The organism is Streptomyces ferrugineus, from assembly GCF_015160855.1.
In the GTDB taxonomy this organism is placed as follows: Bacteria; Actinomycetota; Actinomycetes; order Streptomycetales; family Streptomycetaceae; genus Streptomyces; species Streptomyces ferrugineus.
Map to the genome: position 1 here is coordinate 1,646,256 of NZ_CP063373.1, position 57,047 is coordinate 1,703,302.

Annotated in this window: 53 protein-coding genes and 1 tRNA gene (2 of these 54 cut by a window edge); 22 read left to right on the forward strand and 32 right to left on the reverse strand. The window is 71.6% G+C overall.

Translation table 11 applies throughout. The features are described from left to right. Together IM697_RS07570 and IM697_RS07575 are read left to right on the forward strand one after the other, a co-directional pair. Positions 1-366: the 3' portion of a hypothetical protein gene (locus IM697_RS07570; protein ID WP_194045892.1), read on the forward strand. Its footprint begins 237 nt before the window's first position; the window shows 366 of its 603 coding nt (coding positions 238-603); its start codon lies off the left edge, out of view; the stop codon is at positions 364-366. A 184-nt stretch (positions 367-550) separates the two neighbouring features. After that, the gene (locus tag IM697_RS07575; RefSeq protein WP_194045894.1) at positions 551-856 is read left to right on the forward strand and encodes a hypothetical protein; all 306 of its coding nucleotides are present in this window, start codon (positions 551-553) and stop codon (positions 854-856) included. A 318-nt stretch (positions 857-1,174) separates the two neighbouring features. Here the strand turns inward: IM697_RS07575 and IM697_RS07580 are convergent, their stop codons facing one another. The 4 genes from IM697_RS07580 to IM697_RS07595 all read right to left on the reverse strand — a co-directional run bounded on the left by IM697_RS07580 (position 1,175) and on the right by IM697_RS07595 (position 3,072). Next, positions 1,175-1,495: a hypothetical protein gene (locus IM697_RS07580; protein WP_194045896.1), complete on the reverse strand. Its 321-nt coding sequence runs from the start codon at positions 1,493-1,495 to the stop codon at positions 1,175-1,177. A gap of 63 nt (positions 1,496-1,558) precedes the next feature. Continuing rightward, a complete protein-coding gene (locus IM697_RS07585) occupies positions 1,559-1,879 on the reverse strand; it encodes a hypothetical protein (RefSeq protein WP_194045898.1) in 321 nt (106 codons plus the stop codon). A gap of 64 nt (positions 1,880-1,943) precedes the next feature. Beyond that, a complete protein-coding gene (locus IM697_RS07590) occupies positions 1,944-2,279 on the reverse strand; it encodes a hypothetical protein (RefSeq protein WP_194045900.1) in 336 nt (111 codons plus the stop codon). Between the two features lie 403 nt (positions 2,280-2,682). Continuing rightward, positions 2,683-3,072 (reverse strand): hypothetical protein, encoded by a 390-nt coding sequence (locus IM697_RS07595; protein WP_228044551.1) that lies wholly within the window; start codon positions 3,070-3,072, stop codon positions 2,683-2,685. A gap of 160 nt (positions 3,073-3,232) precedes the next feature. On the opposite strand from IM697_RS07595, the gene IM697_RS07600 reads away from it, so the two are divergent. The 5 genes from IM697_RS07600 to IM697_RS07620 all read left to right on the forward strand — a co-directional run bounded on the left by IM697_RS07600 (position 3,233) and on the right by IM697_RS07620 (position 6,771). Then, entirely contained in the window at positions 3,233-3,979 is a 747-nt protein-coding gene (locus IM697_RS07600; RefSeq protein WP_228044552.1) for a glycoside hydrolase family 16 protein, read from the forward strand. A 102-nt stretch (positions 3,980-4,081) separates the two neighbouring features. Beyond that, a complete protein-coding gene (locus IM697_RS07605; protein WP_194045902.1) occupies positions 4,082-4,672 on the forward strand; it encodes a vitamin K epoxide reductase family protein in 591 nt (196 codons plus the stop codon). Positions 4,673-4,779: 107 nt separating this feature from the next. Next, on the forward strand, positions 4,780-5,283 hold the full coding sequence (locus IM697_RS07610) for a tyrosinase family oxidase copper chaperone (RefSeq protein WP_194045904.1): 504 nt from the start codon (positions 4,780-4,782) through the stop codon (positions 5,281-5,283). After that, positions 5,267-6,127, forward strand: coding sequence for a tyrosinase family protein (locus tag IM697_RS07615; protein ID WP_194045906.1), 861 nt, complete (start codon positions 5,267-5,269; stop codon positions 6,125-6,127). Before IM697_RS07610 ends, IM697_RS07615 begins: the two co-directional genes overlap by 17 nt. A gap of 47 nt (positions 6,128-6,174) precedes the next feature. After that, on the forward strand, positions 6,175-6,771 hold the full coding sequence (locus tag IM697_RS07620) for a DUF2087 domain-containing protein (RefSeq protein WP_194045908.1): 597 nt from the start codon (positions 6,175-6,177) through the stop codon (positions 6,769-6,771). A 10-nt stretch (positions 6,772-6,781) separates the two neighbouring features. On the opposite strand, the gene IM697_RS07625 is transcribed toward IM697_RS07620, so the two are convergent. Then, positions 6,782-7,741 carry a D-2-hydroxyacid dehydrogenase family protein gene (locus IM697_RS07625; RefSeq protein ID WP_194045910.1) on the reverse strand — a complete coding sequence of 320 codons (960 nt, stop codon included), beginning with the start codon at positions 7,739-7,741 and terminating at the stop codon, positions 6,782-6,784. 59 nt (positions 7,742-7,800) lie between these two features. After that, positions 7,801-8,499: a ScbR family autoregulator-binding transcription factor gene (locus IM697_RS07630; protein ID WP_194045912.1), complete on the reverse strand. Its 699-nt coding sequence runs from the start codon at positions 8,497-8,499 to the stop codon at positions 7,801-7,803. 130 nt (positions 8,500-8,629) lie between these two features. On the opposite strand from IM697_RS07630, the gene IM697_RS07635 reads away from it, so the two are divergent. The 3 genes from IM697_RS07635 to IM697_RS07645 all read left to right on the forward strand — a co-directional run bounded on the left by IM697_RS07635 (position 8,630) and on the right by IM697_RS07645 (position 11,443). Beyond that, entirely contained in the window at positions 8,630-9,607 is a 978-nt protein-coding gene (locus IM697_RS07635; RefSeq protein WP_228044554.1) for a ScbA/BarX family gamma-butyrolactone biosynthesis protein, read from the forward strand. A 79-nt stretch (positions 9,608-9,686) separates the two neighbouring features. Next, positions 9,687-10,652, forward strand: coding sequence for an NAD-dependent epimerase/dehydratase family protein (locus tag IM697_RS07640; protein ID WP_194045916.1), 966 nt, complete (start codon positions 9,687-9,689; stop codon positions 10,650-10,652). Beyond that, a complete protein-coding gene (locus IM697_RS07645; protein WP_194045918.1) occupies positions 10,649-11,443 on the forward strand; it encodes an SDR family oxidoreductase in 795 nt (264 codons plus the stop codon). The genes IM697_RS07640 and IM697_RS07645 overlap by 4 nt, the downstream gene beginning before the upstream one ends. A 210-nt stretch (positions 11,444-11,653) precedes the next feature. Here IM697_RS07645 and IM697_RS44510 read toward each other — a convergent pair whose 3' ends face one another. The 4 genes from IM697_RS44510 to IM697_RS07655 all read right to left on the reverse strand — a co-directional run bounded on the left by IM697_RS44510 (position 11,654) and on the right by IM697_RS07655 (position 15,196). Continuing rightward, positions 11,654-11,929: a hypothetical protein gene (locus IM697_RS44510; protein WP_228044556.1), complete on the reverse strand. Its 276-nt coding sequence runs from the start codon at positions 11,927-11,929 to the stop codon at positions 11,654-11,656. Next, entirely contained in the window at positions 11,926-12,432 is a 507-nt protein-coding gene (locus tag IM697_RS44515; protein WP_228044894.1) for an alcohol dehydrogenase catalytic domain-containing protein, read from the reverse strand. The genes IM697_RS44510 and IM697_RS44515 overlap by 4 nt, the downstream gene beginning before the upstream one ends. Continuing rightward, positions 12,360-13,361, reverse strand: a complete 1,002-nt coding sequence (locus tag IM697_RS44520) for a chorismate-binding protein (protein WP_228044558.1) — start codon at positions 13,359-13,361, stop codon at positions 12,360-12,362. Before IM697_RS44520 ends, IM697_RS44515 begins: the two co-directional genes overlap by 73 nt. 308 nt (positions 13,362-13,669) lie before the next feature. Beyond that, positions 13,670-15,196 carry an MFS transporter gene (locus tag IM697_RS07655; protein ID WP_194045920.1) on the reverse strand — a complete coding sequence of 509 codons (1,527 nt, stop codon included), beginning with the start codon at positions 15,194-15,196 and terminating at the stop codon, positions 13,670-13,672. Between the two features lie 121 nt (positions 15,197-15,317). Here IM697_RS07655 and IM697_RS07660 point away from each other — a divergent pair, with 121 nt between their 5' ends. After that, entirely contained in the window at positions 15,318-15,890 is a 573-nt protein-coding gene (locus IM697_RS07660; RefSeq protein ID WP_194045922.1) for a TetR/AcrR family transcriptional regulator, read from the forward strand. Between the two features lie 464 nt (positions 15,891-16,354). Here the strand turns inward: IM697_RS07660 and IM697_RS07665 are convergent, their stop codons facing one another. Then, positions 16,355-18,280: a TerD family protein gene (locus tag IM697_RS07665; protein WP_194045924.1), complete on the reverse strand. Its 1,926-nt coding sequence runs from the start codon at positions 18,278-18,280 to the stop codon at positions 16,355-16,357. A 305-nt stretch (positions 18,281-18,585) separates the two neighbouring features. Next, a tRNA-Arg gene (locus tag IM697_RS07670) sits at positions 18,586-18,658 on the reverse strand. Between the two features lie 321 nt (positions 18,659-18,979). Between IM697_RS07670 and IM697_RS07675 the strand changes: the two genes are divergently transcribed. From IM697_RS07675 to IM697_RS07690, 4 genes are all read left to right on the forward strand, one after another. After that, positions 18,980-20,587, forward strand: coding sequence for a dynamin family protein (locus IM697_RS07675; RefSeq protein WP_194045926.1), 1,608 nt, complete (start codon positions 18,980-18,982; stop codon positions 20,585-20,587). 3 nt (positions 20,588-20,590) lie between these two features. After that, positions 20,591-23,023 (forward strand): YfjP family GTPase, encoded by a 2,433-nt coding sequence (locus tag IM697_RS07680; protein WP_194045928.1) that lies wholly within the window; start codon positions 20,591-20,593, stop codon positions 23,021-23,023. 218 nt (positions 23,024-23,241) lie between these two features. Further along, a complete protein-coding gene (locus IM697_RS07685) occupies positions 23,242-23,730 on the forward strand; it encodes a single-stranded DNA-binding protein (protein WP_194045930.1) in 489 nt (162 codons plus the stop codon). 261 nt (positions 23,731-23,991) lie between these two features. Continuing rightward, positions 23,992-25,422, forward strand: a complete 1,431-nt coding sequence (locus IM697_RS07690; RefSeq protein WP_194045932.1) for a Cys-Gln thioester bond-forming surface protein — start codon at positions 23,992-23,994, stop codon at positions 25,420-25,422. Positions 25,423-25,679: 257 nt separating this feature from the next. Here the strand turns inward: IM697_RS07690 and IM697_RS07695 are convergent, their stop codons facing one another. Further along, positions 25,680-25,979, reverse strand: a complete 300-nt coding sequence (locus tag IM697_RS07695) for a hypothetical protein (RefSeq protein WP_194045933.1) — start codon at positions 25,977-25,979, stop codon at positions 25,680-25,682. A gap of 279 nt (positions 25,980-26,258) precedes the next feature. Here IM697_RS07695 and ettA point away from each other — a divergent pair, with 279 nt between their 5' ends. The 3 genes from ettA to IM697_RS07710 are packed head-to-tail and all read left to right on the forward strand — an operon-like array spanning position 26,259 to position 29,011. Beyond that, complete coding sequence (gene ettA / locus IM697_RS07700) at positions 26,259-27,923, forward strand: energy-dependent translational throttle protein EttA (RefSeq protein WP_194045935.1); 1,665 nt, start codon at positions 26,259-26,261, stop codon at positions 27,921-27,923. Positions 27,924-27,929: 6 nt separating this feature from the next. Then, on the forward strand, positions 27,930-28,346 hold the full coding sequence (locus tag IM697_RS07705) for an acyl-CoA thioesterase (RefSeq protein WP_194045937.1): 417 nt from the start codon (positions 27,930-27,932) through the stop codon (positions 28,344-28,346). Then, the gene (locus IM697_RS07710) at positions 28,343-29,011 is read left to right on the forward strand and encodes a DUF8185 domain-containing protein (RefSeq protein WP_194045939.1); all 669 of its coding nucleotides are present in this window, start codon (positions 28,343-28,345) and stop codon (positions 29,009-29,011) included. The genes IM697_RS07705 and IM697_RS07710 overlap by 4 nt, the downstream gene beginning before the upstream one ends. A 24-nt stretch (positions 29,012-29,035) precedes the next feature. On the opposite strand, the gene IM697_RS07715 is transcribed toward IM697_RS07710, so the two are convergent. Beyond that, positions 29,036-29,449, reverse strand: a complete 414-nt coding sequence (locus IM697_RS07715) for a globin (RefSeq protein WP_194045941.1) — start codon at positions 29,447-29,449, stop codon at positions 29,036-29,038. Between the two features lie 110 nt (positions 29,450-29,559). On the opposite strand from IM697_RS07715, the gene IM697_RS07720 reads away from it, so the two are divergent. Next, positions 29,560-30,546 (forward strand): methyltransferase domain-containing protein, encoded by a 987-nt coding sequence (locus tag IM697_RS07720; protein WP_194045942.1) that lies wholly within the window; start codon positions 29,560-29,562, stop codon positions 30,544-30,546. A 21-nt stretch (positions 30,547-30,567) separates the two neighbouring features. On the opposite strand, the gene IM697_RS07725 is transcribed toward IM697_RS07720, so the two are convergent. The 15 genes from IM697_RS07725 to IM697_RS07795 all read right to left on the reverse strand — a co-directional run bounded on the left by IM697_RS07725 (position 30,568) and on the right by IM697_RS07795 (position 51,413). After that, positions 30,568-32,109, reverse strand: a complete 1,542-nt coding sequence (locus IM697_RS07725) for an FHA domain-containing protein (protein WP_194045943.1) — start codon at positions 32,107-32,109, stop codon at positions 30,568-30,570. A gap of 38 nt (positions 32,110-32,147) precedes the next feature. Continuing rightward, positions 32,148-33,494 (reverse strand): vWA domain-containing protein, encoded by a 1,347-nt coding sequence (locus IM697_RS07730; RefSeq protein ID WP_194045944.1) that lies wholly within the window; start codon positions 33,492-33,494, stop codon positions 32,148-32,150. Positions 33,495-33,590: 96 nt separating this feature from the next. Then, positions 33,591-35,237: a PP2C family protein-serine/threonine phosphatase gene (locus tag IM697_RS07735; protein ID WP_194045945.1), complete on the reverse strand. Its 1,647-nt coding sequence runs from the start codon at positions 35,235-35,237 to the stop codon at positions 33,591-33,593. Between the two features lie 3 nt (positions 35,238-35,240). Next, positions 35,241-37,778 carry a serine/threonine-protein kinase gene (locus tag IM697_RS07740; protein WP_194045946.1) on the reverse strand — a complete coding sequence of 846 codons (2,538 nt, stop codon included), beginning with the start codon at positions 37,776-37,778 and terminating at the stop codon, positions 35,241-35,243. A 25-nt stretch (positions 37,779-37,803) separates the two neighbouring features. Next, positions 37,804-39,141: a coiled-coil domain-containing protein gene (locus tag IM697_RS07745; protein WP_194045947.1), complete on the reverse strand. Its 1,338-nt coding sequence runs from the start codon at positions 39,139-39,141 to the stop codon at positions 37,804-37,806. A 55-nt stretch (positions 39,142-39,196) separates the two neighbouring features. Continuing rightward, positions 39,197-40,282 carry a glutamate ABC transporter substrate-binding protein gene (locus IM697_RS07750; protein WP_194045948.1) on the reverse strand — a complete coding sequence of 362 codons (1,086 nt, stop codon included), beginning with the start codon at positions 40,280-40,282 and terminating at the stop codon, positions 39,197-39,199. Between the two features lie 14 nt (positions 40,283-40,296). Beyond that, positions 40,297-41,748, reverse strand: a complete 1,452-nt coding sequence (locus tag IM697_RS07755) for a hypothetical protein (RefSeq protein ID WP_194045950.1) — start codon at positions 41,746-41,748, stop codon at positions 40,297-40,299. Between the two features lie 195 nt (positions 41,749-41,943). After that, the gene (locus IM697_RS07760) at positions 41,944-42,915 is read right to left on the reverse strand and encodes an N-acetylglucosamine kinase (protein WP_194045952.1); all 972 of its coding nucleotides are present in this window, start codon (positions 42,913-42,915) and stop codon (positions 41,944-41,946) included. Continuing rightward, on the reverse strand, positions 42,906-44,171 hold the full coding sequence (locus IM697_RS07765) for a 6-phospho-beta-glucosidase (RefSeq protein WP_194045954.1): 1,266 nt from the start codon (positions 44,169-44,171) through the stop codon (positions 42,906-42,908). The genes IM697_RS07760 and IM697_RS07765 overlap by 10 nt, the downstream gene beginning before the upstream one ends. Before the next feature lie 7 nt (positions 44,172-44,178). Next, complete coding sequence (locus IM697_RS07770; protein WP_194045956.1) at positions 44,179-45,069, reverse strand: carbohydrate ABC transporter permease; 891 nt, start codon at positions 45,067-45,069, stop codon at positions 44,179-44,181. A 2-nt stretch (positions 45,070-45,071) separates the two neighbouring features. Then, entirely contained in the window at positions 45,072-46,013 is a 942-nt protein-coding gene (locus IM697_RS07775; protein ID WP_194045958.1) for a carbohydrate ABC transporter permease, read from the reverse strand. A 7-nt stretch (positions 46,014-46,020) separates the two neighbouring features. Then, positions 46,021-47,358, reverse strand: coding sequence for an ABC transporter substrate-binding protein (locus IM697_RS07780; protein WP_194049628.1), 1,338 nt, complete (start codon positions 47,356-47,358; stop codon positions 46,021-46,023). A gap of 129 nt (positions 47,359-47,487) precedes the next feature. Continuing rightward, positions 47,488-48,699, reverse strand: a complete 1,212-nt coding sequence (locus tag IM697_RS07785; protein ID WP_194045959.1) for an ROK family transcriptional regulator — start codon at positions 48,697-48,699, stop codon at positions 47,488-47,490. A gap of 195 nt (positions 48,700-48,894) precedes the next feature. Beyond that, positions 48,895-50,211: an MFS transporter gene (locus IM697_RS07790; RefSeq protein ID WP_194045961.1), complete on the reverse strand. Its 1,317-nt coding sequence runs from the start codon at positions 50,209-50,211 to the stop codon at positions 48,895-48,897. Positions 50,212-50,315: 104 nt separating this feature from the next. After that, positions 50,316-51,413 carry a mechanosensitive ion channel family protein gene (locus tag IM697_RS07795; RefSeq protein WP_194045962.1) on the reverse strand — a complete coding sequence of 366 codons (1,098 nt, stop codon included), beginning with the start codon at positions 51,411-51,413 and terminating at the stop codon, positions 50,316-50,318. A gap of 317 nt (positions 51,414-51,730) precedes the next feature. On the opposite strand from IM697_RS07795, the gene IM697_RS07800 reads away from it, so the two are divergent. Continuing rightward, positions 51,731-52,267 (forward strand): HNH endonuclease, encoded by a 537-nt coding sequence (locus IM697_RS07800; protein WP_194045963.1) that lies wholly within the window; start codon positions 51,731-51,733, stop codon positions 52,265-52,267. 122 nt (positions 52,268-52,389) lie between these two features. On the opposite strand, the gene IM697_RS07805 is transcribed toward IM697_RS07800, so the two are convergent. The 3 genes from IM697_RS07805 to IM697_RS07815 are packed head-to-tail and all read right to left on the reverse strand — an operon-like array spanning position 52,390 to position 55,000. Then, the gene (locus IM697_RS07805; RefSeq protein ID WP_194045964.1) at positions 52,390-53,775 is read right to left on the reverse strand and encodes an ABC transporter permease; all 1,386 of its coding nucleotides are present in this window, start codon (positions 53,773-53,775) and stop codon (positions 52,390-52,392) included. Next, positions 53,772-54,470 (reverse strand): ABC transporter ATP-binding protein, encoded by a 699-nt coding sequence (locus IM697_RS07810; protein ID WP_194045965.1) that lies wholly within the window; start codon positions 54,468-54,470, stop codon positions 53,772-53,774. Before IM697_RS07810 ends, IM697_RS07805 begins: the two co-directional genes overlap by 4 nt. Further along, positions 54,467-55,000 carry a PadR family transcriptional regulator gene (locus IM697_RS07815; RefSeq protein ID WP_194045966.1) on the reverse strand — a complete coding sequence of 178 codons (534 nt, stop codon included), beginning with the start codon at positions 54,998-55,000 and terminating at the stop codon, positions 54,467-54,469. The genes IM697_RS07810 and IM697_RS07815 overlap by 4 nt, the downstream gene beginning before the upstream one ends. 173 nt (positions 55,001-55,173) lie before the next feature. Between IM697_RS07815 and IM697_RS07820 the strand changes: the two genes are divergently transcribed. Further along, on the forward strand, positions 55,174-55,446 hold the full coding sequence (locus tag IM697_RS07820; RefSeq protein ID WP_194045967.1) for a hypothetical protein: 273 nt from the start codon (positions 55,174-55,176) through the stop codon (positions 55,444-55,446). After that, positions 55,447-57,047: the 5' portion of a 4-alpha-glucanotransferase gene (malQ, locus tag IM697_RS07825; RefSeq protein WP_194045969.1), read on the forward strand. 535 nt of this gene lie beyond the right edge of the window; 1,601 of the gene's 2,136 nt are visible here — the first part of the coding sequence; its start codon is at positions 55,447-55,449; its stop codon lies beyond the right edge, outside the window.

The window sequence follows — 57,047 nt, forward strand, 5'->3', positions numbered from 1 at the left end:
AAGGAGGCCGTCGCACAGGCCAGGAAGGAAGCGGAACAGGCCCGTAAGGACGCCGAACAGGACCGTGAGGACGCCATCGCGGAGGCCAAGGAGGAGATCGAGGCGGCCAGGAAGGAGGCCGAGGAGATCAGGAAGGAAGCGCTCGCCGAGGCCGGGGCGACCAGCACGCCGACCACCCTCCCGGCGAACCTCACGAGCGGCGCGCTCGACGGACTCGGCCAGGCGATCGACGCCCTGCTGGGCGCGCTCGGGGCCGACGGCACCGATGACGCCGACGCCGCGACCGAGAAGGAGGTGGAGACCTCGGCGGGCGGCCTGCTCCAGGCCCTCTTGAACCTCCTGTCGCCGCTGACCGGCCGTGGCTGATACCGGGACCGGTGCCTGAGGCGAAGCAGCCGCCGATCCTCTTGACCCGTTGTGCCGGCCGCGGTCGGCACAACGGGTCTTTTCGTATGAGTTCCTGGAACTTGACGCCCGCAGAGTTTCCCGAGAGGCGCCCCTCTCGTTAGCCCAGGAGAATCAAGACCAGAGTTACCTGGAAAGGAACACGATGAAGAACCTGAAGGCTGCTGCCGTCGTCGCCGGCTCCCTTGCCATTGCCGGCGCCGGTGTTCCCGCCTCGGCGGTGGACATGCCGGGGCACGGCCTCGTAGAGAACGGTAAGACGGTCGCCCGCAGCCTCCCCACCGCCGCCAAGGTGCCGACCGGCTACGTGGGCAACGGCGTGAAGCGCACGGCGGACAAGGTGAAGAAGGGCGTCAACGAGCAGGGCGTGGTGAAGACCCCGGTCTTCGGCGGCACGCTGCCCAACCCCGTCGACGGCCGGCTGCTCGGCGGCCTCCCGCTCAACAGGTGACTTCGTCGCCCATCGGCTCGACGACCGGGGCCGGCTCCGCATTTCGGAGTCGGCCCTTCGGTATGTATGACCATGTATGACGGAGTGTTATTTTCGTGTGCCGTTGGGCCGAACGGACGATTCGGAGTGACCACGGGGGCGGTGAGGGCGTTGGTCCATATGAATGGGCGCTTTTTCCTCCTTGCCGGCGCTTCATAAAAACCGTGGGCCCTGTCCGCTCTCCGCAGCGGACAGGGCCCACGGCCTTGCCTGGACGGCTGTGAACGCCGATGGCGGGCCGCCGGAATTCCGGCGGCCCGCCATCGGGTGAAGCAATGCTCAGAAGAAGAGGCCGCCGGTGTGCAGCGCGCCCCGCCCCTGCTCGATCTTGGCCGTGTTGCAGGAGGCGTACTTCGAGTTCGGGGCCACGGTGCCGGCCAGGACGGCGCCGTTCGACCACGGGGCGAGGCAGCGGGCGTCGAGGACGGCGCCGTTGACGACGGCGATGCCCTGCTGCGGTTCGTTCACGACGACCGGCGCCGACGAGAAGCCGCCGCCGCCCTTGACGGTGGTGGTGTCGCTGTCGGCCGCGGCGGTGCCCCCGGTCGCCAGGACGATGCCCGCGGCGAGGGCGGAGATGGCCGTAACCTTGTTACGCATGAGTTGAGCCTTTCCGGGCTGCGTTTGGGTGATTCACCTGCTGCGAATTGCTCGAAGCAGGGGTCAGAAGAACAGGCCGCCCCTGTGGATGGCGTTCCGCCCCTGCTCGATCTTGGCGGTGTTGCAGGAGGCGTAGTGCGAGTTCGGGGCCACGGTGCCGGCGAGGACGGCGCCGTTGGACCACGGCACGGCACAGCGGAGGTCGGCGACGGTGCCGTTGACGATGAGAACGCCCTGCTGCGGTTCGTTCACGACGACCGGGGATGCCGAGAAGCCGCTGCCGCCCTTGACGGTGGTGGTGTCGCTGTCGGCCGCGGCGGTGCCCCCGGTCGCGAGGGCGATGCCGGCGGCGAGGGCGGAGATGGCCGTAACCTTCTTACGCATGAGTTGCGCCTTTCCGGGTGGCGTTTGGGGTGGTTCACCTGCTGCGAACTGCTCGAAGCAGGAGTCAGAAGAACAGCCCGCCCCTGTGGACGGAGTTCCGCCCCTGCTCGACCGGGGCCGTGTTGCAGGCGGCGTACTTCGAGTTCGGCGCGGCGACGCCGCCGAGGACGGATCCGTTGGACCACGGGGCGAGGCAGCGACCGTCGACGAGGGTGCCGTTGACGATGAGAACGCCCTGCTGGGGGGCGTTCACGACGACCGGGGACGCCGAGAAGCCGTCGCCACCCTTCACAGTGGTGGTCTTGCCGTTGCCGTCGTACTCACCAGCGGAGGCCATGCCCGCGCCGGCGACGACGGTGCTGAGGGCGAGGGCCGTGATGACCGCGAACTTCTTGGGCAACTTGGTTCCTTCCTGAATTCACGGTTGCGCACGCTTACGAAAAGGAAACCCGTATATGCACGCATAAGTCACGGCGGAAACATTCAAACGCGGGCAGATTCCTTCGGATGGCGCAACGCGAGGAAATGGACGGCGGGGCCGAATGGAATCCGGCCGCCCGGCCGCCCACATGCGGCCGCCCACATGCGTCCGGCCCACCGGCGAGGGGAGGGCCGGTGGGCCGGACGGTGGTTCACGGTGCCGGTGGGCTCGTGGGCCCGCCGTGTACGGAGCTGGAAACTGCGGGTCCGGATCCAGCGTCCGGGCCTGCCGGCGGTCTCCGGCCGCCGAGAACCGGATCAGAGTCTCGAAATTCCGGGTCCGGTTTTCACCGGTACGGCCGACTCGTAAAGGTGCCGGGTCGTCACTTGTTGGGGAGCAGGGTGCCGAGTCCGGCGGCGGTCGGCGCCTTCAGCGGGCGGACCTGGACGGAGCCGCTGCCGGCCGGGTTCTTCACCGGAATGGTGGGCTTCTGGGCGGCGTCCGGGTCCATGCCGTCCAGGTAGATGCCGGACATCGGCTGCCCCGGGCCCTTCTTGTCGAACGCGCTGCCCTTGGTGATTCCACCGTCCCGGGCCAGTCCCGTCACGACATCCGCGGCCGGCACGACCGCCGGGCTCACCTTCGTCGGGGACATGAGCCCGAGCGGGCTGATTCCCGAACCGCCGGTGGCGGCCGACGCCGCGGCGGCGGATCCGCCCACAAGACCCGCACCGATCGCCAACGCCGCAGTGGTGAAAACTGCCTTCTTCATGATTCACCTCGCTTGAAAGTACCTCTGATCCAACGGTTGGAGAACATAGCAGTCCATCGGCACTGCAAAAGCGACGTGTTACTCCATACGCATGAAAGTCGCGCGGGTGAAGAATGCAATGCGTGGGGGCATTCGGAGGGATCGGCGCATGATCGGAAATATGAAATTCAGTGCCCTCATCGACATGATCACCGGCCGTGATGAATTCACCCCGGCCCCGGCCCCCGCCGGATCGCCGGTCTGGGCGGAGGAGTTCGACGGCCCGATCGCCTGGGGCACCAGATGGGTCGGCGACCGCACCAGCGCCTTCCGCCACTGCGACCACAACCCGGACGACGACAAGCTCGACTGGCTCGACCCCGGCTGTGTGACCGTCGCGGACGGCATGGCCACCTTCACCGCCACGCCGGCCGGCCGCACCCTCGAGAACGGCCGCCAGGCCTGGCGCACCGGCCTGCTCACCACCGAGTACTCCGACGAGGAATTCCGGGTGCGGACCGGGGACTTCGTCGAGACCCGCGTCAGGCTCCCCTCCGGGACCGGGGCGTGGCCCGCGCTGTGGACCTGGAAGGACGGCGCGAACGAGGTCGACACCTTCGAGTACCACCCGGACAACCCGCATCTGCTGGAGCTGTCCAACCACGTCAACACCGCCGCGACGTACTTCACCGACGAGGGCGCGATCGCCCCGGGCCGGTGGGTGACCCTCGGCACCCGCTACGGCGCGCGCCGCGTCGAGTGGTACGTCAACGGCGAGTGCGTCTTCTGCGACGACACCGGCGTCGGCCCCGACTGGTCGGCGTACCTGATCCTCAACCTGTCGCTGAGCGCCGGCGAGCACCACCCGGCTCCCCGCGGACCGGAGCCGATCACCTTCGACGTCGGCCATCTCCGCGTCTATCGCTGACCACAGCCCCGGATCCGCCGTTCGGGCGGTGGGGCCGGATGCTGTCGGCCGGTCGGGTGAGAGCGCGGCGGATGTGCTTCGGACCGTCGATAGGGTCGCGCGGTGGTTCCTGACTCACGCGCGGGTGGCAGCCGGGCGTTCGCCGTGCTGCTGGTGGTCTGCGGGGCGGCCGGTCTTGTGGCGTCCTGGGTCATCACCCTCGACAAGTTCAAGCTGCTGGAGGACCCCGACTTCACGCCCGGTTGCAGTCTCAACCCGGTGGTGTCCTGCGGCAGCGTGATGGAGAGCGACCAGGCCGAGGCCTTCGGCTTCCCCAATCCGATGCTCGGTCTTGTGGCCTACGGCATCGTGGTCTGCGTCGGCATGAGCCTGCTGGCCGGGGCCGTCTTCCCGCGCTGGTACTGGCTGATTTTCGAGGCCGGCTGTGTCTTCGGGATCGGGTTCGTCTCCTGGCTCCAGTTCGAGTCGCTGTACCGGATCAACGCCCTGTGCCTGTGGTGCGCTCTGGCCTGGCTCGCGACGATCCCGCTGTTCTGGTACGTGACGTCCTTCCTGGTACGCCGCCGCTTCCTGCCCGCCCCGGCCCCGGTGCGGGCCTTCCTCGACGAGTTCACCTGGGTGCTCCCGGTGCTGCACATCGGCGTCGTCGGCATGCTGATCCTGACCCGTTGGTGGGACTTCTGGACAAGCTGACCATTGCTGCACCCGGGGCGACACGCCCGGCCCCGCGCTGCGGTGGTGACCCCCCGACCCTCTGAACTGCTACTCGTACGAACACCGAACCGTACGAGGAGTGAGCGATGGCCGTCAGCGCGAGTGGGGTTTCGGTGGGCGGGGCGCAGGGCCCGGACACTGCCGTCGGCAGCGAGCCCGGGAGGCGGACGCGACGGGAGGCGGCGCGGCTGCTGTTCGCCTCCGCCGCCGTGGCGCTGGCCCCCGTCATCACCGCTTCCCGGCCCTCGCGATCCGCCGACCGGCCGCAGGACGCCGGCGCCGACAGCCCCTTCGACGAGACCTATCGGGGCCGCCACATCCAGGGCGTTCCGGTCTCCCAGGGCGGGCTCAGCGCCCTCGACGTCGCCTGGCACGTCACCGTGGACGGCCGGCCGCTGCACCTGATGCGCCGGGCCGACGGCACCTGGCTGAGCATGGTCGACCACTACGGCTGCCACCGGACCCCGCTGGAGGCGACCCGTGCGGCCGTCGACGAGCTCGGGCCCCGCGAGCGGCTGCGCGACCTGGCCCCCGGTCCGTTCGGCGGCGGGCATTCGCACAGGGAGACAGAGCATGGTGTACGTGCGTAAGAACGTGAGCAAGCTGACGCGCACCGAGCGGCGCCGGTTCGTCGAGGCGCTGCTGGAGATCAAGCGGAGCGGCCGGTACGACGAGTTCGTACGGCTGCACATCGCGCACTTCGTCGGCGACGGCGACCGGGGCCTGCGCGCCGCGCACATGACGCCCTCCTTCCTGCCCTGGCACCGTATGTTCCTGCTGGACCTGGAGGAGGCCCTGCGCCGGGTCGACGACTCGGTGACGGTGCCGTACTGGGACTGGACCCGGGATCGCAGGACCACCTCGGTGCCCTGGACCGACGAACTGCTCGGCGGCAACGGGCGGCCCGGCGACCGGCGGGTGATGACCGGGCCGTTCGCCCACGCCACCGGCAACTGGACCATTCGGGTCGGCGTCACCGCGGGCGACTTCCTCACCCGGGACCTGGGCCGCTCCCGGAACCCGATCGACCTGCCCACCAAGGCCGATCTGAAGGAGGCGATGGACGACCCCGTCTACGACGTCGCCCCGTGGAACTCGACGGTCTCCAAAGGCTTCCGCAACAAGCTGGAGGGGTGGGGCGGCGGCCGGGACTCCTGGCGCAACCACAACCGGGTGCACCGCTGGGTCGGCGGCACCATGCTCGGCGGCGCGTCCCCCAACGACCCCGCCTTCTGGCTGGTCCACGCCTTCCTCGACATGCAGTGGACCCGCTGGCAGCGACGCCACCGCAACCACCGCTACCTGCCGGCGAAGCCGCCCGGGCGGCGCAGCGACCAGTACCGGCGGATCGTCGCCCGGCACGAGCGGCTGCCGCCGTGGGACCTGACGCCGGACGATCTGGAGGACGTGTCCCAGATCTACCGGTACGCGTAGAAAGAAATCGCTGAGCCCCGGCCGCCGATGTCGACTAGCCTCCGCTCATGGCAACCGATCCGACGGAACAACTGGTCAGACTGTTCGCCGAGGAGAGCCGGGTACGCGCCTTCGCGGCCGTGGCGCTGGGTTCCGAGAGCGCCGAGCAGGTCGCCCGGGCGGCGGGGCTGTCCCCGAGGGAGACGGCCGTGGCGCTGCGCCGACTGCGGGAGCAGGGCGTGGTGGGCGCGGGGGACGGCGGCGAACTGGGCATCGCGTACGGGCTGTTCAGGCAGTACGCGCGGGCGGCGGCGGAGCGCGCGGGCGACCCCCGGGCCGCCGGTGACCCGGCCTCCGGGGACACACGGGCCGACATGGTGCTGCGGACCTTCGTCCGGGACGGGCGACTGGTCCGGCTGCCCGCATGGTGGACCCGCAAGAAGCTGGTCCTGCGGCACATCGCCGAGCAGACCTTCGAGCCCGGTGTCGAGTACCCGGAGCGCACGGTCAACGAGAAGCTGCGCGCCTGGTGCGAGGACAGCGACGACATCGACCATGTGACGCTCCGGCGCTATCTGGTGGACCTGCACCATCTGCACCGCAGCGACGGCGTCTACCGCAGGCCGGCGCGGGCGCCGCACGGCGAGGCCGCCGACAGCGCCTGACGCGGCGGCCTCAGGGCAGCCGCCGTACCGGTGAACCCGCCAGGTACGCCTGGATGTCCTGCACCGCCTGGCCGTAGTACGTCGCGTAGTTGGCCTGCGAGACATATCCCAGGTGAGGTGTCGCGAGCAGCCGGGGCGCCGTGCGCATCGGGTGGTCGGCGGGCAGGGGCTCGATGTCGAAGACGTCGACTCCGGCGCCGGCGATACGGCCCTCGTGCAGCGCGGCGAGCAGGGCGTCCTGGTCGACGATCGCGGCGCGGGAGGTGTTGACCAGGTACGCCGTCGGCTTGAGCAGGGCCAGCTCGGGCGCGCCCAGCAGGCCGCGGGTGCGGTCGCTCAGGGCGAGGTGGACGGAGACGAAGTCGCTGTCGGCGAGCAACTCCTCCTTGGACGCGGCCAGATGGACGCCCACCTCGTCGGCGTACTCCTTGGTGAGGTTCTGGCTCCAGGCGCTCACGTGCATGCCGAAGGCGAGGCCGACATGGGCCACCCGGCTGCCGATCTTGCCCAGGCCCAGCAGGCCGAGCCGGCGGCCGTGCAGGTCGGCGCCGACCGTGCGCTGCCAGGGGCCGCCGGTGCGCAGCGCGTTGCTCTCCTCGACGAGGCCGCGGGCGAGGCCCAGCAGCAGGGCCCAGGTGAGTTCGACGGGCGGCGTGGCGGAGCTGGCCGTGCCGCAGACGGTGACGCCGTGCGCCTCGGCGGCGGCGTAGTCGATGACCGAGTTGCGCATGCCGGAGGCGATCAGCAGCCGCAGCCGGGGCAGTCGGGCGATCAGGGAGGCGGGGAACGGGACGCGTTCGCGCAGGGTGACCACGATGTCGAAGTCGGCGAGGGCCGCGGCCAGGGTGTCCTCGTCGGGAAAGTGGGAGGTGAAGGGGACGACCTCCACCTCGTCCGCGAGCGGCGACCAGTCGGCGGCCTCCAGCGCCGCGTTCTGGAAGTCGTCGAGCACAGCACAGCGCAGCCGCACGGTGGTTCCTTTCCATGGCCGGGGGCCGGGGCCGGGTGTAATCAGACCGGTCGGTCGGGTTACAGGGGGGCAGGGGGAGGTGTCCGCTGACTTCCCATCATGGGCGGGACGGCTTCCCGGGCGCCGGCCTCGTACTCCTCGAAGACCCGCCTGCCCCGATCCGGGGAGAGGTCCAGGGCCGCCAGCAGCGCCGGCGTGGAGATGCTCGGCAGGACGTGGCGCAGCAGGACGGAGACACGGCGGCCGAGGTCGGCGCGGTTGCAGCTGGCCTGGCTCATCGCCTGGACGCCGGCGAAGGCGCCGGTGAGGAACTCGGCGGTGTCGGTGACGTCGACGTGCGGCAGCAGCTCGCCCTGGGCCCGCGCCTCGGTGAGGATCTGCCGGAGCTGCTCGCTCCAGGCGCGGAAGGCGGCGTCGCGGTCCAGTTCACGTGCGCCCTGGTCGAGGGCGAGGGAGACACCGGCCTGCACCAGCGGATCGTGCTGCAACCGGTACGCCATGACCATGCCGTGGTCGACGAGCCTCTGGAGCTTGCTGGACCTCTCGGGCAGCCGGTCGAGCGGCAGTTGGGCCTCCAGCACACCCAGCGCGACCTCCTCCTTGGAGGCGAAGTGGAAGTACAGGGCGCCCCGGGTGACCCCGGCCCGGTTGAGGATCTCCTCCACGGTGGCCGAGGCGTATCCACGCTCGCCGAACACCCCCGCGGCCGCCTCGAGGATCGAACGGCGCGTTCTGATCGCGCGGTCCTGCCGGGCCATGGGTCCCTCCACCGTGTGCACGCCGGCGCGCTACGTGGCGTATTGAAAAGAAAACCGGATCACACGTAGGTTACTCGGCGGGCGGGAGCGCCTCGCTCTGGCGAATGACTCGGGGGGAGCCATGGACCACGTGCGATCTCTTGACGCCTCGGCACGGGACGAGCAAACCGCGGGCCCCGCCGGACCCGCCCCCGCGACTGCCGGATGGCACACGGAGATAAGCGGCGAGCACGTGCACCGGCCCGACGCGCGGGACGCCTTCCCCACCGCCTGGCGCCGACTGGACGACACCCGCTTCCAGGTCCGGGCCCGCTGGCCGCGACGGCACCGGTTCTTCACCGAGGTGGCCGGACGCTTCCAGGACCCCCTGCTGATACCGGAGATACTGCGCCAGGGCTCGATGCTGCTGGCCCACGCCGCGTTCGCGGTGCCCATCGGCGACCGGTTCGTGATGCAGCGCATCCGGTACTCGGCGGCGCCGGCCGGGCTGGTGCTCGACCGGTCCTCCGAGGACGCCGTCGCCGACTTCACCTGCGGTGACGTACGACGTCGCGGCCGTCGCCTGGCGGGCATGCGCTGTGCGATGGTGCTGCGCCGGCAGGGCCGGGTCGTCGCCACCGCCGACGGGCGGCTCGACTGCGTCACGGACCGGGCCTACCGCCGACTGCGCGGTGAGCGGCTGTCGTTGACCGGCTGCTCCGTACCGCTGCTGCCCGCACTGCCGCCCGGGGCGGTCGGTCGGAGGGACACCGCGGCCGTCGTCCTCGCCCCCTCCCCGCGCCCGGGCGCCTGGCAGCTCAGGGTCAACACCGCGCATCCCACCCTGTTCCGCAGGCCGAACGACCATGTGCCCGGCTTCGTGCTGCTGGAGGCCGCCCGCCAGGCCGCGACGGCCTTCTCGCTCTTCCCCGGCCTCATGGTCGTCACCGACATGGACATGGTCTTCGCCCGGTACGCCGAACTCGACAGCCCCTGCTGGATCGAGGCCGACCCTCTGCCGAAGGACGACCCCGACCCGGCCACGGTCCAGGTGCGCGGCCTCCAGGACGACGCCGAGGTCTTCAGCTGTACGGTGACGGCCGCGGCGTCCGGACCGGTGGACCGCTGACGACTTACGGCTGACGACTGACGGGACTTACGACTGACCGCGGTGTTGCGGATCGCCGGCCGAGAAGGAGGCCCTCACCTTGCCACCACGCATCCTCGTCACCGGGGGAAGCGGCTTCGTCGGGGGCCATGTCCTCGCCGCCCTGCGGGAGCTGAGCGAAGCCGGGCAGGACACGGACACCGCACCGTCCCGCCTCCGGCTCCTGCTGCGCACCCCCGCGAGCCCGCCACCGGACACCACCCCGGCGGCGGACATCGTGCGCGGGGACCTCGCCGACCCGGGGTCGCTGCGCGGTGTCTGCGACGGCGTCGACGTCGTACTGCACTGCGCCTCCCACATCGGCGACGACGAACGGCGCACCGAGACCGTCAACGACCACGGCACCCGCGCGCTGGTCGAGGAGGCGACGCGGTCCGGCGTGGCCCGCGTGGTCTACGTCAGTACGGCCGCGGTCTACGGCCGGGGGCCCTTCACCGACGCGCACCCGGCCGACCTGACGCTCGCACCCGCCTCGGCGACCAGCCGCTCCCGCGCCGCCGCCGAGCGGCATGTGCTGGACGCGGGCGGGGTCGTGCTGCGCCCGCACCTGGTGCTCGGGACGGGCGACCGCTGGGTCGTGCCCGGGCTGGCCGCCCTGCTGGGAGCGCTGTCGGCGGGCCTGAAGGACTGCACGGCGCGCCATTCCGTGGTCGACGTACGGGCGTTGGGGCGCGCGGTGGTCGCCGCCGGCCTGTCGGCCCGCGACCTGGCGGGCGCGCACCACGTCAACCACCCGCACCCCGTGGACAGTTCGATCCTCCTCGACACGGTGGCCGACCGCCTCGGCCTACGACTTCCGGGCGCACCCCTGAACCTCGACGAGGCACGATCACGACTCGCCGGCCAGCCGCGCGCGCTGCACCACCTCGGGATGCTCGCGGTGGACCACTGGTTCGCGGACGGCGGTTTCTGGGCGGACGTCGGGGTCGATCCCGGGGTGGGGTTCGCGGGGAGCGTGGCGGAGCATGCCGCGTGGTACCGGGAGTTCCTGGGGAGGCCTTCGTGAATACCAAACGCACACTGACGGGCAAGATCGCACTGGTCACCGGAGCCGGCCGGGGAATCGGCAGAGGCATCGCCGAGCGACTCGCCCGCGACGGGGCGCTGGTCGGCGTCCACTACGGCCACAGTGAGAGCGCGGCGCTGGACGTCGTCGCGGAGATACGCAAGAACGGCGGCCGGGCCTTCCCGGTCGGGGCGGAACTCGGGGTGCCGGGCGACGCCGACGCCGTCTTCGCGGCCTTCGACGCCGGGGTGCGGGAGCAGACGGACACGGACACAGCGGCCGACGGTGCGGATTCGCTCGACATCCTCGTGAACAACGCGGGCGTGAGCGGTTCGGGACCGATCGGGCAGGCGGTTCCCGAGGTCTTCGACCGCATGATCGCCGTCAACGCCAAGGCACCGTTCTTCCTCGTGCAGGGCGCGCTGCCGCGGATGCGGGACGGCGGGCGTGTCATCAACATCTCCTCGCTGGCCTCACGGCGCGCCTTCCCCGAGTCCGTCGCGTACGCGATGTCCAAGGGGGCGCTGAACACGATGACCCTGTGCCTGGCGAAGGAACTCGCCGGACGCGGCATCACCGTCAACACGGTCGGACCCGGTTTCATCGAGACGGACATGAACGCCCGGCGCCGGACGACACCGCAGGCGCGGGCCGCCCTTGCCGCGCGCTCCGCCTTCGACCGGATCGGCATGCCTTCCGATGTGGCGGACGTGGTGGCGTTCCTCGCCTCGGACGACTCCCGCTGGGTCACGGGGCAGTACCTCGATGCCAGTGGCGGGACCGATCTGTGACGGTCGTCCGGCAGGGGTGACACCCGCGACGGGACGTTCAGGGCGGCCCGCGCCAACTCCCGGACCAGGGACTGCCGGATGGCAGGGGTGGAGCGCAGCCGTCGACGGAACCGGCGTAGGCCCGCAGTCGGCCCTGCTCCAAGGCAGCGGTGGAGAAGCGGCCGCGGCGCTCGTGCGTCGCCCCTGGGCTCGGCCTTTCTGCAGGTCCAGTCAGGGCTTGACGACCACCTTCCCGGCGGCATCACCGGCGGCCATGCGCATCAGCCCGGCAGCCACGATGTCCTCCAGACTGATGACCGCGTCGAGTGACGTGGAGGCGATGTGCGGATGATCGTTGAGCAAGGCGAGCGCCTCCGGCAAGTCCTGGTCGCAGATGTGCACCTTTGACGTCGACATCCGGATCTCATCGAGGACAAGCCTGGTCAGGTTCAAGGGCGACGGGTCACGGTGCAGGCCGACCAGCCGGATGTGGCCGCCGCGACTCACCCCCTTCGTGGCGGTTTCAAGACCTCGTGGGAACCGATGCCGCCCAGCCCGATCACGGCGACTTTCACGCCCGGTTCCGCTTCGGTGCCGCGTACCGCGTGCAGAGCGGCGGCGAGCGGCTGGGCCATGATCGCGACGTCAGCCGGGCAGCTTCCGACGGAGCGGCTGATGCGCGCGGGCACGTTCACCCGCTGGGCGAGACCACCATCCACGTGCAGTCCCACCGTGTAGTACCCGGCACAGAGGTTGGTCCGGCCCGCGCGGCACCACCGGCACGTCCCACAGGAGACGCCCGAACCCGGCACGACCACGTCACCGGCGGTCAGCTCAGTGACCTTCGCTCCGACGTCCACCACCCGCCCGACCATCTCGTGGCCCAGGACCAGCGGGCCGACATGGCCGCTGGCGGGATGCGGGGTGGTGAGGGGGATCAAGTGCGGCCCAGTGGCGAATTCGTCCGCGTCGGTTCCGCAGATGCTGGCACGCAGGATCTCCAGCTGGATCTCGTGTGCCGCAGCCCGCGTAGAGGGAGGCGGTGCTGTTGCGGACCAGCGCGCTGCTTGAGCCAGTTCAGTGATTCCTCGCGTGGATGTCCGCCGAGGGCGGGTGTGGGGTGGAGGCGTTCGACGAACTGCAGGATCCCGAGTCCGGGCTGGACGTCTTGTCCTTCCACCACCGTCGCCAAGTGCTGAACGTTGGCCAGTTTGAGCACGGTCGGCCCGTTGCCCGCTTCGACGCGCGCGCACGTGGGACGCAGCGCGTTGACGAGCATGCGTACCACGACGTCGTGCTCATGCCGGATCTTCGCGCTGTCCGTCAGCTGCTTCTCGAGTTCGGTGTCGAGCCGGGCCGTCGAGCCACGGGGTGCGGTGCCTGCCAGCCCGAGGGCGCGCACGTTTCTGTCACTCAGACGCACCAGGTACTCGGGTGTGGCACCGATGAAGGTGTGTTCGCCGTGTCCGACGGCGAACACCGTGGCATCGGGGTAGGTGCGGCGCAGCCGCTCCAGCGCCATCGGAAGGTCGAAAGGTATGTCCGTGGTCACCTCGACCTCCCGGGCGAGGACCACCTTTTCGAAGGCGCCGTGGCCGATCTGGTCGACGGCTTGCCCAACCAGGTCCTTCTCCTGCTCGGCAGGGGGCAGTTCACGGGAGGCCGAGGGCTTGCGGGACGGTAGCTGCGGTGCACGATCGACGCGGGTGGCGTCTCCCTCAGGCACGCACTGCTCGGCGCGCAGTTCCGCCATCGGGGAAAGGGCCGTAGAGCCGCGTATCTGCAGGCCCGGCACCCACATCAGTGCCTCGGGAAATGGAGTGGTCCACGGTTTCTCCGCGGTAGCGGCGGTAGCCACAGCGGCGGCGAAGGAGAAGCCGCCGATCAGGACAGGGCCCTGGCCGGTGGGCAGACCGTCACCGGGGTGGCTTCCGGTCACCGCGTCGTGGATCAGCCGCTCCCAGGATCTCCGCGTGGTCGGGATACGGGTGTCGCCGGATGCCGTCAGATCGTGTGCCGTGCCGAGTGCGACCAGCGAGCTGCGGTCCCATGCTGATTGCGGGACGTTCGGTGGACCGCTGGTGGCCCGGAATCGCAGCCTTCATCACCACCGGCCACGGCGAGCGAACTCGCTGACCTGGTCGTGCTCGACGAGGCGCGCCGGCAGAGGCGTCCGACGGCATCGACGCCAGAGTGTCGCTGGACCGCGTCCGTCGGATGTCACGTTCGCGGTAGGGGCAGAAGCGCCTACTCGACCGATTCCGGTTCGGTACCGGCCGTCGCGGGGGCGCGGCGAGCGGCCGTGGCGGGACCGGGCTCGGAAGCGGTGGGGGGTTCCTGGCTGCGGGTGTTGGTGGTGCCCAGGGCGATCAGGGAGGCCACGAGCAGGGCGAGGCTCGTGGCGAGGATCGCTCGTTGGAATCCTGAGGTGAGCGCTTCCGCGGGGGCGGTGTGCGCGGCGAGCAGGTCGTCGGTGCGCGCGGTGGCGATGGCGGAGAAGACGGCCAGCCCGAGCGCGGCGCCGATCTGCAGCGAGGTGTTGAGCAGGCCGGCGGCGAGTCCGGCCTTGTTCGCGGGCACTCCCGCGTTGGCGGCGGCGGTGACGGTGGTGAAGATCGCGCCCAGTCCGAACGACATGACCGCGAGGCCGGGCAGCAGATCGGCGAGGTAGGAGCCGTCGACGGGGACGCGGGAGAGGTAGTACATGCCGCCGGCCGCCACGAGCGCGCCGGCGACGATGACGGGCCGGGTGCCGATCCGCGGGATGAGCTGGGCGGACACCCCCGCCGCGATGCCGATGCCGACCGTGACGGGAAGGTAGGCGGAGCCGGCCTGGATGGGTGAGTAGCCGAGCACGTTCTGCATGTACAGGGTGAGGAAGAAGAACAGTGAGATGAACCCGGCGAATGCGATCAGCTGGGTGGCGTCGGCGGCGGCCAGGCCCTTGATGCGGAGGATGGAGAAGGGGAACAGGGGGGTGCGGGCGCGTCGTTCGTTGAACGCGAAGGCGGCGAGGAGGATCCCGGCGGTGGCGAGTTCACCGATGGTGTGGGCGTTGCCCCAGCCGACTTCGGGTGCTCGTACGAGCGCGTAGACGAGCAGCAGCATGCCGCCGGTGACGAGGATCGCGCCGGGCAGGTCGAACGTGGCCGGGCGGGCGGGCCGCCGCTCGCCCGGTATCAGGCGGAAGGCCGCGACCAGCACGTACGCGCACACGGGGATGTTCACGAAGAGCACCCAGCGCCAGCCGGGCCCTTCCGAGAGCACGCCGCCCAGGAAGACACCGGTGGCGGCGGCGAGTCCGCTGACCGCTCCCCACACACCGAGTGCCTTGGCCCTCTCGCGGCCCTCGGTGAAGGTGGTGGTGAGGATCGACAGCCCGGCGGGGGCCATCATCGCCGCCCCGATCCCCTGGACGATCCGGGCCCCGATCAGCGTGCCGCTGTCCGGGGCCAGCCCTCCGACCAGCGAGCACACGGCGAACAGGGATGTACCGGCGACGAGCATGCGGCGGCGCCCGAGCAGATCGGCCGCGCGGCCGCCGAGGAGCAGGAAGCCACCGAAGGTGAGGACGTAACCGCTGATCACCCACTGCAGGTTCTGCTGAGAGAAGCCGAGGTCGTGCCGGATGGATGGCAGCGCGACGTTCACGATCGAGGAGTCGACGATGTCCAGGAACTGGACCGCGCACAGGAGCAGCAGCGTGAAGACACCGCGGCGAGTGGCGAGGAAGGGCGGTTCGGAGACGGGCGGTTCGGAAGCAGTCGGCGCCATGGCGGGAGACCTCCAGTGGATCCGCGAGCGATATGTCGGTGAGTCGCGCGCTTGTTAGTTAGTTGACTCACTAACTCGCACGCTAGCAGCAAGTCCCTCGCTTCGCTATCCTCTGAGTGAGATGACTGACTCAGCCAAACGGGATCGCGGCAAACGGGAGCGCCTCGTCGCCGGCGCCGGCGATCTCGTACACCGCCAGGGCGTCCTGGGTGTCACGCTCGCGCAGGTCGCCGAGGCGGCGCACGTCCCGCCGGGCAACGTGTACTACTACTTCAAGACCAAGGACGACCTGCTCCGTGCGGTCGTCGAGGCACGGATCGGCGAAGTCCGGGCCATGCTCCACTCGTTCGACGCGCACGCCGACCCCAGCGCCCGCCTCAAAGCGCTCGCGGGCCGGTGGGTCGAGATGCACGACCTCGTCGCCCGCTACGGCTGTCCACTGGGCACCCTCAGCGAGGAGCTCGGCCGCCGGGACGACGGTCTCGACCGCGAGGCAGCGCAGCTGATGGGTCTCATCCTCGACTGGGCGGAAGCCCAGTTCCGCCGGATGAACACCGCCGACCCGCGCGAGTGCGCTGTCGGTCTCCTCGCCGGCGTGCAGGGAGGCGCGCTCTTGGCCCACGCCCTGCGCGACCCGGCCCTCCTTGCCGACCACGTGCGCCGCCTCCAGGAGTGGATCGACTCACTGGTGTGAATCAGACCCGGTCGGCTGAGCGGTCCTGGCGCGCCTTGCCGGAAGAACTGCCTCTGAGCCTCGGAGGCGTCCCTGCAATGGGACGGCCTCCAGCCGGGCGACCTTTTCCCCGGCGAGAAGGGCGGGCTGCCGGCCGGATCGGTCTTCCGCCGAGCCTGGAACAAGGCCCGCGTCTACGACCTGCGCCACACCTGCCTGACCACCTGGCTCAACAGCGGCATCCCGCCCGCCCGGGTCGCCGAGTGGGCAGGCAGGCAACACCGTCCCTGTCCTGCTCGCCACCTACGCCCGCTGCATCACGGGCCGGCTCGCCGAGCTCCAGCAGCGCATCGAAGGCCCCAGCGACTGCCCGCCGGGCCGTCCCCCGGCATGCCGGTGCCCAAGCCTGGATCCACGTTCGCACCGCGTCGCCGGGCCTGACCCGGGCGCAGGGACGCGCAGATCTCCGCTTCCGGCGCCGGCGTTCACTCGGCGATGTCGACTCCGTATCCGCGTGCGAGGGCGTCGAGACCGTGGTCGTAGCCTTGGCCGACGGCTCGTAGGCGCCACACCGGACCTCTGCGGTAGATCTCCGCGAGCAGCATGGTGCGTTCGGTGGTGGCGGCGTCCAGGGTTGCCCGGGCGAGCGGTGCCCCGCGACTACCGGGCGCGGCACCGATCTGGATCGCACCGACCGTCCCGAAGGTGGCGGCGCCGTCAATGGCCGCGGCGACGACAACCTTGCGCGTCGCGGGCGGCAGGGAGGCCAGGTTGAGGGCGATGGTCTGTTCGGCAGGGCCGCCGGTCAGCAGTCGTACCGTTCCGGCGGGGCTCTCAGGAGCGCCGTAGAAGATGAAGTCCTCGTCGAAGGTGACCTGTTCGTCCTCGTCGAGGAGGAAGGCGACGACGTCGATCTCATAGCCGGACCGCGAGGCCCAGCCAGCGGTGACATACCACTCCTGCGTGGGTCTGCCGTGCGGCGTGGGCAGGTCGATGACACCGCCTCTCGGCATCACGTGCGGCTCCTGAGGCCGGAGCGCCGCCTCGGCCGGGGCGGTGGCGGTCGGAGCGGTGGCGGTCGGAGCGGTGAGCCAGTGGAGGTCGTGCACGGGGAGTCCGAGGGCGGTGATGCGGCTCATGCGCTGGTCGCCCTGCCCTCCCTCCAGGAGTACGACGTCGGTGACGCTGGCGGACAGGTTGACCGCCGCGGATCCGCCCAGTTCGACGATGCGGGTACGAGCCGCCGCGGCATCGGCATGGATGCCGCCGAGCACCAGCACTCGATGCCCGGCCAGAGGCCTGTCCAAGGTGACGACGGAGGGCACCGGTTGGCGCGGAGCGGGTACCCCCGCACCGGGTGCGGCCGTGGGCGGAGCTGCGGCTTCCGGGGCGGGTACGGCAGAGGTCGTGGTGGGCGCCAACTCCACGGGTGTGCCGACGGGTTCTGGTTCCGGCTCGGCCACCAGGGCGACGGTGACGGCCGTCGCCTCATGCGCCGTCCCCGGTCGTACGTCGGCCAGTAACCGCAGGAAGGCGTGCTCGTCGATAACCGGCACGCCTTCGGCGACTGCGCGTCGGGCCTTTGCCGAACCGGACGCCGGTTCATTGGTGACCAGCACGCTGGTGTGCCGGCTGACGGTGGTCATCATGTTCAGCCCGGCGGCGACCGCCCGCCCGACCAGCTCCGCCCGGGCATGGGCGGTCTCACCGGTGATCGCGACCTTCATACCCTGCTGGAGAGGCCCGCCGGGAGTCAGCCGTCCCGGATTGCGGTAGGCGCAGGGAGTCTTCGGCGGCTTCGGCGTGAACTGCGACTCCGCCCGGGGCGGGCAGGTCACCAGCGGCAGGGGCAGATCGAGCCGCGCCGCCTCGCGCAGCGACGCCCGCAGGATCCCGGCCAGCACTCGGGTGTCGTCCAGCGCATCGTGCGCCCGCTGCTGGGGGACGCCGTAATGGGCGGCGAGGGTGCCGAGCTTCATGTCGTCCGTCGGCGGATCCACCTGGCGATTGAGCGCCAGGGTGCACAGCCGCTGCGACACCGGCAGCCACATCCGCGCACGGGCGAACTCGTAGGCCAGGAAGTCGTAGTCGAACTGGGCGTTGTGGGCGACCAGGACCCGGTCCTGAAGCATCGCCCCGATCCGCCCGGCGACCTGGTCGAACGTCGGCGCACCGCGCAGTCGCTCGACGGTCAGCCCGTGCACCTCCACCGGTCCCGGATCACACCCTGGATCGAGCAGCGTCGAGAACTCCCCGGTCTGCTCGCCGTCCGGGCCGATCGTGATCACCGCGACGGACAGCACGCGATCTCGCCGGGCTGTGAGACCCGACGTCTCCACATCAACCAAGGCCCAGTCGTAGGCGTAGTCGCCCATCGCGGGCACATCGAAGGAGGTGGAGACGAGACTCATGGCGGCAAGGATGATCTGACATCCATCCCTCCTTCAACCCGTATGCCGATTTGCCATCGTTTGGTTCGCCCTCTTCGCGCCAGCGGTCACGGAGGGCCTCTGGCGGCGCCTGGGAATCCGAGCCTTGACTTGGGGAAGTTTTCGGGAAGAACACCCGCTGCGGGCCGGACGAAATCGTTTCCCCAGCCGGACACTCGCCGACTCCGTCCGAGGGCCCACCCGCACCCGCGAAGCTGCTCCGCCGAGCCCGATAAACAGCCTCTGAACAGCAAAAACGCCCTCCCGATGGGAGGGCGGAGACTGGGCGCCCCCGGCAGGACTCGAACCTGCGGCCAAGCGCTTAGAAGGCGCCTGCTCTATCCACTGAGCTACGGGGGCCGGTCGTGGTGGCCTCTGTCGTGGTGCCCGGGTGTGGGCTGATCCGTGACGTTGCCGGGGACAAGGATAGGGCTCCCGCATCCGTGTCCCTGTTGCTTCGCCTCCGTGGCTCGATGTGGAGGTTCGGTGAAGCGGTCCTGATAATCGCAGGCAGGTACGAATCGTGCACCGCTTTTGGCCTCTCGCGCCTCCGGTGTTGTGCACTCGTTATGCCTGGACTGTGCCCGTGTCCCGGTCGCCCCTTCCGTCCCTTGTGTCCTATCGGCGCGCAGACATGCTCATATGCTTCAGAATTCCCCTAAAATTGGGCATTCTTCGCATGTGGTGACCTTGGACGTACGGCCTCAGCTGCTCGACGCACTCTCCGCCCTGCGCGACCGTGTCGCGGCCGCACGCTTCCCGCTGCCCCTGGCGGGGGCGCCACGCGCGCGTGCCAACCGCGACGAACTGCTCGCGCAGCTCGACGACTATTTGGTGCCCCGCCTGAAAGAGCCCGAAGCGCCCTTGCTGGCCGTGGTGGGAGGATCCACCGGCGCCGGCAAGTCGACGCTCGTGAACTCCCTCGTGGGTCGGCGCGTGACGGAGGCGGGCGTACTGCGACCGACCACGCGAAATCCGGTGCTGGTGTGCCACCCGGAGGACCATCACTGGTTCAGCGGGATGCGCGTACTGCCCGACCTCACGCGCGTGTGGGTACCCGAACACGACCCGGGCGAGGAGCTGATGCTGCCCGGTGAGGACGCCGCGCGCGTGCTGCGGATCGAGACCGCCGACAGCCTGCCGGCCGGCCTCGCCCTCCTCGACGCGCCCGACATCGACTCCCTGATCGCCGAGAACCGTGTCCTCGCGGCCCAGCTGATCTGCGCCGCCGACATCTGGATCATGGTCACCACGGCGGCCCGGTACGCCGACGCCGTGCCCTGGCACCTGCTGCGCACCGCCAAGGAGTACGACGCCACCCTCGTGACCGTCCTGGACCGGGTTCCCCACCAGGTCGTGTCCGAGGTCTCCCGGCAGTACGGCGCCCTCCTCACCAAGGCCGGCCTCGGCGACGTACCCCGCTTCACCGTGCCCGAGCTGCCCGAGTCGGCCTGGGGCGGCGGGCTGCTGCCGGCCACGGCGGTGGCCTCGCTGCGCACCTGGCTCACCCATCAGACCCAGGACCCGTCGGCCCGCGAGCACTCCATGGCGCGCACGGCGTACGGCCTCCTCGACTCCCTCAAGGCCCGTGTGCCCGAGCTCGCCAGTGCCGCCGCCGCCCAGTACTCGGCCGCGCTGCGGCTCACCGCCGCCGTGGACAGCGCCTACGACAGCGAGTACGCACGCGTGCGTGCCCGGCTCCAGGCCGGCGCCGTGCTCGCCGGCGACGCCCTCAAGCGCTGGCGCGCCTTCCCGCTCGACTGCTCCGCCGGTGAGCTGCTCGACTCCCTGGTGGAGAGCCTGAGCACCCTCCTGCTGTGCGCCGTCACCGCCGCCGACGAGCGCGTCGACGACGTCTGGCGCCGCGAACCGGCCGCCGCCGCTCCCGAACTGACGGCCCGTGAGCCGAAGTCGGCCGGCGTCGAGCACCGCATCGGCGTGGCCGTACGGCGCTGGCGGCGCGAGCTGGAGGAGTACGCCGAGGACGAGGTGAGCTACCTCGACCGCAGCGTCGCCCCGGACTCCGAGGTCGTCACCGCCCTCGTCGCCACCGCCCTGCTGGGCAGCCGCCGGGCGCGGAACGCGGGGGAGGGGCTCGCCGAGCGGATCGGGGCGCACGGCGCGCTGCGGCTGCGCGACCGGGCCGGACGGCTGCTCACCGAGCACCTCGACCGGGTGATGCACAACGAACGCGAGCGACGGCTCGCCCCGCTCGACGCCCTGGAGGTCCACCCGGATCCCCAGGCCGAACTCATCGCCGCGCTGTCCGTACTGCAGAAGGAGAGGTGACCGGTGACCGCCGTCACTGACCATGACCACACGGAACACGCCGATCAGCAGCAGGAGGACGGCGCCACCAAGGACGACGATCGCGTGAACGACATCCCTGTGGAGCGCGCCTCCACGAACGGCTTCCCCTCGAACGACGATCGCGCGCGCGGTGAGCAGCCCGGCGAGAGCGAGGACTTCGTGGCCGACGACGAGCCGGACAAGCGCAAGCTCTGGCGGAAGCTGGCCAAATGGGACGGCGGTCGGGCGAGCGACGGCCACGCGCGCGTGGAGGCCGACGACACGCCCGCGCGCGAGGACGCCCCCGACTCGGGCGACGGCCATCGGAGGGACGGTGGCGGGGCCGCACGCGCGAGCGTCCCCGACCCCGGCGGCCGCAGGGCCGACTGCGACACGCCCGCGCGCGGGAGCGTCCCCGACCCCGGTGGCCGTGGCCGTAACGAGGGCGGCGGCGCCTCACGTCGTACGGATGCCTCGTCCCGTACGGATGCCTCGTCCCGCAAGGAACCCTCGGCGCGGAAGGAAGTCGCGTCGCGCGAAGAGGCTGCCTCTCGCAAGGAGCCGGCCTCTCGCAGGGAGTCACCGCCACGTACACAGCCAACGTCCCGTACGGAGCCACCGTCCCGTACGGAGTCCCCGTCCCGTCGTAAGGAGTCCGCCTCCCGCCCGGAGTCGTCGGACCGCGCGGAGTCCTCCGTCGGCACGGAGTCCTCCGCCGGTGCGGAGTCCGCGACCCCCTGGGACGACGGCCTGATCGCGCGGCGGGTGAACGAAGGCGTTCCCGCTGAGCCGCCCGCCGTCGTGGAGCCCCGGGCCTCCGCCGGTTCGCAGGTCGTGACGCCGCTCGCGTACGACGGGGCGCTGCGGTCGCGGCTCGACGCGCTGCGTGAACTGGTCGGGCTCTCACGGACCCGGCTGGACAGCAAGACGCTCGGCGACGCGGGCCGGGTGCTCGACGAGGCGGCGGCGCGGCGCAGGCTGTCCGGGCAGCACACGGTCGTCGCCATCGCGGGCGCCACGGGCAGCGGCAAGTCGCAGCTGTTCAACGCGCTCGCCGGGGTGACCATCTCGGAGACGGGCGTACGGCGGCCGACGACCGCCTCGCCCCTGGCGTGCAGTTGGAGCGACGGCGCGGCCGGTCTCATCGACCGGCTCGGCATCCCGCCCCGGCTGCGGCGGCGCCCCGCGCAGAACTCGGTCGCGGACGGGCAGCTGCGCGGGCTGGTCCTGGTCGACCTGCCCGACCACGACTCGGCGGCCGTACAGCACCGCGAACAGGTCGACCGTGTCCTGGGGCTGGTCGACGCCGTCATCTGGGTCGTCGACCCCGAGAAGTACGCCGACGCCGTTCTGCACGAACGCTATCTGCGGCCCATGGCCGGGCATGCCGAGATCATGTTCGTCGTCCTCAACCAGACCGACCGGCTGCCCGGGGAGGCCACCGACCAGGTCCTCGACGACCTGCGGCGGCTGCTCGACGAGGACGGCATCGCGCTCGGCGAGCACGGCGAACCCGGCGCTGTCGTGCTCGCGCTGTCCGCGCTCACCGGGGACGGCGTCGGAGAACTGCGCGAGGCGCTCGGCGAGTTCGTGGCGGAGCGCGGGGCGGCGGCGCGCCGGATCTCGGCCGACGTGGACGCCGCCGGGCTGGGGCTGCGGCCCGTGTACGCGGCCCGTAGGCGGCCCGGGCTCAGCGAGGAGGCGCGCGACGAGTTTTCCGCCAGGCTCGCGGACGCCATCGGCGCCACCGCCGCGGGCGAGGCCGCCGAGCGGGCCTGGCTGCGCAACGCCAACCGCGCGTGCGGGACGCCGTGGCTGCGGCTGTACCGCTGGTACCAGGACCGGAGCGAACCGCCGACGGGGCGGCTGTCCCTGCGGACGCAGACGGACGAGGAGGCCACCGCGCGCCAGCGCGTCGAGCAGGCGGTGCGCACGGTCGCCGAGCGGGCCTCGGCCGGGCTGCCGACGCCATGGGCGCAGGCGGTGCGCGAGGCGGCCGTACGGGGGGCGCAGGGGCTGCCCGAGGCGCTGGACGAGATGGCCGCGCGGGCCGGACTCCCGCCGGGGCGGCCGCCGCGGCCGGGCTGGTGGCCGGCGGCCGTCCTGGTGCAGGCCGCCATGACGATCCTTCAGGTCGTGGGCGGGCTCTGGCTGGTGGCGCAGATCGTCGGGGTCATGGAGCCCAACCTGGGCGTGCCGGTGCTGCTGATGGTGGCCGGCATCGCCGGCGGTCCGCTCGTCGAGTGGGGCTGTCGGATGGCGGCGCGGGGGCCGGCCCGGCGGTACGGACTGGAGGCGGAACGGCGATTGCGGGAGGCGGCGGCCGGGTGCGGGCGGGCCCGGGTGCTGGATCCGGTGGCGGCCGAGCTGCTGCGGTATCGGGAGGTTCGGGAGCAGTACGGGAGGGTGATGGGGGTGGGGACCACGGGGCGGTGAGCCGAGGCGGGGCACCCGTTCGGGTGGCGGAGATATCCACAGGCGGGCGGTGGTCCACAGGGCTCAGCGGGCTCGGCCCGACGGAGGCAGTCTGGCTTCGCGGCGATCGCGGCGATCGCGATGATCGCGACGACGCGGTCGGCCGGACGCTGCCGTACGGGACGGGCCCGTACGCGTATCCGCCCGCCGGGAGCGGCCGGGCGAGGGAGGGGTTCGAGATGAACGAGACGATCATCTGCGCGGTGGGCAATGTGGCGACACAGCCGGTGTACCGGGAGCTGGCGACGGGGCCGTCCGCCCGTTTCCGGCTGGCGGTGACCTCGCGCTACCTGGACCGCGGGAAGAACGAGTGGACCGACGGCCACACCAACTTCTTCACGGTGTGGGCCAACCGCCAGCTCGCCACCAACGCCGCGGCGTCGCTGAACGTGGGCGATCCGGTCGTGGTGCAGGGCAGGCTCAAGGTGCGCTCGGACGTACGGGAGGGGCAGAGCTGGACCTCGGCGGACATCGACGCGCTGGCCATCGGCCACGACCTCGCACGCGGCACGTCGGCGTTCCGGCGCGCGCCCAAGCCGGAGGCGGGGGCGGTCCCGGTGGGCGCCGCGGGGACCGCTGCCGCGCCCGCGCGACCCGAGCCCGACTGGGAGACGCCGCCCGCCGACGGCGAGCCCCAACAGGCCCGGGAGCCCGTTGCGGTGACGTGACGTCAGTCACCAGCGAAACCTGACCGAACTGCGGCTTATCGACGAATGCGCGCCGAACGACCCCGGTGGATTTGTCGATAAGCCCTGCTCGCGAGAGATCTTGACGATAACGATTCCGAGTCGGATCGGCCCTGCGACGGGATCACGGGGAAGGGTGGCGCGCCGCGTCCCTAGGATGCCGGGCATGGCTCTCGGGGCCTGAAGATTCTGCTGGTGGGACCGTACCCCCACGTCAACGGGTCCTGCTCGAAAGGGAATTCTGTGTTTGCTGCGTTCTCAGCGCTGTCGGCGCGTGGGCGAGGGGCGGCCCGCCTCGCCGCCGCGACCCTGGCGTCCGGGCTTGCCGCCGCCACCGTGCTGGCCGGCGCCGGCACCGCGGTGGCCGCACCCGCCGCCGACGCGACAGTGCCGAGCCAGGGCGGCGCGACCGCCACGATAGGCGGCCTGAAGACATACGGCGCCGCGGTCGTCCACGCCGACTCCGGCGACCAGGAGATCTCGGCGGGGCTGTTCGAGATGTCCGTCGACGGCGGCGGCATGCTGCAGACGTACTGCGTCGACATCCACAACCCCACCCAGCGCGGCGCCAAGTACCACGAGACGCCCTGGAGCGGCACCTCGCTCGGCGCCAACAAGGACTCCGGCAAGATCCGCTGGATCCTGCAGAACTCCTACCCGCAGGTCAACGACCTCGCGGCGCTGGCCGGGAAGGCGGGCGTCAAGGGCGGCCTCACCGAGCAGGACGCCGCGGCCGGCACCCAGGTGGCCATCTGGCGCTACTCGGACGGGGTGAAGGTCGACGCCGTCGACCCGCAGGCCGAGCAGCTCGCGGACTATCTGGAGAAGAACGCGCGGGGCGTGGCCGAGCCCGAGGCGTCGCTGAGGCTGGACCCGCCCGCGGTCTCCGGACACGCCGGTGAGCGGCTCGGTCCGGTGACGGTGCACACCAACGCGGACGGCGTGACGCTGACCCCGCCCGCGGACGCCGCCACCAGCGGGGTGCGGATCGTGGACAAGGACGGCAAGGCCGTCACGACCGCCGCGGACGGCGGTCAGGTGTTCTTCGACGTGCCCGAGAAGGCGGCGGACGGACAGGCCGAGCTGACCGTGCAGGCCTCGACGACCGTGCCGGTGGGGCGTGCCTTCGCGGCCGAGAGCCGCAGCCAGACGCAGATCCTGGCCGGCTCCAGCGAGTCGACCGTCTCGGCGACGGCGAGCGCGAGCTGGGCGGAGAGCGGTGCGATACCGGCACTGTCCGCGGCGGAGAACTGCGACAAGGGCGGTGTCGACATCACCGCGGCCAACGAGGGCGACGCGCCGTTCACCTTCGAGCTGCTCGGGATCGAGCACAGCATTCCGGCGGGCACCTCGCGCACGGTGACGGTCCCGCTCCAGGAGGACCAGGCCTACGACTTCACCATCGAGGGGCCGAACGGCTTCCAGAAGCGGTTCACCGGGGTGCTGGACTGCATGACCCAGGTGGGCGAGGCCGACGCGGCGGGCAGCGTCACGCAGACCCTGAGCGAGCCGAGCCCCGCCACGGTCGGTTCGGCGCCCGACGACACCAACCTCGCGGCGACCGGCGGCTCCTCCATGACGCCCCTGATCGCGGGGCTCGCCATCGGCCTGGTGGTGATCGGCGGCGCGGCCCTGATCGTCGTACGCAAGAGGGAGGCCTCGACACAGGAGTGAGCGACTCCTGAGGCCGAACACCGGTCAGGGCCCGATCCATTGCGTGGATCGGGCCCTGATCTTTCCGGGGAGCCGGTGCGGTACGGCGGGCCTCGGTGCGCCGTCATCGGCGGAACAACCCATGGGCCGCCCGTCACAGCCCGTACTCCACCGGTAGGTCTCGCCTGGGACGCACCGGTCCGCACCCGCCCCCACGTCCCACACCGAGATCGTCACGGCATGAGACGTGGCCGGAGTCCCCGTGCCTGGGGCGGGGCTCAGAAGGCGCTGTTGTCGCAGCCCATCGTCGAGCCGATGTGGGTGTCCTGCGCGCCCGTGTTGCCCTCGCCGTTGAGCGCGTTGCCGAGCGCGCCGTTGAGGATGCCGACCTGGCCGAGGACGTCGACGTTCAGGTCGTGCGACTTGCACTGGGAGCTCTGCAGCACACTGACCTTGTCCCCGCCCTTGCCGCCGTGCCCGTGCCCGTCGAAGCCCTGGGCGGTGGCGGTGCCGGCGCTCAGCAGACCGACGCTGCCAAGGGCGACGACCACGACGGCAGCCTTGTGAAGCTTGTGCATGTCATCTCCGATGGAGTGAGGTGGGTGCGATCTGTGGGAGATCGACTTCGTACAGTTACGAGAGGCTAATGTGAAAAATCGGGACATGTCCGAACGGCGCGCCGGGAATCACACCGTTGCCTCGTCCTGCCGCCCGTTCGCGGTCCCCACTCCGGCCCTCGACGGCGAAACCCCAGGTAAGCGCCCCCCGCCCATACTGGTTTCCCCCCAGGGGTGGCGGTCGGGCAAGATGGGGTGTATCTGCCCACTGCCAGATTTCAAGCTGCCGGACGGTTTCTCTTGGCTGAGTTCATTTACACCATGCGCAAGGCGCGCAAGGCGCACGGCGACAAGGTGATCCTCGACGACGTCACCCTGAACTTCCTTCCGGGTGCGAAGATCGGCGTCGTCGGCCCGAACGGTGCCGGTAAGTCGACCGTTCTGAAGATCATGGCGGGCCTCGAGCAGCCGTCGAACGGTGATGCGTTCCTGTCGCCCGGTTACACCGTGGGCATCCTGCTGCAGGAGCCGCCGCTGAACGAGGAGAAGACCGTCCTGGAGAACGTCCAGGAGGGTGTCGCCGAGATCAAGGGCAAGCTCGACCGGTTCAACGAGATCGCCGAGCTGATGGCCACCGACTACTCCGACGCCTTGCTCGACGAGATGGGCAAGCTGCAGGAGGAGCTCGACCACGCGAACGCGTGGGACCTGGACGCCCAGCTCGAGCAGGCCATGGACGCCCTCGGCTGCCCGCCCGGCGACTGGGCCGTCACCAACCTCTCCGGCGGTGAGAAGCGCCGCGTCGCGCTGTGCAAGCTGCTGCTGGAGGCGCCCGACCTGCTGCTGCTCGACGAGCCCACCAACCACCTCGACGCCGAGTCCGTGAACTGGCTGGAGCAGCACCTCGCCAAGTACCCGGGCACCATCGTCGCCGTCACCCACGACCGGTACTTCCTCGACAACGTCGCGGGCTGGATCTGCGAGGTCGACCGCGGCCGGCTGCACGGCTACGAGGGCAACTACTCCAAGTACCTGGAGACCAAGGCCGCCCGCCTCAAGGTCGAGGGGCAGAAGGACGCCAAGCGGCAGAAGCGGCTCAAGGAAGAGCTCGAGTGGGTCCGCTCCAACGCCAAGGGGCGGCAGGCCAAGTCCAAGGCGCGGCTGGCCCGCTACGAGGAGATGGCCGCCGAGGCCGACAAGATGCGGAAGCTGGACTTCGAGGAGATCCAGATCCCGCCGGGTCCGCGGCTCGGCAACGTCGTCGTCGAGATCAACAACCTCAGCAAGGGCTTCGGCGACAAGCTCCTCATCGACGACCTCAGCTTTACGCTGCCGCGCAACGGGATCGTCGGTGTCATCGGGCCGAACGGCGCCGGCAAGACCACCCTGTTCAAGATGATCCAGGGGCTGGAGCAGCCCGACTCCGGCGACATCAAGGTCGGCGACACGGTCAAGATCTCGTACGTCGACCAGAGCCGCGAGAACATCGACCCGAAGAAGACCCTCTGGGCCGTCGTCTCCGACGAGCTCGACTACATCAACGTGGGTCAGGTCGAGATGCCCTCGCGGGCGTACGTCTCCGCGTTCGGGTTCAAGGGCCCCGACCAGCAGAAGGCGGCCGGTGTGCTCTCCGGCGGCGAGCGCAACCGCCTCAACCTCGCGCTCACTCTGAAGCAGGGCGGCAACCTGCTGCTCCTCGACGAGCCCACCAACGACCTGGACGTCGAGACGCTGTCGAGCCTGGAGAACGCTCTTCTCGAGTTCCCCGGGTGTGCCGTGGTCGTCTCCCACGACCGGTGGTTCCTCGACCGCGTCGCCACGCACATCCTCGCCTACGAGGGCGAGTCCAAGTGGTTCTGGTTCGAGGGCAACTTCGAGTCGTACGAGAAGAACAAGATCGAGCGGCTCGGCCCGGACGCGGCCCGTCCGCACCGTGCCACCTACAAGAAGCTGACCCGGGGCTGATCGATCTTGCGCCACATCTACCGCTGCCCGCTGCGCTGGGCGGACATGGACGCGTACGGCCACGTCAACAACGTGGTGTTCCTCCGCTACCTGGAGGAAGCCCGTATCGACTTCCTGTTCCGCCCGGACAAGGATTTCCAGCAGGGGTCCGTGGTGGCGCGCCATGAGATCGACTACAAGCGGCAGCTCGTCCACCGGCACGCGCCCGTGGCCATCGAGCTGTGGGTCACGCAGGTCAGGGCCGCGTCCTTCACCCTCACCTACGAGGTGAAGGACGACGACCTCGTCTACGTCCGGGCGTCGACGGTGATAGTGCCGTTCGACTTCGAGGCACAGCGGCCGCGCCGGATCACCGCGGAGGAGAAGGAGTTCCTCCAGGAGTACATGGACGAGGCCGACGAGGAGGAGGCCGTCGCGGCATGACGGTCCTCCACCTCGCCGACGAGGGGGAGGCGGCGGATCTCGCGGCCTTCCTCTCCCGGCTGCTCCACTACGACCGGTCAGCCGCGGTGCGCCTCCAGGCGGCCGGCACCGCGCTCGCGGTCTTCGGACGGCCCCCGTCCTTTGAGGTGCTGGCGATCCGCGCGGTGCGCCTCGCCAAGCCGTACGAGAACGGTCTCGACGTCACGCTGGACGTGACCGTCTCCGCCGGTGAACTCCTGGAGTCCGTCGATGAGTCGGCGGCCACCGCCGTCGTGCCCCAGGCCGTGACCGGGCCGCCGTGGGCCGGAGTGCTCCCGCCGCGCGGCGGATGGCGCCCGGTGCCGGGGCTGCCCGCGCCCGACGCCCTGCGGGCGATGATCGGTGCGGGGATCGCCGAGTTCCGGTCGCGTACGCAGGAGCTGGCGGCCGAGCGGCGTACCCGCAGCGAACTCGACCGGATCGGGCGGGAGATCTGGTCCCGGACCGTCGGGGAAACCCAGCTGCCGGTACGGGCCGTGCACGCCGCCCAGTCACTGGGCTTCCTGCGCGCCACCGGGGAGCCGGCCCTGCTCTCGTCCGGCGCGTGGCTGCGGCTGCGCACGCCGTACGGGTCGATCGCCGTACGACGTGCGGGGCTCGGCGCGCTCGACGTCAGCGTCCGCTGACGGTCGCGTCGGCGGCCGGCAGGCTCAGCCCGCCGTGTTCACCATCGACGCCGCCGCGTACGTGAGGTAGTTCCACAGCGTCCGCTCGTGCTCCTCGGAGAGGCCGAGCTCGTCGACGGCGACCCGCATGTGCTTCAGCCACGCGTCGTGCGCCGCGCGGTCGACGGTGAAGGGGGCGTGGCGCATGCGCAGGCGCGGGTGGCCGCGGTTCTCGCTGTACGTGGTCGGGCCGCCCCAGTACTGGATCAGGAACAGGGTCAGCCGCTCCTCCGCCGGGCCCAGGTCCTCCTCGGGGTACATGGGCCGCAGCAGCGGGTCCTCGGCGACACCCTCGTAGAAACGGTGGACGAGGCGGCGGAAGGTCTCCTCCCCGCCGACCTGCTCGTAGAAGGTCTGCTCCTGAAGCGTGCCGCGCCGAATCTCATTCACGCCCTCCATGCTCTCAGACTCGGCGACCGAGGACTCCAGGCCTAGGACCCGAGCGACTCGTTCCGGATCGTCCGGGTCAGGTGCTCGCCTCGCACCGTCTCGCGCAGGACAGTGGACGTATGAGCGCGCACGCTCTCGACCGGGACCTGGAGGACCTCGCCGCCTCGGCGCGGGCCGCGCTGGTGCGCGAGATCGACCTGAGCGGGGCGTGGGCCGGCGACCCCGTGTGGCGGGACGTCTTCGGGGCCGTGCCGCGGCATCTGTTCGTGCCGTACTACTACGTCGGCGTCGCCGGCGGCTACGAGCGCCGCTGGGGCCAGAGCCCCGACCCGGCCGCGCGCGAGCGGTGGGTGCGCGGCACCTACGCCGACACCCCGCTGGCCACCCGGCTGCGCGACGGCGAGCTGCTCTCCTCCAGCAGCCAGCCGTCGCTGATGGCGATGATGCTGGTCGCGCTGGAGGTGCGGGACGGCGACCGGGTCCTGGAGATCGGCGCGGGCACCGGCTACAACGCCGCCCTGCTCGCCCACCGGCTCGGCGACGACGATCTCGTCACCACCGTCGACCTGGAGCCGGAGATCACCGAGTCGGCCCGGCAGCACCTGGCCGCCGCCGGATACCACCCCGCCGTAGTCACCGGCGACGGCGCACGCGGTGTGCCCGAGCGCGCCCCCTTCGACCGGATCATCGCCACCTGCACCCTGCCGTCCATCCCGCGCGCCTGGCTCGCCCAGTGCCGTCCCGGCGCCCGCGTCCTGACGCCGCTCGCCACCGGCCTGGTCGCCCTCGCCGTACGGGACGCCGAGCACGCCGAGGGGCGCTTCCTGCACACGCCCGCCTACTTCGTGCCGCTGCGCGGAGGCAGCCGCTGGGAGCCGGAGCCCGCGCACATGGGCGGGCTGCCGCGCCGGGCCCGCGAGCACGAACTGTTCCGCTTCCTGCTCGCCCTGACCCGCGGCAGCCTCGATCCGCAGGAGGCGTACGCGCTGTGGGAGCGCGAGGGGCGGCCGGAGCGACAGCGGTACGGGATCACGGTGCGCGGCGAGCACGAGTGGGCGTGGCTGGACGACCCCGAGGGGCCCTACGCGTGGCCGCTGCCCGGCTGAGACACCGGGAGCGGCCGAGAACTAGCCGCGCCGGATCGTGATCGTCGTCCACGCCCCCACGTGCACCCGGTCGCCGTCCTGCAGCGGCACCGGCACGAAGGGCTGGATCGGCTCCTCGGCGCCGTTCACCGTGGTGCCGTTCGTCGAGTTCTGGTCGACGACCGCCCAGGTGCCGTCCGGCTGCTGGACCAGGACCGCGTGCTGGTGCGAGACGCCCGGGTCCTCCGGCGGCACCGACAGGTCGATGTCGGGGGTGTCGCCGGTGGAGTGGCGGCGGCGGCCGATGGTGACCTGGTTGCCGGTGAGCGTGCGCTGCTGCTCGGGCGAGTACGCGGGCAGGTTCAGGCCCGCGGCCTCGGGGCCGGAGCGCTGCATCATCGCCATGAAGTAGTCGCGGTCCGGACCGATGGTCGCCATCCAGGTCGTCGGCTGCTGCTGGTAGCCGGGGCCGGGCGGGGGCGGGGCCTGGGTCGCGCCGGGCTGCGGGTAGCCGTAGCCGCCCTGGGCGGGAGCGCCGGGGCCCGACGAGGGCGGAGAGATCACCCAGTCGTCGTCACCGCCGCCGAAGGACGGGCCGCCGGGCTGCGGACGGTTCGGGTCCTGTCCGAATCCGGGCGGGGCCGGCGGGGCGGCGGGGCCCGGGCCGGGGCCGGTCGGCTGGAACGCCTGCGGAGCACCGCCGGTCGCGCCGGGACCGCCGGGCGGGGTGGGGCCGGGCGGCGGCGGAACCGGCCGCGAGGGGTCGCCGCCGAAGCCGGAGGGGCCGTTCATGCCCGGGCCGCCGGGGCCACCGGGTCCGCCCGGGCCGCCGGGGTTCGTGTTGCCCGGACCACCGGGACCCGCGCCGAAGCCGCCCGGGCCGCCCGGACCACCGGGGCCGCCTCCGGGACCACCGGGTCCGCCGGGACCGCCGAAGCCCGAACCGGGACCACCCATGCCACCGGGGCCGGGACCACCGGGTCCGCCAGGGCCGCCCTGAGGACCAGGACCATGACCAGGACCGGGGCCACCGGGTGCGCCAGGGCCACCCTGAGGGCCGGGACCGCCCGGGCCACCCGGGCCGCCGGGACCCCCCTGCCCCTGCGGCTCCGCGCCGAACGGCGGGATCGGTTCCGCCGGGCGGTTCACCTGGGACGGGCGCGAGCCCTGGTACTCGTACGAGTCACCGCCGCCGAACGACGGCGGAGGCCCCGACTGCTGCTGGAAGTGGGAGGGCAGGCCCGGGCCGCCGGGCGCCGGCTGGCGCGGGGCGGCGGGGGTGTACGACGTCGCGGTGTTGGTCAGGAAGTTCCACCGGCACTCCTCGCAGAACGGCGCACCGCCCTCACGCGGCGTACGGCACTGCGGGCACAGCTCCGGCTCCGGCATGCCGGACATGGGCGGACGTCCGCCCTGCTGACCGGCGTTCGGGCCACCGGACGGGCCGCCGGGCGGCGGGAAGCCATAGCCACCGCCGGGCGGGGGCGGCGGAGGGGGCGGAGGTACGGCACCGGCCATGCGGTGACCGCAGACCTCGCACCAGTCGTCGGAACCCGACTGGTGTCCGTTCGGGCAGGTCGGCATGTCGGCGCTTCCCCCTCTCAGGTCAGGGAACTTCTAGCTCACTTCTTTACACGAACAGTCTTTGTCGACCGTGTCTCGAGAGTCATCTCGTCGGCCTCCGCGACCTTCGTCTTCAGTCGCACAGTACCTGTCGTGGCATCGACCACGTCCACCACCTTCGCAAGTAGCTTCGCAGTATCCGCGTTCCCGGAGTCGTTCGCGAGCTGAACGGCGCGGCCCAGTTTGGCTGTTGCGCCATCCATATCACCCGCTTTGCGAAGATCCAGCCCTTGTTGAATGGCTTGTGCCAGTTCGGCCTGGCCGGTGTAGTGGGCGACCTGAGGGTTGATCGACGTCGAGGCGACCATGTCGTCGGTCCATACGGCCCGTACGAGACCCTGCGCGCCCAAGTTCCCCGCGCTGCCGTCGGGTTGCGGAACGACCAGCGAGACCCGGGCGGCGAGCATCTCCTGGCCGAGGTTCGCGGCCGGGACCTCGACGCAAACGTGGTAGTCACGGGACTCGTCGCCCCAGGAGCCGGTGGGGTAGTCCCCGGCGCGCGGGCCGGCCTCGGTGCGGCGGTCGGTCAACTCCTCGACCGTCGGCGCGACCTGCTTGACGAACTTGATCGTGGTGCCGACCGGCGTCCACAGCCGCAGCGCGACGTCCGCGACCTCCTTGCCCATCGCCGTCTCCATCATCCGTGTGAAGTCGGCGGCGAGACCGGCCGGGTCCGCGACGATGTCGGCGCTGCCGAGCAGCGCGGAGGCGATCCCTGTGACTTCTTTCACTTCCCAGTCGGTGCCCACGCCGCGGGCGTCACAGGTGAACCGTCCGGCACAGGCGTCGAGCGCGGCCTTCAGGTCCTCGGGCGACTCGTGCTCGTTGCGGCCGTCCGTGAGCAGGATGCCGTGCCGGATGGCGACGTCGTCCGAGGACAGCAGCCGGTCGGCGAGGCGCAGCCAGGTGCCGATGGCCGTGCCGCCGCCCGCGCTCAGCCTGCGCAGCGCCTGCTTGGCCTGGTCACGGGTGGTGGCGTCGGCCACGGCGAGGTTGCCGCCCCCCGGGTAGACCTCCTTCGCCACGTGCGTGCCGCCGATCACCGCGAAGTGCACGCCGTCGCGCAGGGTGTCGATGGCGGCGGCCGTGGCGTCGCGGGCGTTGCGCATCTTGGTCGGCGGGTAGTCCATCGAGCCCGAGCAGTCGACCATGATCGCCACGGCCGCGGACGGGCTCTGCCCCGGCGAGTACAGGTGCGGCGCGGTGACCGCGCTGCCGATCGTGCCGCCGCCGGTCGAGGTGACCGTGACGATCGCGTTGACCTCGCGGCCGCCCTCGGGCAGGTACTCGTTCTGGTACACGTCCACCGAGAACTGCGGCACGTTTGATTTCGAGAAATTGGCCATACGTTCTCAAATCCCCCTAAAGAACCCCGCGGTGGGGCCATGGCTGCCGACGGACCGGTCCCCTCCGGTCCGCTGAGGCCGTCCCCGCAGTAGGCCTCAGGCCGATCCTGCCCCCAACGGCGGCGCCGGGAACGGCAGGATCGCCACTGTTACGTTGTCGTGGCCCCCGCCGTCGAGCGCGTGTCCGACCAGTACCCGGGCGCCGTGCAGGGGGCGCGCGGCGGCGTCGAGGGGCACGACGTCGGCCATGTCCTCGGCCGCCTCCGCGTAGTTCCACAGCCCGTCGGTGCACACCACCACCACACCCGGGCGGTCCGGCTTGAAGGAAGCGGTGTGCGGCTCCAGCTCGTAGGCGTCCGCGCCGAGCCAGCCCGTGATGGCGTGGGCGCGCTCGTCGGCGTACGCCTCGGCCTCGCTCATCAGGCCCGCGGCGACCATCTGCGCGGCCCAGGAGTCGTCCTCGGTGAGCCGGGCCGGGGGAGTGCCGCGGTCGACCGGGACCCAGTAGGCGCGGCTGTCGCCGACCCAGCCGACGACCAGCAGGCCGGCGGTGACCACGGCGCCGACGAAGGTGCAGGCCGGCGCGTTCTGGTGCGGGGCCTGCTCGCGGGCCGTGGCCGGTTCGCTCGCCAGCGCGTTGACCGCGTTCGAGGCGGCGATGATCGCGTCGTGCATGGCCTGCTGCGGGTGCGTGCCGCGCGGCAGGGCGGTCAGCAGCGACTCGCTCGCGGCCCGGGAGGCGGCCATCGAGGCGTCGTCGGGGCGGGTCGCCGAGGACACACCGTCGCAGACGATCGCGAGCACCGCCGGCCGGCCGTCGGGCAGCGTGGTGCCGCTCACGGCGAACGCGTCCTCGTTGCGGTGGTGGCGCAGACCGCGGTCGCTGACGGCGGCGACGGGGCCTGCGTCCTGCTCCATGTGGTCGCGCTCGCGCGGCTGGGCGTGCCCGCAGTTCTCGCAGTACCCGTCGTGGTCGACCCGGCCCGCCCGGCACGCCACGCACACCTTGGTGCCCTCGGGCGGGGTCGGCAGGTCGGTGGCGATACGCGGGTCGGGCGCCTGCAAGGCGTACTCCTCGGGCTGCGGCGGACGGTCGAACCGCACACCGGACGCCGGGGGGACCGGGGGGACCGGGGAGCCGGTCGGGGCCGGGGGGACGGCTGGGGGGTGCGGCGCCTGGGGGCCGACAGGGCCGACAGGGCTGCCGGGGCCCGCGTGGCCGCCGGGACTTGCGGGGCCGCCCGGACCTGCAGGGCCGGATGGGCTGGCGTGCCCGCCCGGACCTGCGGGGCCGCCCGGCGCCGGATAGCCGTGTGGTGCGTGGTGGTCCGGTGCCGGGAGGCCGGGGTTGACGGGACCCGGCGTCATGCCCTGGCCGCTCGGCGGCACCTCGACCCCGCTCGCCGGCGGTGGCACCGGTGCGGAGGGCGGCGGGGACTGCGGGGGCGGGGGTGTGCCCGGGGGCACGGGGTGGCCGCCGGAGTGCGTGCCGTGGGCGTCCGCCGGCGGCTGCGAGGGCGCGGGCACGCCGGGGCCGTCCGGCGCGTGTGGGGTGGGCCACGCCATGCCGGGCGCGCCCGGGGCGGGGGGCGGCGCCGAGCCGTTCAGGGCGATGGTCGGGTGGTCGTCCGGCCGTACGGGCACGGCGGACAGGTCGTATCCGCACGCACCGCAGAAACGGTCACCCGACTCGAGCGGCCATTCGCAGCTCGGGCAGGCGGACAGCTGGGGCATCTGCGACATCAACTACACCCACGTCCGGGGGCGGTAACGGTTGGCACGTTCCACCAGGTCGATCCTCTCCTCGCCGCCCCGTGCGAGCCGGGCCAGCACGCGGTACGAACGCTCCAGGCCGAAACGCAGTCCCCGCTCGTCCAGGCCGCTGCCGAGCAGCGTCCGTCCTCCGGCGGCGGGAGGGGCGGAACCCTGGCCCCCGGAGAGTATCCAGTCCAGCGCGCAGCCGAGGACTTCCGCCGACAACTGCTCCCGGCGCGCCGGATCCAGACCGTACGCCTCCAGCGCCTCGACCTGCCCCGCGGCGGCGGTCAGGTCGTCCAGGAACGGTACGTCGGCGGCGACCGCCGTACGGCCGCGCAGCCGGGCCCGGACGGCGGCGACGCGTGCGGCCGTGTAGTGGATGGAGCTCTCCGGAACCGACTCCAGGGTCCGTACGGCGCTGCGGCGGTCGCCGGTCGCGAGCTGGACGCGGGCCAGGCCGAAGGCGGCGCTGACATAGCTGGGGTCGGTGGACCACACCAGGCGGTAGTACTCGGCGGCGTTGTCCAGCTGCCCCAGCACCTCCGCGCACAGGCCGAGGGCCAGCTTGGGCGCGGGCTCGCCGGGGAAGGCGTCGTAGATCGCGTCGAAGGCGAGCGCGGCGCCCTCGTGGTCGCCCGTGACCAGCGCGGCCACGCCGCGGTACCAGACCACCCGCCAGTCGTCGGGCCGCTCGTCCTCCAGCTCCAGCAACGCCTCGTGCGCGGTGCCGCTGTCGCCGTTCTCCAGCCAGGCCCGCACCTGCCTGAGCCGGGTCTCGGTCGACGGCGCGGGCGCGGCGGCCAGGGCGCCGAGCAGCTCGGCCGCCGCGGTGGTCATCAGTCCCGCGAGGAAACCGGCGTTGGGGTCGTCGGGGTCGACCCGGGGGACCGGCAGGGCGAGGGCGGCGGCGGGGGCGTCGACGCCCTTGACGATGCCGGGGGCGGTGGACGGGAGCGCGTTGGCGGCACCGCCGGCCTCCAGGGCGGGGGAGCCGGCCGCGGCGAGCTTCTTCCGGGAAGGCGCCACCCGCGCCCCCAGCCGCGAGACCTCGCCGTCCAGCTTCGGGAACAACTCCGTGTCCGTCACCCGCACTTCGGGCCCGAACAGCGTCGACAGCGACGGCCTGGCCCGCCCCGACTGCAGGGACACCACCTCCCGCAGCACGCCCGTGAGCTGCTCCGTCATCTCCTGGGCGGAGGCGAAGCGGCGGGCCGGGTCGGGGTCGGTGGCGCGGACCAGGAGGCGGTAGAACGACTCGTACTGGCGGAAGACCTCGATGTTGTCGGGGTCGGGCAGCGAGTCGACGTAGACGTTCGTGTAGCCCTGGAAGTCGAAGGTCAGTACGGCGAGCGTGCGCGCGACCGTGAACAGGTCGGACGCGACCGACGGGCCGACGTCCGCCACCTCCGGCGCCTGGTAGCCCACCGTGCCGTAGATGGCCGACTCCTCGTCGTCCATCCTGCGCACCGCGCCCATGTCGATCAGCTTGAGCTGGTCCTCGGTCTGGATGGCGTTGTCGACCTTGAAGTCGCAGTAGAGGAGGTTGCGGCTGTGCAGGTGCCCCAGGGCCTCCAGGGCCTCGATGCCGTACGCGCACGCCTGCTCGACGGGCAGCGGGTCGCGCCGGCCGCTCTCCGTACGGCGTGAATTCGCGATCTCCTTCAGGGACTTGCCGCCGACGTACTCCATGACGATGTAGCCGTCGAGGGAGCCGGTGCGCTGGTCGAGGTGCTCGACGAAGTTGTAGATCCGCACGATGTTGGCGTGCTCGATCTCGGCGAGGAAGCGCCGCTCGGAGATCGCCGCCGCCATCGCGTCCTGGTCGCCGGTGTCGAGCAGGCCCTTGAGCACCACCCAGCGGTCGGAGACCGCGCGGTCCACGGCGAGGTAGATCCAGCCGAGCCCGCCGTGCGCCAGGCAGCCCACGACCTCGTACTGGCCGTGCACGATGTCGCCGGCCTTCAGCTTCGGGACGAACGAGTACGGGTGCCCGCACTTGGTGCAGAAGCCCTCGGTACGGCCCGGCCGGTCGCCGCGCGCACGGCCCACCGGCGCCCCGCAGTCCGAACGCGAGCAGAAACGCTTGCGCTCGGGAACCTCGGGGTTCTCCAGCACCATCGCGCGCGGGTCGGGCCGCGGTACGTCCGGCACCTGCACCAGACCGACACCGAGCCGGCCGCGGCCGCTGGAGCCCGCCGACGAGCCGGAGCTGCGCACCGACACCGAGCGGCCCGTGGAACGGCCCGACAGCGCGCGCGACAGCCGTCCCGACACCGAGCGCCGGGACTTCGACGACTGCGACGACGTACGCGAACTGCCGCGGCTGCCGGAGCGGGAGCTGGTGCTGCCCGAGCCGCGCCCGCCCTTGCCGCCGCCCGTGACCCCGGTGGGCGGCGAGCCGACCATGCCGCTCGCCGAGACGACCGGGGCGAGCCCGCAGGTGTCGCAGTACAGCTCGCCACCACCCATGTCCTCGTACGCCCCGTCGCAGTCCGGCCGCTGGCAGGGCTGCTGTGCCTGACTCATGACGACGACTCCCCCCTGTCCTGCCTCATGCTCGCGGCCCCCCGCGATCCTCCGGCCCGCGCGGCCCCGGCACCCGGCCGCCGCCGAGCAGGTCGGCGGCCGCCTGCTGGTAGCGCAGGACCGCCTGCTCGGCGACGCGCAGGTCGCAAGGAGCGCTCCACAGCATGCGGCGGGCCGCGTCGTAGCGCTCGATCAGGAACGGGTCCTCCGCGAAGCCGTGCCGCGCGACCTTCGCCTTGTACGCGTCGAGGCGGCCGCGCAGCTCCGCGCGGACCGCCAGGGGCGCGGTGACCGCGGTCAACGACTCGCGGGCGCGCAGCAGTTCGTCCTCCGCCTTCTGCTCCAGCGACTCCAGGAGCGGGGACAGGCGGTGCCACTGCGCGTGTCTGCGGTACTCGGCGGCCGTCGCCAACTGCTCCTGCAGCGCGGTCGGCGGGCCGCTGACGACCGGCACCTCCGTGGCGGCGATCTTCGCCAGCACCTCGCCGCGCGCGGTGCGGGCCTCGGCGAGCGTGCGGTCCGCGCGCGAGAGCACGTCGCGCAGCTTGACCAGGCGCTGCTCGGCATCCTGGCGGACCGTCAGCACCGCGTCGATCTCACGGCGTACGTCCTCCAGGGCGCGCGCCTCCCGGTCGTAGACCGTGGTGTCCGGCCGGCCGCCGCCCGGCGCCGAACTGCCCGGTGCGGGGATCCAGTACGCCAGCGGGTCGGAGACCACCTGCGCGCGCAGGTGGGTGAGGGTGCGGGTGATGCGCTCCAGGTCGTCGCCGGCGGGGTGCTCGCCGGGGCGTACGCCGACGGAGTGCGCGAGCCGACGGGTGCGCTGGAGCTCCGCGGCGAGTAAATCGATCCGCGCGGGCAGCGCCGACCAGACGGCGTCGGCGGCGACGACCATGTCGAGCGAGGTCGCGTACAGCTCGTTCATCCGGTCGACCAGGGTGGCCAGCGAGAACTGCTCGCTGAGCCTGCTCGAAGCGCCTTGCAGCGTCGGCGCGTTGGCGGTCGCCGTCGCGGTCGTCGAGCCCGCGACGGTCACACAGTCGCCGCGCAGCAGCTCCGTCAGCTCCACCAGGTCGTCCCGGCTGGACCAGCGGCGACGGGCGCGGATGTCGCGGGCGGAGCGCAACGCGTCCGTGTACGCGTCGAAGTACGCCCACAGCAGCGTGATCGACGCCTCCGCGGCGATCCAGCGCTCCTTGGTGACTCCCGTGAGCTCGGCGCCCTCGAGAAGTCTGCGGCCCGCGTGGTCCTGCAGCGCGAGGAGCGAGGTCTCGATCGCCTCGTGCTCCGCGCCGAGCCGCGCCAGCGCACGGTCCACCTCGTCCCGGTCCATCACCGGCCCGGCGGGGTCCGTGACGCCCATCGATCACCTCTCGCTGCGTCGTCGTTTCGTCAGTCGTCTGTCGGTTGATGGTGGGTCACTTGTACCGGGCTTCGGGAGGGGTCGCCGACGCCGACTTCTTGTCGCCCTGATCCATGGTCGGGTGCAGCCACTTCTCGTACGACGTCTTCCAGCCGCCGTCCTCGATGTAGTTCTCCAGGGTCCGGTTGACCTGGCGTACCAGATCGTCGGAGCCCAGCTTCATCGCCACGCCGTAGTACTCGTCGGTGAACAGGCCGCCCTTCAGTTCGACGGTGGGGTCCTGCGCGGCCTGACTGGCGGCGAGGGCACCGTCGGTGACGATCGCGTCGACCTCGCCGAGCTGCAACTTCACCAGGCAGTCGAGCTGGTTGGGGACGGTGGCGGCGATGTCGGTGGAGGCGGGCAGGTCGCCGTTCTTCATGCCCGCCTGAAGGCTGTCGTAGGCCGTGGAGCCCTCCGCCGAGCAGACCTTGTTCTTCGCCAGGCTCTTGTCGAACCCGGTGATCTTCGAGGTCTTGGGGGCCAGGACCTGCTGGCCGGTGACGAAGTACGGGGCGGAGAAGGCCACTTGCCCGATGCGGTCGCAGTTGATCGTCATGGTGCGGACCACCATGTCGACCTCGCCCTTCTGGATCGCCTCGATACGGCGGCTGGTCGGGATCGCCTTGAACCGCACGGCGTCGCGGTCGCCGAGGATGTCCTCGGCGATCCGGTGGACCAGGTCGATGTCGAAGCCCTCCAGCGCGCCGGAGGGGTTGTTCGGGTCGAGGTAGCCCCAGCGGTAGCTGTTGGTGTCGATGCCGACGATCAGGCGCCGGTCCTTGCGGGCCTTGATGGCGTCGAGGGTCGCGGTGTCGCCGTTGCCGCCGGCCGGGGAAAGGCTCTTGTCCTGCGGGTTCTCGCAGTCCTCGGCCTTGGCCTGGAGGCCGTGGGTGACGCGGTGGCCGGCGGAGTCCTTGTCGCCGCCGGGGGCACCGGTGGTGCCGGATCGCTGGGAGAGCGGGAGCAGCAGGGCGAAGGCCAGGGCCATCGCGCACAGGACGGCCATCGCGCCCACGCCGCCCCAGCCGCGCAGGCCGGCCCGCAGCCGGTGCCAGGGGGTGCCGGTGCGGTGTGTCTCGTGTGCGTGGTGCGCGTTCATCGTCGTGCCCCCTCTCACCTGTACTCCGACAGCCTGCGGCCGATGCCGAGGACCGCGCCGGCCGCGCCCAGGACCGCGAGGACCGCGGCGCCGGTCGGGAGGCCGGTCAGCGAGTCCCGGCCGTCGCCCGCGGCCTGCCTGAACTCGGTCTGCTCGTGCTTCAGTGCCGTGGCCAGGGCCTGGTCGACGTTGTCGAAGCACACGCTCGTCGGCTCCTTCGCGGTGCCGATCACACGGTCGCGGGCGGCCTGGTAGTTGCCCGAGTCGTTGTCGTCGCGGGCGATGCCGTGGCGGTCCTTCCAGATCTTCATGAAGCCGTTCGCGTCCTGCACCGGCTTCCTTCCCGCCGAGTCGTCGGCGAGGCCCGCGGCCCGGGTGAGCGCCTTGCCGAGCGCCTCGATCTCCCGGTCGTAGCCCCACTCGTACGCGTCCACGACCGTGTCGTCGTCGAGTGTCCTGGTGTCCGCGCCGCGGCGGACCAGGGCGAGGTTCTCGTCGCTGCGGGCGGTGAGGGAGGCGATACGGGCCTCGTGCAGCACGTTCAGGGAGCGGACGCCGTGGTCGTAGGAGTCGTTCAGGCCCACGCGGGCGACGGTGTGCCCCACGGCGAGCCACAGCAGGACGACCGTGGCGGCTGCCGTGGCGGTGACCAGGCCGTGGTTGAGGACCCTGTTCGTGCGCTGGTAGTTGCGGCGCTGGGCCCAGGCGAGGCAGGCCAGGGCGGCGATGCCGAGGCCCGCGGCCGCCCAGGGGAACGACTTCGCGTCGGCGTAGTCGTCGCGCAGACGCTGGTTCTCGGTCTCGTGGAGCTTCTGGGCGGCCGGCAGCATCTTCTGCTGCATCATCTCGTTCGCGGCGCGCAGATAGGCGCCGCCGACGGGGTAGCCCTGGCGGTTGTTGGCCCGCGCCGTCTCGACCAGGCCGTTGTACTCGGGGAGCAGCCTGCTGAGTTCGGCGATGGTGTGCGCCGAGGTCGAGCCCGGTTCGGAGTTGGCGGCGGCGGTGACGAGTTTGGCGGCCGCCGTGCGGATGTCCGTCTCGTAGCCCTCGCGCATGGCGGGCTTCTCCTGCAGACCGGCGAGGTAACCGCTGGCCGCGGCGGTGTTGGCGTCCGCGAGGGAGCGGTAGATGTCGGCCGCGTCCGAGGTGAGGGGCTGGCTGCGGTTGAGGACGTCGTCGGCCGCGCTCGCGCGCTCGGTCATCTGCCAGGCGGCGATGGCGCCGAACGCGATGACGAGGAGGGCGAGGAGGGCGCCGATGATGCGCAGGCGGCCGGGTTCGGTGGTGGCGGCCGCGCGGAGCTGGTCGAAGCCCTCGGCGAAGGCGGTGCGGCGGGGCTCGGTGGGGGCGGGATCGGGTGCGGCCGGGCGGTGGGGCTGTGGGGGGACGGACGGCATGGTGGGGGTGGAGTGCACCGGGTCGTGGCCCGGTGGCGGTGCGGTGCTGCTCTTCGGCGTCTGCGTCACTGTTGACCTCCCCCGTGGTCATCCGTCGCGGCAAGTATCGCTGCCGGGACTGACATCCGCACCGGCCTTCACTGGATCTTGATCGGATCGCAGCGGAGCGCCTGCCGGCGGCCGACAGGATCCCGCACCTCCCCTGCCCATGAATACGCCGTGGGAATCGGATCGGTTCCGCCCTGGGGCTGCCGCCCCCTGCCGTCAGCCTTCGAAGTGTGCACGCAGCCGGGCATGTGCCTGCGGCGGTGCCCCCACCGCGTCCAGGCCCAGCAAGGCCGCCCCCAGCACCGGACTGGCCGTGACCACCCCGGGTACCGCCTTGGGCGCGCGGGAGATGAGCAGGTCGCGGATGCCGTCGGTGAGTTGGGCGTGGCGTGCGGCCAGTACGCCACCGCCCAGCAGGACCGGTGTCTCCTCCTCCAGCAGGTCGAGGCGGCTCAGTGCGACCGTCGCCATCGTCACCACCTCGTCGGCCAGCCGGTCCACGATCGCGCGGGCGACCGGGTCGCCGGCCTCGGCCGTGGCGAAGAGGACCGGTGTCAGTTCGTGGCGGCGGATCTCCTCGACGCGCCCCAGGTGCAGGGCCTCGATCAGGGCGTACATGGTGGGCAGTCCGAAGTGCGCGGGGAGGGTGCGCGCCAGGGCCGTCGGCTCGCCCCGGCCGTCCTCCGCCCGCGCCGCGTGCCACAGCGCCTCCTCCGCCAGCCCCCAACCGCCGCCCCAGTCACCGGAGATACGGCCCAGCGCCGGAAAGCGGGCCGTACGGCCGTCGGGGCGCATGCCCACGCAGTTGATGCCGGCGCCGCAGACGACGGCCACGCCCCGGGGCTCGGTCACGCCCGCCCGCAGGATCGCGAAGGTGTCGTTGCGGACCTCGACCGTCGTCCCCCACGCGCGTGCGTGCAGCGCGGCGGCCAGCGTCTCCTCCTCCACCGGGAAGTCGGCGTTCGCCAGGCACGCGGAGACGTGGTCGGCGGATGTCACGCGTGCGGCCGTGAAGGCTCGGTCCACGGCCCCGGCGAGGGTGTCCACGGCCCGCTCCACGCCCACCGCGGGCGGGCGGAACCCTCCTGCGCGGGCCGTGGCCAGGACGGTCCCGTCGCCGGCCAGCACCGCCACGTCGGTCTTGCTGTTGCCCGCGTCGATGGCGAGGACACGTGCGGTCATGCCCACGCGAGGTGCTCCCGGTTGTGTGCGATCAGCTGGTCGGTGAGCCGCTCGGCGTACTCGTACTGGCCGACGAGGGGGTGGGAGAGCAGGGCCTTGAAGACGCGGGTGCGGCCGCCGTGCAGGGCCGCGTCCAGGGCCAGGTCCTCGTAGGCCGTCACCTGGGCCATCAGACCCGCGTACAGGGGGTCCGGGCTCGGGACCGGCAGCGGGGCCGGGCCCTGTCCGCCGACCGCCGCCTGCACCTCGATCACCGCGTCGTCGGGGAGGAACGGCAGGGTGCCCCTGTTGTACGTGTTCACCACCTGGTACGTGCTGCCCGCGCCGTTCAGCAGCGCCGCCGCCAGGTCCACCGCCGCCTCCGAGTAGTACGCGCCGCCGCGCCTGGAGAGGAGTTCGGGCTTCTCGTCCAGGGCCGGGTCGGCGTACAGGGTGAGCAGCTTTCTTTCCATTTCGGCCACCTCCGCGGCGCGGGACGGCCTGGTCCGCAGTTCGCGCACCACCTCGTCGTGCGCGTAGTAGTAGCGCAGGTAGTACGACGGGACGACGCCCAGGCGGTCCAGGAGCACCCGCGGCAGGTGCAGGTCCGCGGCGATCGTGTCGCCGTGGTCGGCCAGGAGCTTCGGCAGGACGTCCTCGCCCTCGGGGCCGCCGAGGCGTACCCCGGTCTCCCAGGTGAGGTGGTTGAGGCCCACGTGGTCCAGGTGGACCTCGGCGGGGGCGACGCCGAGCAGCGTCGCGAACTTGCGCTGGAAGCCGATCGCCACGTTGCACAGGCCGACCGCCTTGTGGCCCTCCTGGAGCAGGGCCCGGGTCACGATGCCGACCGGGTTGGTGAAGTCGATGACCCAGGCGGTGGGGTTGGCGCGGCGGACGCGGTCGGCGATGCCGAGGACGACCGGGACCGTGCGCAGGGCCTTCGCCAGGCCGCCCGCGCCCGTCGTCTCCTGGCCCACGCAGCCGCATTCCAGGGGCCACGTCTCGTCCTGCTCGCGGGCCGCCTGGCCGCCCACGCGCAGTTGCAGCAGGACCGCGTCGGCGCCGTCCACGGCCGCGTCCAGGTCGGTGGTCGTGGTGATCCGGCCGTTGTGGGCCTGGCGGGTGAAGATACGGCGGGCCAGGCCGCCGACCAGTTCCAGGCGGTCCGCCGCCGGGTCCATGAGGACCAGTTCCTCGACGGGGAGGGTGTCCCGGAGGCGGGCGAAGCCGTCGATGAGTTCGGGGGTGTAGGTCGAGCCGCCGCCGACCACGGTGAGTTTCATGTGTGGTTCAACCCTTTACTCCGGTGAGCGTGACGCCCTCTACGAACGCCTTCTGGGCGAAGAAGAACACGAGGATGACGGGGGCCATGACCAGAACGGTCGCGGCCATGGTGAGGTTCCAGTCGGTGTGGTGGGCGCCCTTGAACGACTCCAGTCCGTAGGAGAGCGTCCAGGCGCCCGGGTTCTCGGACGCGTAGATCTGAGGGCCGAAGTAGTCGTTCCAGGCGTAGAAGAACTGGAAGAGGGCCACCGCCGCGACACCCGGCTTGGCCATGGGCAGGACCACGCGCACAAGGGTGCGCAGTTCCCCGCAGCCGTCCACCTTCGCCGCGTCCAGGTACTCGTTGGGGATGGTGGTCAGGAACTGGCGCAGCAGGAAGATCGAGAACGCGTCCCCGAACGCCATCGGGATGATCAGGGGCCACAGGGACCCCGACAGGTCCAGCTGCTTCGCCCAGAACAGGTACATCGGGATGATGACCACCTGGGGCGGCAGCATCATCATCGAGATGACCAGCATCAGGGCCACATTGCGGCCGCGGAAGCGGAACTTCGCGAGCGCGTAGGCCACCGGGACGGAGGACACGACGGTGAGGACCGTGCCCAGACCGGCGTAGATCAATGTGTTCTTCCACCAGGTCAGGAAGCCCGGGGTGTCGAGGACCTCGGTGTAGTTGCCCCATTCCCAGGTGTCCGGGACCAGGTCGCGGGTGAGTGCCTGCTGGTCGCTCATCAGCGAGGTCAGGACGACGAACACGAAGGGCAGGGTGAAGAAGAGCGCGGCCGCGACGCCGAGGGAGTGGACCGCTATCCATTCCAGGAGCGCTCTGCGTCGGGCCGTGCGCTCGGCGGGGGCCCCGGTGTCCAACTGCACGGGCTTGTCCAGCACTTGGGTCATGGTCAGTCACCTGCCTGGATCAGTCCGCCCCGGCGCCGCATCAGCAGCGCGGTGAACGCCATGGCGAGAGCGAACAGTACGAGTGCGACCACACAGGCCGAGCCGTAGTCGAAGCGCTGGAAGCCGAGGTTGTAGACGAGCTGGGGGAGCGTCAGGGTCGACTTGTCGGGGTAGCCCGGCTCGAACTGCTGGCCGGAGCCGCCGATGATGCCGGAGGCGACCTTTCCGGCCACCAGCGGCTGTGTGTAGTACTGCATCGTCTGGATCACGCCCGTGACCACGGCGAACATCACGATCGGAGAGATGTTCGGCAGCGTGACGTACCGGAACCGCTGCAAGGCCGAGGTGCCGTCCAGCTCCGCCGCCTCGTACTGCTCCTTCGGCACGTCGAGCAGCGCCGCCATGAAGATGACCATGAGGTCGCCCACGCCCCACAGCGCCAGCGCGGTGAGGGCCGGCTTGGACCAGGTGGGGTCCGTGAACCAGCCGGGCGTCGGCAGCCCCAGGTCGCCGAGGAGGGAGTTGACCGGGCCGGTGCCGGGGTTGAGCAGGAAGACGAAGGCCAGGGTCGCGGCCACCGGCGGGGCGAGGTAGGGGAGGTAGAAGAGGGTGCGGAAGACGCCCGTGCCGGTCTTGATCTTGGTGATGAGCAGGCCGATGCCGAGCCCGAAGACGACCCGGCAGGTCACCATCACCAGTACCAGCCAGAGCGTGTTGCGCAGCGCCGGCCAGAACAGCGGGTAGTCGTTGAAGACGTAGGCCCAGTTGCCCAGGCCGCGGAACACCGGTGTGCCGAAGCCGTCGTACTTCATCAGGGAGAAGTACACGGTGGACACCAGCGGATAGGCGAAGAAGACGCCGAACCCGATGAGCCACGGTGACAGGAAGGCCGCCGTTCGAAGCGCCGACCTGCGGCGCTTCGCGCGGAGCGGGTGCGAGGACATCGGGGCGCTACTTCGCCTGCTCGATGTCGGTGTCGATCTGCCGGGCGGTCTTCTCCAGACCGGCCTTGAGGTCCTTCACCTTGCCCGACTCGTACTGGTAGCCGAAGTCCTGCAGCGTCGTCTGGTACGTGGAGCCGTTGACGGAGGCCGGCGGGGTGTTCGAGTGCGGGTTCTGGGCGATGTCCAGGAACGTCTTGAAGGCGGGGTCCACCTTCAGGTCGGGCGACTTCAGGGCCGCGAAGGTGGACGGCACGTTGTGGATGGCGTTGGCGAAGGACACGACGGCCTCGGTGTCGGTGGTCAGGTACTTCACCAGTTCCCAGGCCGCGTTCTGCTTCTCGCTCTGCGGCGCGATGCCGATGATCGTGCCGGAGAGGAAGCCCTTGCCGTACTCGTCGACCTCGTCGTCGGCGACGGGCATCGGAGCGGTGCCGATCTCGAAGTCGACGCCGGCGTCCCGCGCCATGCCGAGCCGCCACTCGCCGTCGAGCTGCATGGACACCTGGCCGGTGTGGAACGGGTGCTTGGCGCCCCACTCGTCGCCGAAGGTGTTGCGGTACTTCTCCAGTTTCGCGAAGCCGCCGAGGTCGTCGATGAGCTTCTTCTGGTAGGTGAACATCTCCGCGAAGGCCGGGTCCTTGGCGACGTTGGACTTGCCGTCGGCGTCGAAGTAGGCGTGGTCCCACTGGGACATGTAGTGGTCCAAGACCGTCTCGTAGCCGTGGTACGTCGGCATGAAGCCGAGCTGCTGGTAACTGTCACCCTTGCTTACGGTCAGCTTCTCGGCGACCTTCGCGAACTGAGACCACGTCTTCGGCGGGGACTCGATGCCCGCCTTCTCGAAGGCGTCCTTGTTGTAGTAGAGGCCGTAGGCGTCGCCCAGCAGCGGCAGGGCGCAGCGGGTGCCCTCGAACTGGGTGTAGTCCAGCATCGGCTTCGGGATGGTCTTGTCGAGGTCGAGCTTCGACTTCTCGATGAAGGGCTCGAGGTCGAGGAAGGCGCCGGAGGAGCAGAACTTGCCGATGTTGGAGGTCGTGAACGACGACACCACGTCCGGCCCGTTCGAACCGCCCGCGCGCAGCGCCTGGTTGAGCTTGTCGTCGTTGATGTTGCCGACGACCTTCACGGTGATGTTCGGGTGGGCCTTCTCGAACCGGTCGACGTTCTCCTGGATCGCCTTGACCTCGCCGGGCGCGCTCCAGCCGTGCCAGAAGGTGATCGTCGTCCTGGCGTCGGGGTCGTCGGTGGCGCCCGACTCCGACTGGCCGGTGCACGCCGTGGCGAGGAGGGCGAGAGAGGCGGAGGCGGCGAGGGCGGCGGCTGCCCTGCGGGACGCTATGGACATGACTTTCTGGGACTTTCCGGGCATGGCGAGATCTCCCAAGGGCGGGACAGGGGTGGGTGAGGGAAGGGCGGGGGGTGAGTCAGAGGGCGGGGCTACGGGGGTGGGCTACGGGGGCTACGGGGCGGGCGGTCAGCGCGCGGTGTCGAAGACCTCGTCGCGTGTGGTCGCCAGCGCGCTCTCCAACGCGCCCCGCAGCACCGGGTGTTCACGGACGTCGCCGACGACCAGCCGGGGCCGGGACGCGGCCAGTTCCTCCAGCTCGGCCTGGACGAGGGCGCGCAGCACTTCGCCGCCGGAGGTGAGGGAGGCGCCGCTGAGGACGACCAGTTCGGGGTCGAGGACGGAGACCAGGGAGGCCAGACCGGTGGCCAGCCGGGTCGCGTAGGTCTGCAGGAGCAGCCGGTTGAGGACGGTGTCCTCGGCGGCGGCCCGTTCGACGAGGGCGGCGGCGGCCTCGGCGTACGGCGTGGACGGGATGTCGCTCATGCCGAGTTCGGCGGCGAGCCGGGGGAGGGCCTGGGAGCCGGCCAGCTCCTGGTAGCCGCCACTGTTGGCTCTGGTCACCTGCCGGACCAGGGGCGTGCCGGGAACCGGCAGGAAACCCACCTCGCCCGCGCCACCGGTCCAGCCGCGGTGCAGCCGGCCGCCGAGGACCAGGGCGGCGCCGAGTCCGCCCTCGTTCCACAGCAGCACGAAGTCCTCGTGACCGCGGGCCGCGCCGAGCCGCTGCTCGGCCACCGCCACGAGGTTGACGTCGTTCTCGTACTCGACCGGCATCGGCAGCGCGGCGGCGAGTTCGTCCAGGAGCGCTGGGGTGTGCCAGCCGGGGAGGTGGGAGGCGTAGCGCAGCCGGCCCGTGTTGGGGTCGAAGGCGCCGGGGGTGCCGATGACGAGCCGGTGGACGTCGTCGCGGGCGAGTCCCGCCGCCTTCACCGCGCCGTCCAGGGCGTCGGTGACCTGCCGGACGACGGGCCGGCCGGTGCGTCTGCCGGGGGTGGGCAGTTCGTACGACCCGACCGTGCGGCCGGTGATGTCGGCGACGGCGGCGAGGATGCGTTCGGGGGTGACGTCGAGCCCCGCGGCGTACGCGGAGGTCGGGTTGACCTCGTAGAGCTGGGCGCCCGGGCCGGGGCGGCCCTCCGTCGTGCCGGTGGCCAGGACGAGGCCGGCGGCCTCGAGGCGGGCCAGCAGCTGGGAGGCGGTCGGCTTGGACAGGCCGGTGAGCTTGCCGATCCGCGTGCGGGACAGCGGCCCGTGCTCCAGGAGGAGGTCCAGGGCGGCACGGTCGTTCATGGCGCGCAGAACGCGTGGGGTGCCCGGCGTACCGGCGGTTCCTGCCATGGGGTCGACACCTGCCTTTCGGCTGACCAGCTTCCCAGCGATCTACGACGGAAGTCCATCCGAGAGCACTGTTAGGAAGGTTTCCTATCTGGTTGCCGAGGAATGTAGCTCGATGAGGAAGCGGCGTCAAGAGAGGTCTATACCAGCAATCCAGTCGTTACCTGATGGCGCTACCTGATGGCGCACCTAAGGGCCCTACCTGAGGGCGCTGTGCCGCGCCGTCCGCTCGCGCCGGGGAAGCAGCAGCGGCGTCGCCAGGAGCAGGGCGCCGGCAACGGCGATCGCCGCGCGCGGGCCGGTCAGCGTCGCGAGCAGCCCCCACAGCGCGGTCATGGCCGCGGTCACGGTCCTGACGGTGATCGTCCAGGCCGACAGGGTGCGGGTCACCCGGTCCGGCGGGGTCAGTTCGAGGCGCGTGGTGGCGAGCACCGGGTTGAAGACGCCCGCGCAGGTGATCAGGCCGAACTCGACGGCCATGACGAGCAGCAGGCCGGGCGTGCCCGGGCCGACGAAGGCCAGGCCGACGGGCCAGCAGGCGCGCAGACTGCCCGCGACGAGCAGGATCCGGTGCCGGCCGTGGCGGGCCACCAGGCGCCGGGACAGCCGTGAGCCCAGCAGGCCGCCCAGGCATGGCACGGCGAAGGCGAGGCCGTACTGCCAAGGGGTGAAGCCGAGTCGGCCGAGCATGAGGACGGCCAGCAGCGGGGCCGACACCATCATCAGGGAGTTGACCAGGACCGTGTTGAGGAACAGCGGGCGCAGGGTCGGGTGGCCGAGGATGTGCCGCCAGCCGGCGCGAAGGTCGCCCGCCCGTGGGCCTGATGGGCCGTCAGGACTGATCTGTTGCCTTTCCTTACCCCCGACACCCCCGATACTCCCGACACCCCCGATCGCCCGGATTCCCAGCGCCGAGAGAAGAAAGCTGACCGCGTTCGCCAGCACCGTCGCCATCGGGCCGAACACCCCGATCGCCATCCCGCCGAGCGGTGGCCCGACCGCCGTGGCCGTCCACATCGTGGCCTCGAAGCGGCCGTTCGCCACCAGCAGGTCCTCCGGGAGGTCCTCCGGCGGGAAAAGGGACTTCAGATACGCGCCGCTCGCCGCGTTGAACGTGATGTCCGCGGCGGCCATCACCACCGACGCCATCAGAAGCTGCCCGAGACCGAGCGCGTCCAGCGCGAACGCGGCCGGGAGGCTGAGCAGCACCGCGCACCGCACCAGATCCGCCGCGACCATCACGGGCCGCTTCGGCCGGAACTCCACCCATGCCCCGAGCGGCAACGCCAGCGCTGCCCCCACCGCGAGCCCCGAGGCCGACAGCAGCGCCACCTCGGTCACCCCGGCGTCCAGCACGAGGACGGCGATCAGGGAGAACGCGTCGAACGCCAGCCACGTCCCGAAGACGCTGACCGCGTACGCCCCCCACAGCCACCGGAACCGCCGCCCCAGCGACCGCCCACCCGCCACCGGCCACCACTCCGCTCGCCACGACCGCACCCGGACCCGTGCCATCCAAGCCAGCGCGACACACCGGGAGCAAACAACCGCGGGTCACGGGCCGCACAACCGTCGGCTGTACGGCGACTACGGGCGCCGACGGGGCGTCGGCCGCGTCCCTACTTCGTCACGCTCGGCGGCGGCGACAGCGGAGTGGCCGCCCGGGACTCCGGAGAAACGGGGTTGGCGTAGGCCGACGGAGCGGCCACGCCCGCTGTCGGATCCGCGGCGGGCTCGTCGTCCACCGGGAGCGGGGGCCCGCCGATGATGGGGATGTCGGCCGCGTCGAGGGCCTGCTTGAGGCGCCAGCGCAGTTCCCGTTCGATGCCCAGGGCCTTGCCCGGCATGGTCTTCGCGGCGACGTGCAGCACCATCGAGTCCTGTAGGACGCTGTCCAGGCCGAGCACCTCGACCGGTCCCCACAGCATCTCGTTCCACGGCTCTTCCTTGGCCATGGCCTCGCCCGCCTCGGTGAGCAGCGCCTTGACCCGCACCAGGTCCTCCTCGGGGCGGAGCGTCACCTCCACATGGGCCGTCGACCAGCCCTGCGAGAGATTGCCGATGCGCTTGACCTCGCCGTTGCGGACGTACCAGATCGCGCCGTTCTCACCGCGCAGCTTGGTCACGCGCAGACCGACCTCGATGACCTCGCCGGAGGCCACGCCCGCGTCGATCGAGTCGCCGACGCCGTACTGGTCCTCCAGGATCATGAAGACGCCGGAGAGGAAGTCGGTGACCAGGTTGCGGGCGCCGAAGCCGATGGCCACGCCCGCGACACCGGCGGAGGCCAGCAGCGGTGCCAGGTTGATCTCGAAGGTGGACAGCACCATCAGGGCCGCCGTGCCCATGATCAGGAAGCTGGCCACGGAGCGCAGGACCGAGCCGATCGCCTGCGAGCGCTGGCGGCGGCGCTCGACGTTGACCAGGAGGCCGCCGAGGGCCGTGCCGTCCACCGCCTGCGCGGTGCGGTTCATCCGGTCTATGAGCTTGGTGATCGCCCGCCGCACCGCCACTCTCAGCACGGCCGCTATCACCAGGATCAGCAGGACCCGCAGGCCGATCGCGAGCCAGGTCGACCAGTTCTGCTCGACCCAGCTCGCCGCCTGGGTCGCGCTCTCCTGGGCCTCCTCGATCGAGGGCACCGCCGGGGTCCGCGTCTCCGAGGGAGACGGCGACGGCGTCGAACCGGCGGCCAGTAGGAAGGCGGACAGGGACACGGCAGGTACCTCCAGTGCAGCGGTCCGCCCCACCGGTCGATGGTCAAGGTCACGAAAAGGTCACCGGCAGGGCAGGCCCACCACACTATCGGGGCATCGTGTGTGGATCGTCGCCCTCTTCGAGGGAGGAACTGTGCCCACCCGGGGATGAACTGGTGGGATGAACCGTTCCCCGGCCGGGGGATGAATCAGATGTGGTCGAAAACACTCCCAGCCCGTTACCGGGACATGGTGGCGCTTTCACCAGGCAAGAGGGGAGACTGACTACAGATCGTCCCGGCGCGAGCCACGCGCCGCCGACGCCCAAGGAGGCATCCGTGCCGCATGTCCTGGTCCTCAACGCGTCGTACGAGCCGCTCGGCGTCGTACCGCTCCGCCGCGCGCTCGTCCTCGTCCTCGAGAACAAGGCCGTATGCCTCGAGGAGTCCGGCGCCTTCATGCACAGCGCAACCGTCACAGTCCCCGCACCCAGCGTGGTCCGGCTCAAGCGATTCGTCCGGGTTCCCTATCGGGGGCCCGTTCCTCTTACCCGTAGGGCGCTGTTCGCGCGCGACGGGGGCCGGTGCATGTACTGCGGTGGCGTCGCAACCAGCGTCGACCATGTCATTCCGCGCAGCCGCGGGGGCAAGCACGTCTGGGACAACGTGGTGGCGTCCTGCCGCCGCTGCAACCACGTGAAGGCCGACCGACACCTGGTCGAAATCGGCTGGCGGCTGCGCCACAAACCCGCTCCACCCACCGGCCTCGCCTGGCGCATCATCGGCACCGGGCATAGGGATCCGCGCTGGCTGCCCTACTTGCAGCCGTTCGGCGCGGACGACGCCATGGCCCGGATCGACGGCATTTCCGCCTGACGATCCGGGTCTTCGCATACCCAGGGGGTGTTGTGAAACACCCCCTGCGCACGGCGCGTGCGCGATCCGGCCCCGGGGGTCCCCCGTACCCCCGGGGCCGGACGGTCATGGGGTGCCCGTGATCACGTGTACCGCAGCTCCGCCGGCCGCACCGACCGCCGCAGCAACGGCAGCGAGGTGGCCGCGGCCAGCAGACATGCCGCGTACACGGCGACCGTCACCAGCAGCACGGCGAACGGGAGGCCGAGTGTCGCCCCCTCGACGGCGAGCGAGGCGTACCAGACGCCGACCGTCATCCCGCCGAGGCCCGCCACCGTGAGCGCGGGGGCCAGCGGCAGCGCGGTCTCCAGCAGGGTCGCCCTCGCGAGTACCGCGTACGGCACCCCGGCCGCCGTCTGGGCGGCCAGGCCCCGGCGCCGGGTGGCGACGGACTCGGCGGTGCCGACGGCGAGCGAGGTCAGGACGAGCGCGAGGGCGACGAGGATCGCGGCGCCGGTCAGGTTCAGGCCGTTCTCGTAGAAGGCGACATCCTCGGCGTACTGCCCGTGGTTCGCGCGCAGGGCCGACAGCAGCACCTGCCGGATGCCCACGAAGCCGGCCGCCACGACCGTCACCAGCAGCACCGCGGCATGGGTACGGGCCGCCGCCCACGGGTCGTCGCGCAGCCGTCCCGCCGCGATCAGCACCGCCGGGCTCTCGGCGCGGGCCGTGAGCCTCTCGCCCAGCCGGCGGGCGGACACCCCGGTCAGCCACACCGCCGCCGCGCCGACCAGCAGGCACACGGCGAACACGGTGAACGGGGCGAGCGCGAACTCGAAGGGGACCTCGTGGAAGCGGGTGGTCACGATGTACACCAGCACCAGTGCCAGCACCCCGGTCGCCACCCGGAACATCCGCCCCGGACCCTCGGCCGGCCGCACCCGCCGTATCCGCCCCAGCGGCGAGGCCACCACCCGGCGCAGCGCCAGCGCGCTCACGGCCGCGCCCAGCAGCGGCACCCCGGCGGCCACCACGGCGATGCCCGCCCAGGCCAGGGGGTCGGGGCTGCGCCACAGCCGCAGCAGCGTCAGCACCGAGAACACGGTGGCCGTCCCCGAACCCGCCAGACACGCCAGCCCCGACTCCCACGCCGCGATGCGCCGCACCTGGGCGGGCGTGGCCCCCGACAGACGCAGCGCGGCCAACCTGCGGTCCCGGTGCACGGCGCCGATCCGGGCGCACTGGCCGAGGAACCCGAGCACCGGCACGAGCAGCAGCGACAGCGCGACGATCACGCCGGTCCGGGTGCCGGTCTCGTCGAGCAGACCGCCGCCCACGGACATGCTGTGGTGGCCTTCCAACGGCAGCAGCGCGGCGATCACCAGCCCCAGCCCGGTCGCCAGCGCGGCGCCCACGGCGGTGAGGAGCACGCGCCACCATTCGCGGCGGTCCGACCCCCGGGTGAGCAGCCACGCCAGCCGGAGATCGGCCGTCGCGGCTCCGTACGCCCTTTTGTCCTGTGCTCTCACGCCGTCACCCCCTGCGACGCCACGATGCCGTCGGTCAGCCGCACCTCGCGGTCCGCGTACGCCGCCACCTGGGCGTCATGGGTGATCAACAGGACCGCCGTGCCCGACTCGCGGGCCGTGTGCGCCAGGGCCGCCATCACCTGCTCGCTCGCCAGGGAGTCCAGCGCCCCGGTCGGCTCGTCCGCGAAGACGACCTTCGGGCCGGTGACCAGAGCGCGGGCCAGCGCCGCCCGCTGTGCCTGACCGCCGCTCATCTCGCCCGGCCGCAGCTCCTCCTGCCCCCGCACCCCGAACCGCTCCAGCCACTCACCGGCGGTCGCCCGCGCCTCCGACCGGCGGGCACCGGCGAGCAGCAGCGGCAGCGCCACGTTGTCCAGCGCCGTCAGCTCGGGGATGAGCTGCCCGAACTGGAAGATGACACCGAACTCCGTGCGCCGCAGCTCGCTCAGCCGCCGCTCGGGCAGCCGGTCCAGCCGCTCCCCGGCGTAGGTCACCGCGCCGGAGTCCGGGCGGACGATGCCGGCCAGGCAGTGCAGCAGCGTGGACTTCCCGCTGCCGCTGGCACCCGTGACGGCGAGGATCTCGCCGGGTGCCAGCTCGACCGAGGCGCCGCGCAGGGCCTCGGTCCTGCCGTGCGCCTTGACGAGGTCTCGGGCCGCCAGCAGCGGCACCGGGCTCCCCCCTTGGTTGCTCATACTGCATCGACCTCCGCGGTCAGGGTGGTGAGCCGGGCCGCCGTGGTCGTCATCCAGCGGAGGTCGGCGTCGAGGTGGTTGAGGGCGTAGTCCGCCGAGAGCACGGTCGCGAGATCGCCGCCGGGCGCGGTCTTGAGCGCCGTGAGCTCCCGCATCCGGGTCATGTGGGCGGCGCGCTGGGCGCGCAGATAGGCCTCGGGGTCGCCGCCGGACAGGATCGACACGACGACCTTGGCGAAGATCTCGTTCGTCACGAACGGCGCGGGCGGCGCGATCTCCCCGGCCCACCTGGCCAGTTCGTGCGTTCCGTCGTCCGTCGAGCGGTACATGGTCCGCTCCGGCCCGCCGTCCGAGTCGATGCCGTCGACCTCCGCGAACCCGTCGCGGACCAGCCGCTGCAAGGTCGTGTAGACCTGCCCGTAGGCCAGCGGACGGGCCTGCGGGAAGCGTTCGTCGTGCCGTCGCTTGAGGTCGTAGCCATGGCTCGGTCCCGTGGCGAGCAGGGCCAGCAGGATGTGGCGGGTGCTCATGCGAGTCATTATGCACCGAGTACATGTACTGAGTGAATAGTGATCACTGGACCGTTCATCACGAGGCACGGAATGTGACGAGAGGCACGTTGTTGCCATCTGTACGTCTGCCATCGCGTCTGCTGGGTAGGGCTGCGTTAACCCGCGTTGCCGTACTCGACAAGGAGGCCCCCGTGCCCACAGCATCGGCCCTGTCCAAACCTGAGGCGCCCTTCGACTACGAGATGCAGTACTGCGTCTTCAGCGCCGAGGGCGCCTGCGCCGAAGCCCCCCTCACCAGCGAGCCGCCCCTTCCGGACGCCGAGCCCCTCACCAGCGAGCCGCCGCTCGCCGACGCCGCGCCGTTGACCAGTGAGACGGCCGTCTGGGACATGGACATCGACACCGGTACGGATCTGGGTATGGACACCGGTATGGACATGGACGTGGACTCCACGAGGCCGTAGATGACAGCGCAGCGGTCGGCCGAAGCTTCTGCCGAGGGTCCCGAGGGTTCCGAAGACCCGCAGAACCTCCCCTCCGACGATCTGTGCCGGCTCGCCGAGCTGCACGGTGTCGCCCCCTCCTACCAGCCGTCCGCGGACCGTACGGTCCCGGCCTCCGCCACCGCGCTCACCCTCGCCCTGGCCGCCCTCGACGTGGACGCGAGCACGCCCGCCGCCGTCGGTGCCGCGCTCGCCGCCCGCGAACGGGAGCTGCGGGAGCGGCTGCTGCCGCCGACCGTGGTGTGCTGGGGCCAGGCCGAGCCCGAGGCGCTGGCCGCACTGCCGTCCGGCACCCGACTGCGCGTCGAGACCGAGCAGGGCGAGAGCCGCGCCGACGCCGGCCGACTCCCGCTGGGCGTCCACCGGCTGACGGCCACCGCACCGGACGGCCGTACGGCGACCAGCCATCTCGTCGTCGCCCCGCCCCGCCTGCCCACCCCCACCGGACGCTCGTACGGCCTGCTCGTCCAGCTCTACTCCCTCCTGTCCCGCCGCTCCTGGGGCATGGGCGACCTCGGTGACCTCGCCGAACTCGCCACCTGGGCCGGACGGGCGCTCGGTGCCGGATTCGTGCAGGTCAACCCGCTGCACGCGGCCGTACCCGGCGCCCCGACCGATCCCTCCCCCTACCGCCCGTCCTCCCGCCGCTTCCCCGACCCGGTGCATCTGCGGGTCGAGGACGTGCCCGAGTTCGCGTACCTCGAGGACCACGAGCGCGTGCGGGCACTGCGCGAACGGGCCGGGCGGCTGCGCGAAGCCGTGCTGGAGAAGGGGGAGTTGATCGACCGGGACGCGGTGTGGGAGGCCAAGCGGGAGGCGCTGGAGCTGGTGCGCGAGGTGCCGCTCGGGCCGGGCCGGCGCGCCGCGTACGTCGACTTCCTGGCACGGGAGGGGGACGCGCTGGAGGACCACGCCACGTGGTGCGCGCTCGCCGAGGTGCACGGCTCGGACTGGCAGCGGTGGCCGGAGGGGCTACGGGACCCGCGATCACCCGAAACGGCCCGGGCACGTGGCGAGTTGATGGACCGGGTCGACTTCCACTCCCGGCTCGCCTGGCTCACCGACGCCCAGCTCGCCGCCGCACAGCGCCTCGCGCGGGAGGCCGGGATGCCGGTCGGGATCGTGCACGACCTGGCGGTCGGGGTGCATCCCCAGGGCGCCGACGCCTGGGCGCAGCAGGCCTACTTCGCGGCCGGGATGTCGGTGGGCGCGCCACCGGACGCCTTCAACGCCCGCGGCCAGGACTGGGGGCTGCCGCCCTGGCGCCCGGACCGGCTGGCCGAGTCGGGCTACGAGCCGTACCGGCGGCTGTTGCGGGCGCTGTGCCATTACGCCGGCGCCCTACGCATCGACCACGTCATGGGGCTGTTCCGGCTGTGGTGGGTGCCGCAGGGGCGGCCGCCGACCGAGGGGACGTACGTCCGCTACGACGCCGAGGCCATGCTCGCGATCCTGGTGCTGGAGGCCTCCCGGGCCGGGGCGGTGGTGATCGGGGAGGATCTCGGCACGGTGGAGCCGGGCGTGCGCGAGACGCTGCGCTCGCGGGGTGTGCTCGGCACCTC

Bases quoted from the DNA above. Each gene is read 5' to 3' on its own strand.
- IM697_RS07575 (WP_194045894.1), top strand. From the start codon at position 551: ATGAAGAACCTGAAGGCTGCTGCCGTCGTCGCCGGCTCCCTTGCCATT.
- IM697_RS07580 (WP_194045896.1), bottom strand. From the start codon at position 1,495: ATGCGTAACAAGGTTACGGCCATCTCCGCCCTCGCCGCGGGCATCGTC.
- IM697_RS07585 (WP_194045898.1), bottom strand. From the start codon at position 1,879: ATGCGTAAGAAGGTTACGGCCATCTCCGCCCTCGCCGCCGGCATCGCC.
- IM697_RS07595 (WP_228044551.1), bottom strand. From the start codon at position 3,072: ATGAAGAAGGCAGTTTTCACCACTGCGGCGTTGGCGATCGGTGCGGGT.
- IM697_RS07600 (WP_228044552.1), top strand. From the start codon at position 3,233: ATGAAATTCAGTGCCCTCATCGACATGATCACCGGCCGTGATGAATTC.
- IM697_RS07610 (WP_194045904.1), top strand. From the start codon at position 4,780: ATGGCCGTCAGCGCGAGTGGGGTTTCGGTGGGCGGGGCGCAGGGCCCG.
- IM697_RS07615 (WP_194045906.1), top strand. From the start codon at position 5,267: ATGGTGTACGTGCGTAAGAACGTGAGCAAGCTGACGCGCACCGAGCGG.
- IM697_RS07620 (WP_194045908.1), top strand. From the start codon at position 6,175: ATGGCAACCGATCCGACGGAACAACTGGTCAGACTGTTCGCCGAGGAG.
- IM697_RS07630 (WP_194045912.1), bottom strand. From the start codon at position 8,499: ATGGCCCGGCAGGACCGCGCGATCAGAACGCGCCGTTCGATCCTCGAG.
- IM697_RS07655 (WP_194045920.1), bottom strand. From the start codon at position 15,196: ATGGCGCCGACTGCTTCCGAACCGCCCGTCTCCGAACCGCCCTTCCTC.
- IM697_RS07660 (WP_194045922.1), top strand. From the start codon at position 15,318: ATGACTGACTCAGCCAAACGGGATCGCGGCAAACGGGAGCGCCTCGTC.
- IM697_RS07665 (WP_194045924.1), bottom strand. From the start codon at position 18,280: ATGAGTCTCGTCTCCACCTCCTTCGATGTGCCCGCGATGGGCGACTAC.
- IM697_RS07685 (WP_194045930.1), top strand. From the start codon at position 23,242: ATGAACGAGACGATCATCTGCGCGGTGGGCAATGTGGCGACACAGCCG.
- IM697_RS07695 (WP_194045933.1), bottom strand. From the start codon at position 25,979: ATGCACAAGCTTCACAAGGCTGCCGTCGTGGTCGTCGCCCTTGGCAGC.
- IM697_RS07710 (WP_194045939.1), top strand. From the start codon at position 28,343: ATGACGGTCCTCCACCTCGCCGACGAGGGGGAGGCGGCGGATCTCGCG.
- IM697_RS07715 (WP_194045941.1), bottom strand. From the start codon at position 29,449: ATGGAGGGCGTGAATGAGATTCGGCGCGGCACGCTTCAGGAGCAGACC.
- IM697_RS07720 (WP_194045942.1), top strand. From the start codon at position 29,560: ATGAGCGCGCACGCTCTCGACCGGGACCTGGAGGACCTCGCCGCCTCG.
- IM697_RS07725 (WP_194045943.1), bottom strand. From the start codon at position 32,109: ATGCCGACCTGCCCGAACGGACACCAGTCGGGTTCCGACGACTGGTGC.
- IM697_RS07730 (WP_194045944.1), bottom strand. From the start codon at position 33,494: ATGGCCAATTTCTCGAAATCAAACGTGCCGCAGTTCTCGGTGGACGTG.
- IM697_RS07735 (WP_194045945.1), bottom strand. From the start codon at position 35,237: ATGTCGCAGATGCCCCAGCTGTCCGCCTGCCCGAGCTGCGAATGGCCG.
- IM697_RS07740 (WP_194045946.1), bottom strand. From the start codon at position 37,778: ATGAGTCAGGCACAGCAGCCCTGCCAGCGGCCGGACTGCGACGGGGCG.
- IM697_RS07745 (WP_194045947.1), bottom strand. From the start codon at position 39,141: ATGGGCGTCACGGACCCCGCCGGGCCGGTGATGGACCGGGACGAGGTG.
- IM697_RS07750 (WP_194045948.1), bottom strand. From the start codon at position 40,282: ATGAACGCGCACCACGCACACGAGACACACCGCACCGGCACCCCCTGG.
- IM697_RS07765 (WP_194045954.1), bottom strand. From the start codon at position 44,171: ATGAAACTCACCGTGGTCGGCGGCGGCTCGACCTACACCCCCGAACTC.
- IM697_RS07770 (WP_194045956.1), bottom strand. From the start codon at position 45,069: ATGACCCAAGTGCTGGACAAGCCCGTGCAGTTGGACACCGGGGCCCCC.
- IM697_RS07775 (WP_194045958.1), bottom strand. From the start codon at position 46,013: ATGTCCTCGCACCCGCTCCGCGCGAAGCGCCGCAGGTCGGCGCTTCGA.
- IM697_RS07780 (WP_194049628.1), bottom strand. From the start codon at position 47,358: ATGTCCATAGCGTCCCGCAGGGCAGCCGCCGCCCTCGCCGCCTCCGCC.
- IM697_RS07785 (WP_194045959.1), bottom strand. From the start codon at position 48,699: ATGGCAGGAACCGCCGGTACGCCGGGCACCCCACGCGTTCTGCGCGCC.
- IM697_RS07790 (WP_194045961.1), bottom strand. From the start codon at position 50,211: ATGGCACGGGTCCGGGTGCGGTCGTGGCGAGCGGAGTGGTGGCCGGTG.
- IM697_RS07810 (WP_194045965.1), bottom strand. From the start codon at position 54,470: ATGAGCAACCAAGGGGGGAGCCCGGTGCCGCTGCTGGCGGCCCGAGAC.
- IM697_RS07815 (WP_194045966.1), bottom strand. From the start codon at position 55,000: ATGAGCACCCGCCACATCCTGCTGGCCCTGCTCGCCACGGGACCGAGC.